Annotated in this window: 55 protein-coding genes and 2 tRNA genes (2 of these 57 running past the window's edge); 33 read left to right on the top strand and 24 right to left on the bottom strand. The window is 64.5% G+C overall.

Annotated features, from left to right (window positions below; genetic code table 11):
* Positions 1-825, bottom strand: partial view of a TrmB family transcriptional regulator gene (locus tag NO362_RS10525; protein ID WP_256545201.1) — the 5' portion only. 6 nt of this gene lie to the left of the window's left edge; 825 of the gene's 831 nt are visible here — the first part of the coding sequence; it begins with the start codon at positions 823-825; its stop codon lies beyond the left edge, outside the window.
* Between the two features lie 292 nt (positions 826-1,117).
* On the opposite strand from NO362_RS10525, the gene NO362_RS10520 reads away from it, so the two are divergent.
* On the top strand, positions 1,118-1,924 hold the full coding sequence (locus tag NO362_RS10520) for a TrmB family transcriptional regulator (protein ID WP_256545200.1): 807 nt from the start codon (positions 1,118-1,120) through the stop codon (positions 1,922-1,924).
* Positions 1,925-2,035: 111 nt separating this feature from the next.
* Positions 2,036-2,374, top strand: coding sequence for a DdfA family disk-determining factor (gene ddfA / locus NO362_RS10515; protein ID WP_256545199.1), 339 nt, complete (start codon positions 2,036-2,038; stop codon positions 2,372-2,374).
* A gap of 67 nt (positions 2,375-2,441) precedes the next feature.
* Here the strand turns inward: ddfA and NO362_RS10510 are convergent, their stop codons facing one another.
* Positions 2,442-2,795 carry a DUF7344 domain-containing protein gene (locus tag NO362_RS10510; RefSeq protein WP_256545198.1) on the bottom strand — a complete coding sequence of 118 codons (354 nt, stop codon included), beginning with the start codon at positions 2,793-2,795 and terminating at the stop codon, positions 2,442-2,444.
* A gap of 1,337 nt (positions 2,796-4,132) precedes the next feature.
* Here NO362_RS10510 and NO362_RS10505 point away from each other — a divergent pair.
* The gene (locus NO362_RS10505; RefSeq protein ID WP_256545197.1) at positions 4,133-4,603 is read left to right on the top strand and encodes a DUF5805 domain-containing protein; all 471 of its coding nucleotides are present in this window, start codon (positions 4,133-4,135) and stop codon (positions 4,601-4,603) included.
* On the top strand, positions 4,593-5,663 hold the full coding sequence (locus tag NO362_RS10500; protein ID WP_256545196.1) for a tyrosine-type recombinase/integrase: 1,071 nt from the start codon (positions 4,593-4,595) through the stop codon (positions 5,661-5,663). The genes NO362_RS10505 and NO362_RS10500 overlap by 11 nt, the downstream gene beginning before the upstream one ends.
* Before the next feature lie 48 nt (positions 5,664-5,711).
* Here NO362_RS10500 and NO362_RS10495 read toward each other — a convergent pair whose 3' ends face one another.
* From NO362_RS10495 to NO362_RS10485, 3 genes are read right to left on the bottom strand one after another with little or no spacing between them, the layout of a single operon-like run.
* On the bottom strand, positions 5,712-6,773 hold the full coding sequence (locus NO362_RS10495; protein WP_256545195.1) for an ABC transporter ATP-binding protein: 1,062 nt from the start codon (positions 6,771-6,773) through the stop codon (positions 5,712-5,714).
* A 3-nt stretch (positions 6,774-6,776) separates the two neighbouring features.
* A complete protein-coding gene (locus NO362_RS10490) occupies positions 6,777-7,586 on the bottom strand; it encodes an ABC transporter permease (RefSeq protein ID WP_256545194.1) in 810 nt (269 codons plus the stop codon).
* Entirely contained in the window at positions 7,561-8,478 is a 918-nt protein-coding gene (locus NO362_RS10485; protein WP_256545193.1) for an extracellular solute-binding protein, read from the bottom strand. The genes NO362_RS10490 and NO362_RS10485 overlap by 26 nt, the downstream gene beginning before the upstream one ends.
* 60 nt (positions 8,479-8,538) lie before the next feature.
* Between NO362_RS10485 and NO362_RS10480 the strand changes: the two genes are divergently transcribed.
* Together NO362_RS10480 and NO362_RS10475 are read left to right on the top strand one after the other, a co-directional pair.
* Entirely contained in the window at positions 8,539-8,964 is a 426-nt protein-coding gene (locus NO362_RS10480) for a Tfx family DNA-binding protein (RefSeq protein WP_256545192.1), read from the top strand.
* A 95-nt stretch (positions 8,965-9,059) separates the two neighbouring features.
* Positions 9,060-9,581: a phosphopantetheine adenylyltransferase gene (locus NO362_RS10475; protein ID WP_256545190.1), complete on the top strand. Its 522-nt coding sequence runs from the start codon at positions 9,060-9,062 to the stop codon at positions 9,579-9,581.
* 22 nt (positions 9,582-9,603) lie between these two features.
* Here the strand turns inward: NO362_RS10475 and NO362_RS10470 are convergent, their stop codons facing one another.
* Complete coding sequence (locus NO362_RS10470) at positions 9,604-9,912, bottom strand: transcription initiation factor IIB family protein (RefSeq protein ID WP_256545189.1); 309 nt, start codon at positions 9,910-9,912, stop codon at positions 9,604-9,606.
* Positions 9,913-9,995: 83 nt separating this feature from the next.
* Between NO362_RS10470 and NO362_RS10465 the strand changes: the two genes are divergently transcribed.
* Positions 9,996-10,078, top strand: a tRNA-Leu gene (locus NO362_RS10465).
* A 474-nt stretch (positions 10,079-10,552) separates the two neighbouring features.
* On the opposite strand, the gene NO362_RS10460 is transcribed toward NO362_RS10465, so the two are convergent.
* On the bottom strand, positions 10,553-10,993 hold the full coding sequence (locus tag NO362_RS10460; protein ID WP_256545187.1) for an SRPBCC family protein: 441 nt from the start codon (positions 10,991-10,993) through the stop codon (positions 10,553-10,555).
* Between the two features lie 112 nt (positions 10,994-11,105).
* Between NO362_RS10460 and NO362_RS10455 the strand changes: the two genes are divergently transcribed.
* The 3 genes from NO362_RS10455 to NO362_RS10445 all read left to right on the top strand — a co-directional run bounded on the left by NO362_RS10455 (position 11,106) and on the right by NO362_RS10445 (position 13,756).
* Positions 11,106-12,269, top strand: a complete 1,164-nt coding sequence (locus NO362_RS10455) for an ABC transporter ATP-binding protein (protein WP_256545186.1) — start codon at positions 11,106-11,108, stop codon at positions 12,267-12,269.
* Entirely contained in the window at positions 12,266-13,075 is an 810-nt protein-coding gene (locus NO362_RS10450; protein WP_256545185.1) for an ABC transporter permease, read from the top strand. The genes NO362_RS10455 and NO362_RS10450 overlap by 4 nt, the downstream gene beginning before the upstream one ends.
* Before the next feature lie 72 nt (positions 13,076-13,147).
* Positions 13,148-13,756 (top strand): class I SAM-dependent methyltransferase, encoded by a 609-nt coding sequence (locus NO362_RS10445; protein ID WP_256545184.1) that lies wholly within the window; start codon positions 13,148-13,150, stop codon positions 13,754-13,756.
* Positions 13,757-13,778: 22 nt separating this feature from the next.
* Here the strand turns inward: NO362_RS10445 and NO362_RS10440 are convergent, their stop codons facing one another.
* Positions 13,779-15,233: a DHH family phosphoesterase gene (locus NO362_RS10440; RefSeq protein WP_256289805.1), complete on the bottom strand. Its 1,455-nt coding sequence runs from the start codon at positions 15,231-15,233 to the stop codon at positions 13,779-13,781.
* A 186-nt stretch (positions 15,234-15,419) separates the two neighbouring features.
* Between NO362_RS10440 and NO362_RS10435 the strand changes: the two genes are divergently transcribed.
* Positions 15,420-15,493: transfer RNA gene (locus NO362_RS10435), tRNA-Lys, on the top strand.
* A gap of 157 nt (positions 15,494-15,650) precedes the next feature.
* On the opposite strand, the gene NO362_RS10430 is transcribed toward NO362_RS10435, so the two are convergent.
* Positions 15,651-16,136, bottom strand: coding sequence for an Lrp/AsnC family transcriptional regulator (locus NO362_RS10430; RefSeq protein WP_121570647.1), 486 nt, complete (start codon positions 16,134-16,136; stop codon positions 15,651-15,653).
* Positions 16,137-16,337: 201 nt separating this feature from the next.
* On the opposite strand from NO362_RS10430, the gene NO362_RS10425 reads away from it, so the two are divergent.
* Positions 16,338-16,670: an FUN14 domain-containing protein gene (locus NO362_RS10425; protein ID WP_121570646.1), complete on the top strand. Its 333-nt coding sequence runs from the start codon at positions 16,338-16,340 to the stop codon at positions 16,668-16,670.
* Between the two features lie 24 nt (positions 16,671-16,694).
* On the opposite strand, the gene NO362_RS10420 is transcribed toward NO362_RS10425, so the two are convergent.
* Complete coding sequence (locus NO362_RS10420; protein WP_256545183.1) at positions 16,695-17,420, bottom strand: ribosome assembly factor SBDS; 726 nt, start codon at positions 17,418-17,420, stop codon at positions 16,695-16,697.
* 263 nt (positions 17,421-17,683) lie between these two features.
* On the opposite strand from NO362_RS10420, the gene NO362_RS10415 reads away from it, so the two are divergent.
* Positions 17,684-17,869 (top strand): hypothetical protein, encoded by a 186-nt coding sequence (locus NO362_RS10415; protein ID WP_256545182.1) that lies wholly within the window; start codon positions 17,684-17,686, stop codon positions 17,867-17,869.
* Between the two features lie 127 nt (positions 17,870-17,996).
* Here the strand turns inward: NO362_RS10415 and trxA are convergent, their stop codons facing one another.
* Together trxA and NO362_RS10405 are read right to left on the bottom strand one after the other, a co-directional pair.
* On the bottom strand, positions 17,997-18,335 hold the full coding sequence (trxA, locus tag NO362_RS10410) for a thioredoxin (RefSeq protein ID WP_256545181.1): 339 nt from the start codon (positions 18,333-18,335) through the stop codon (positions 17,997-17,999).
* A 133-nt stretch (positions 18,336-18,468) separates the two neighbouring features.
* Positions 18,469-19,137, bottom strand: a complete 669-nt coding sequence (locus NO362_RS10405) for a 2,5-diamino-6-(ribosylamino)-4(3H)-pyrimidinone 5'-phosphate reductase (protein ID WP_256545180.1) — start codon at positions 19,135-19,137, stop codon at positions 18,469-18,471.
* 137 nt (positions 19,138-19,274) lie between these two features.
* Between NO362_RS10405 and NO362_RS10400 the strand changes: the two genes are divergently transcribed.
* Entirely contained in the window at positions 19,275-20,300 is a 1,026-nt protein-coding gene (locus tag NO362_RS10400) for a glycosyltransferase family 4 protein (protein WP_256546631.1), read from the top strand.
* Between the two features lie 117 nt (positions 20,301-20,417).
* Here the strand turns inward: NO362_RS10400 and NO362_RS10395 are convergent, their stop codons facing one another.
* Positions 20,418-20,831 carry a DUF7510 family protein gene (locus NO362_RS10395; RefSeq protein ID WP_256545179.1) on the bottom strand — a complete coding sequence of 138 codons (414 nt, stop codon included), beginning with the start codon at positions 20,829-20,831 and terminating at the stop codon, positions 20,418-20,420.
* A 149-nt stretch (positions 20,832-20,980) separates the two neighbouring features.
* Here NO362_RS10395 and NO362_RS10390 point away from each other — a divergent pair, with 149 nt between their 5' ends.
* Entirely contained in the window at positions 20,981-21,736 is a 756-nt protein-coding gene (locus tag NO362_RS10390) for a GNAT family N-acetyltransferase (protein WP_256545178.1), read from the top strand.
* Between the two features lie 312 nt (positions 21,737-22,048).
* On the opposite strand, the gene acs is transcribed toward NO362_RS10390, so the two are convergent.
* On the bottom strand, positions 22,049-24,034 hold the full coding sequence (gene acs / locus NO362_RS10385) for an acetate--CoA ligase (RefSeq protein ID WP_256545177.1): 1,986 nt from the start codon (positions 24,032-24,034) through the stop codon (positions 22,049-22,051).
* A 171-nt stretch (positions 24,035-24,205) separates the two neighbouring features.
* Here acs and NO362_RS10380 point away from each other — a divergent pair, with 171 nt between their 5' ends.
* From NO362_RS10380 to NO362_RS10365, 4 genes are all read left to right on the top strand, one after another.
* The gene (locus NO362_RS10380; RefSeq protein ID WP_256545175.1) at positions 24,206-24,823 is read left to right on the top strand and encodes a nitrous oxide reductase accessory protein NosL; all 618 of its coding nucleotides are present in this window, start codon (positions 24,206-24,208) and stop codon (positions 24,821-24,823) included.
* Positions 24,823-26,937 carry a NosD domain-containing protein gene (locus NO362_RS10375; RefSeq protein WP_256545174.1) on the top strand — a complete coding sequence of 705 codons (2,115 nt, stop codon included), beginning with the start codon at positions 24,823-24,825 and terminating at the stop codon, positions 26,935-26,937. Before NO362_RS10380 ends, NO362_RS10375 begins: the two co-directional genes overlap by 1 nt.
* Positions 26,934-27,716 carry an ABC transporter ATP-binding protein gene (locus NO362_RS10370; protein ID WP_256289796.1) on the top strand — a complete coding sequence of 261 codons (783 nt, stop codon included), beginning with the start codon at positions 26,934-26,936 and terminating at the stop codon, positions 27,714-27,716. Before NO362_RS10375 ends, NO362_RS10370 begins: the two co-directional genes overlap by 4 nt.
* 220 nt (positions 27,717-27,936) lie before the next feature.
* Entirely contained in the window at positions 27,937-28,719 is a 783-nt protein-coding gene (locus tag NO362_RS10365) for an ABC transporter permease subunit (RefSeq protein WP_256546630.1), read from the top strand.
* 87 nt (positions 28,720-28,806) lie between these two features.
* On the opposite strand, the gene NO362_RS10360 is transcribed toward NO362_RS10365, so the two are convergent.
* The gene (locus NO362_RS10360) at positions 28,807-29,445 is read right to left on the bottom strand and encodes an FAD-dependent oxidoreductase (RefSeq protein ID WP_256545173.1); all 639 of its coding nucleotides are present in this window, start codon (positions 29,443-29,445) and stop codon (positions 28,807-28,809) included.
* A 379-nt stretch (positions 29,446-29,824) separates the two neighbouring features.
* On the opposite strand from NO362_RS10360, the gene NO362_RS10355 reads away from it, so the two are divergent.
* Together NO362_RS10355 and NO362_RS10350 are read left to right on the top strand one after the other, a co-directional pair.
* Entirely contained in the window at positions 29,825-31,579 is a 1,755-nt protein-coding gene (locus NO362_RS10355; RefSeq protein ID WP_256545172.1) for a 2-oxoacid:acceptor oxidoreductase subunit alpha, read from the top strand.
* Entirely contained in the window at positions 31,576-32,439 is an 864-nt protein-coding gene (locus NO362_RS10350) for a 2-oxoacid:ferredoxin oxidoreductase subunit beta (protein ID WP_256545171.1), read from the top strand. Before NO362_RS10355 ends, NO362_RS10350 begins: the two co-directional genes overlap by 4 nt.
* Positions 32,440-32,498: 59 nt before the next feature.
* On the opposite strand, the gene NO362_RS10345 is transcribed toward NO362_RS10350, so the two are convergent.
* A complete protein-coding gene (locus NO362_RS10345; RefSeq protein ID WP_256545169.1) occupies positions 32,499-34,628 on the bottom strand; it encodes a HAMP domain-containing methyl-accepting chemotaxis protein in 2,130 nt (709 codons plus the stop codon).
* Positions 34,629-35,220: 592 nt separating this feature from the next.
* Here NO362_RS10345 and NO362_RS10340 point away from each other — a divergent pair.
* The 3 genes from NO362_RS10340 (at position 35,221) to NO362_RS10330 (ending at position 37,672) form a co-directional block, all read left to right on the top strand.
* Positions 35,221-36,456 carry a digeranylgeranylglycerophospholipid reductase gene (locus NO362_RS10340; protein ID WP_256545168.1) on the top strand — a complete coding sequence of 412 codons (1,236 nt, stop codon included), beginning with the start codon at positions 35,221-35,223 and terminating at the stop codon, positions 36,454-36,456.
* Positions 36,457-36,508: 52 nt separating this feature from the next.
* Positions 36,509-37,333: an aldo/keto reductase gene (locus tag NO362_RS10335; RefSeq protein ID WP_369335089.1), complete on the top strand. Its 825-nt coding sequence runs from the start codon at positions 36,509-36,511 to the stop codon at positions 37,331-37,333.
* A gap of 144 nt (positions 37,334-37,477) precedes the next feature.
* Complete coding sequence (locus NO362_RS10330) at positions 37,478-37,672, top strand: DUF7333 family protein (protein WP_121570629.1); 195 nt, start codon at positions 37,478-37,480, stop codon at positions 37,670-37,672.
* A 243-nt stretch (positions 37,673-37,915) separates the two neighbouring features.
* On the opposite strand, the gene NO362_RS10325 is transcribed toward NO362_RS10330, so the two are convergent.
* Positions 37,916-38,305 (bottom strand): DUF2237 family protein, encoded by a 390-nt coding sequence (locus NO362_RS10325; protein ID WP_256289789.1) that lies wholly within the window; start codon positions 38,303-38,305, stop codon positions 37,916-37,918.
* A gap of 48 nt (positions 38,306-38,353) precedes the next feature.
* Positions 38,354-39,460 (bottom strand): DUF373 family protein, encoded by a 1,107-nt coding sequence (locus NO362_RS10320; RefSeq protein WP_256289788.1) that lies wholly within the window; start codon positions 39,458-39,460, stop codon positions 38,354-38,356.
* Between the two features lie 164 nt (positions 39,461-39,624).
* Here NO362_RS10320 and NO362_RS10315 point away from each other — a divergent pair, with 164 nt between their 5' ends.
* Complete coding sequence (locus NO362_RS10315) at positions 39,625-40,374, top strand: SDR family oxidoreductase (RefSeq protein ID WP_369335088.1); 750 nt, start codon at positions 39,625-39,627, stop codon at positions 40,372-40,374.
* A 156-nt stretch (positions 40,375-40,530) separates the two neighbouring features.
* Here the strand turns inward: NO362_RS10315 and NO362_RS10310 are convergent, their stop codons facing one another.
* The gene (locus tag NO362_RS10310; RefSeq protein WP_121570625.1) at positions 40,531-41,454 is read right to left on the bottom strand and encodes a coiled-coil protein; all 924 of its coding nucleotides are present in this window, start codon (positions 41,452-41,454) and stop codon (positions 40,531-40,533) included.
* Positions 41,455-41,784: 330 nt separating this feature from the next.
* Between NO362_RS10310 and NO362_RS10305 the strand changes: the two genes are divergently transcribed.
* Both NO362_RS10305 and NO362_RS10300 read left to right on the top strand, forming a co-directional pair.
* Positions 41,785-42,231 (top strand): DUF371 domain-containing protein, encoded by a 447-nt coding sequence (locus NO362_RS10305; protein ID WP_256545167.1) that lies wholly within the window; start codon positions 41,785-41,787, stop codon positions 42,229-42,231.
* Between the two features lie 83 nt (positions 42,232-42,314).
* Positions 42,315-43,121 (top strand): endonuclease III domain-containing protein, encoded by an 807-nt coding sequence (locus NO362_RS10300; protein ID WP_256545166.1) that lies wholly within the window; start codon positions 42,315-42,317, stop codon positions 43,119-43,121.
* A 51-nt stretch (positions 43,122-43,172) separates the two neighbouring features.
* Here the strand turns inward: NO362_RS10300 and NO362_RS10295 are convergent, their stop codons facing one another.
* The 3 genes from NO362_RS10295 to NO362_RS10285 form a co-directional block, all read right to left on the bottom strand.
* The gene (locus NO362_RS10295) at positions 43,173-43,673 is read right to left on the bottom strand and encodes a DUF7332 family protein (RefSeq protein ID WP_256545165.1); all 501 of its coding nucleotides are present in this window, start codon (positions 43,671-43,673) and stop codon (positions 43,173-43,175) included.
* Between the two features lie 115 nt (positions 43,674-43,788).
* Positions 43,789-44,175: a methylglyoxal synthase gene (locus NO362_RS10290; RefSeq protein WP_256545164.1), complete on the bottom strand. Its 387-nt coding sequence runs from the start codon at positions 44,173-44,175 to the stop codon at positions 43,789-43,791.
* 71 nt (positions 44,176-44,246) lie between these two features.
* Positions 44,247-46,166, bottom strand: coding sequence for a beta-CASP ribonuclease aCPSF1 (locus NO362_RS10285; protein ID WP_256545163.1), 1,920 nt, complete (start codon positions 46,164-46,166; stop codon positions 44,247-44,249).
* A 264-nt stretch (positions 46,167-46,430) separates the two neighbouring features.
* On the opposite strand from NO362_RS10285, the gene NO362_RS10280 reads away from it, so the two are divergent.
* The 4 genes from NO362_RS10280 to NO362_RS10265 all read left to right on the top strand — a co-directional run bounded on the left by NO362_RS10280 (position 46,431) and on the right by NO362_RS10265 (position 50,334).
* Positions 46,431-46,922, top strand: a complete 492-nt coding sequence (locus NO362_RS10280) for a DUF7984 family protein (protein WP_256545162.1) — start codon at positions 46,431-46,433, stop codon at positions 46,920-46,922.
* 173 nt (positions 46,923-47,095) lie between these two features.
* Positions 47,096-48,562: a proline--tRNA ligase gene (gene proS, locus NO362_RS10275; RefSeq protein ID WP_256545161.1), complete on the top strand. Its 1,467-nt coding sequence runs from the start codon at positions 47,096-47,098 to the stop codon at positions 48,560-48,562.
* A gap of 132 nt (positions 48,563-48,694) precedes the next feature.
* Positions 48,695-49,510, top strand: coding sequence for a diadenylate cyclase (gene dacZ, locus NO362_RS10270; protein WP_256289780.1), 816 nt, complete (start codon positions 48,695-48,697; stop codon positions 49,508-49,510).
* Positions 49,510-50,334, top strand: coding sequence for a mechanosensitive ion channel domain-containing protein (locus NO362_RS10265; RefSeq protein ID WP_256545160.1), 825 nt, complete (start codon positions 49,510-49,512; stop codon positions 50,332-50,334). Before dacZ ends, NO362_RS10265 begins: the two co-directional genes overlap by 1 nt.
* Positions 50,335-50,378: 44 nt before the next feature.
* Here NO362_RS10265 and NO362_RS10260 read toward each other — a convergent pair whose 3' ends face one another.
* Together NO362_RS10260 and purD are read right to left on the bottom strand one after the other, a co-directional pair.
* Positions 50,379-50,999 carry an acyltransferase gene (locus NO362_RS10260; protein ID WP_256545159.1) on the bottom strand — a complete coding sequence of 207 codons (621 nt, stop codon included), beginning with the start codon at positions 50,997-50,999 and terminating at the stop codon, positions 50,379-50,381.
* A gap of 115 nt (positions 51,000-51,114) precedes the next feature.
* Positions 51,115-52,413, bottom strand: coding sequence for a phosphoribosylamine--glycine ligase (gene purD, locus NO362_RS10255; protein ID WP_256545158.1), 1,299 nt, complete (start codon positions 52,411-52,413; stop codon positions 51,115-51,117).
* Positions 52,414-52,580: 167 nt separating this feature from the next.
* Between purD and NO362_RS10250 the strand changes: the two genes are divergently transcribed.
* Entirely contained in the window at positions 52,581-54,884 is a 2,304-nt protein-coding gene (locus NO362_RS10250) for a thioredoxin domain-containing protein (RefSeq protein WP_256545157.1), read from the top strand.
* A 151-nt stretch (positions 54,885-55,035) separates the two neighbouring features.
* A protein-coding gene (locus NO362_RS10245) for an MASE3 domain-containing protein (RefSeq protein WP_256545156.1) crosses the window boundary here: on the top strand, positions 55,036-55,518 show its 5' portion. It continues 1,719 nt past the right edge of the window; only the first 483 of its 2,202 coding nucleotides appear in the window; the start codon lies at positions 55,036-55,038; its stop codon lies beyond the right edge, outside the window.

The following is a 55,518-nucleotide window of genomic DNA, read 5'->3' as shown; positions in this document are numbered from 1 at the left end:
CTCCTCAGTTTCGGGATCATTCACAGACAGCAATCCCGTCGCCATCAGCCGTCTCGTGATTGCGACCAGCCCGTTGTCGAATCCGCGGCCAAAGACGCCTTGTTCGTGCTCACGGCCGTCTGCCCTCGTTTCGGTGAACGAACTCACCAAAATCGCCTCACGGTCAGCCAGTAACAGCCGACTGATTTCGGTATCGTCATCTGGAAGCGGTGACCGGCTCAACCAGTCCAATCCTGAGACGAACACCTCTATATCCGGGAGGGCATCCTGAATCGCGGCCCGGAGGTCTTCATCGACTGTCCCAATGATGACGTTCACATCGCGTTCCTGAGCCGACTGCAGTTGTTCGGCCAACTGGTCGGTGAAAATACTCTCGTGGCCGATCACGAGGATTAACTCCTCTGTCGCTCCCTCGATCAACTGCCGCGTCCGGCTCGTAATGCCCTGATCGCCGGAGATGGACCACACCTCGTGGGTAGCCTCTGTCGAGTCTCCCTCATCGGTTGGTTCAAGCCCGGTCAGGGCACTCCGGAGTGACTCGGTGCGCTCGGCGTACTCCGACTGGAGGGTGTTGATAGCCTCGTCGATAGAGACCGCCCGAAATATCTGCGGGTTCGAGTGCTGGGTTTCTACCAGCCCCTTTGATTCCAGTACGCGAATCGCGTCGTAGACGCGCGTCCGTGGCACTTCGGAGGTCTCGCTAATGTCCTTGGCCGTTCCGCGCTGTCGGCGTGCGAGCGCGACGAACGACTTGGCTTCGTACTCTTTGAGCCCGAGTTGTTGGAGCAATTCGTTCGCTTGGTCTTGATTTGAAACATCTTCCATTGGTCCCAACCTCGACTGCTACCTTCTGGTTTGTGCCCCGGATGTTTAGTACGTCCCACCGACATCTATCGATGTCACCCAAATCATCACAAAATGACCTCGATTTTGAGTGCTCTGAGCGCCTTGAAATCGGAACTATTCATCTATTCACTCACTTAATCACAATACTTCTTTGTGCGGGTAGCACGGAGGGTAGAGTGGCGTGTAGGCACAGATTTGGTCCCAACCTCTCTGTCGCTACACGTCAGAAGCCACCATACACGGTGGTTTTCACGAGATTGGTGACGAGTTAATGTCCGGCGACCCATCCGACCAAGCACGATTCACGGACGTCAAACAGCTCAAAGCGCTCGGCCTCAGTACCTACGCCGCCCGGACATTCGTCGCCCTGGTCAGTCTCGGCGAAGGGACTGCTCAGGACGTGAGCGAAGTTGCCGATGTCCCCCGAACACGCGTCTACGACGCAGCTGACGAGCTTCATAACCGTGGTCTCGTCGACGTGAAACAGTCGAGTCCCCAGCGATATTGGGCCATTTCGACAGAGACGGCCGGCCGTCACTTCGAACAGGAATACGACCATCGCGTGACGGTCCTGACAGACGCGCTCGACCAGCTTGCATCAGTGAATCGCAGTACTGAACAGCAGGGCGTCTGGACGGTAACCGGCCGGGACACCGTGACCGAACGCGTAGTGGATTTCATCTCGTCCGCTGATGATGAGGCCGTGTATATGACTGTCGGGGAGCTACTGACTGACGAGGTCGCTGAATGCCTCTCGACCGCCAACGACCGTGGAGTCTCGATTCGGCTCGCAGAGATGTCACAATCCGTCGAAGCCCGACTCGAACAGGACGTTCCTGACGCGCAACTGTTCGAATCGGTGTGGGACTGGTCGGATACGCCTGCTGGTCGCCTCCTTATGGTGGACCAGAATAAGACGCTCGTGAGTGTGCTCGTCGACGGCAACGGTGAACACCCACCCGAACCTCGTGACGAAACCGCTATCTGGGGCGCGGGTCAGACGAACAGCCTTGTCGTAGTGCTGAAAGCGCTGTTCACCTGGCAGCTCAACAACAATCGCGACTCTCAAAATGAGTAGTAACTCGGATACTCACAACAACCCCATACAGACCCGAGTTCAATATACGGGACCAGAAGCAATGGTGGTTGCTCCCGCTGTCGCTTCTTCCACGACAACTGGTGATAGCTAATGGATGACGACACGAACAGAGTTGACGACTCGGCGACCTCCGACCAGACCGACAGCACAGATGCGAGACCCCCGACAGTTCGTCACAACTGGCAGCAGTCGGACCAGCCCAGTGTGATGGTCGTCGAAGCAGTTGCTGCAGCCACTAATCGGCCCACGACGGAGCTCCCACCGCTGCAGAAAACCCTCGATGCGGATGCACTCGATACACTACTCAACGGACAGCCATCATCAGTAACGGTCTCCTTCCGGTATGCCGACACCGCCGTCTCGGTGAGCGAGAACGGAAGCATAGAAGTCCACGTCGATGGAGACCTCAGAGAGGAAAACCACGGATAGGAACTGTGGTCCATCAAAACACGCCACGGGACCCCGACTATGTGACGGCTGCTCAATCGAATAACGATCAGGAGGTAAACGACGATGTCTCTTCTTGCTGATCGTCGATGGCCTCAAGCAGTGCGAGAACATTTTGGAACTCTCGACCTCGATGCACGGTTCCCTGGCTGGTGTCGTACTCGATCACGTTCGCGTCATGTAACTTCGGCAGGTGAACGTGGTGAAGTTCGATACCTCGATGTTCTACAGAGCCGTTGCCATCGGGTTGCAGTGAATCCGCCCCTCGCAGGTGCTGTGTGAGTTGGTCGACAGTCGTCCCGTCGGGTGTGTCAGCCACCCGGCGGAGAATCTGTCGTCGCTGCTGGTTGGTCAGCAGCTCTAGTGCTGTCTCGGTCGCTATCCGCTGTTCTGAGTTACTCATAAGTAGTCCCACTATGTTCAGTTGGGACGTTAGCTCGCGTGAACACGGACTAGATACTTCACAGACCTAACGGATACTCGTGTCGTTAACCCGAATCCTCAAAGTGTGCAGACGGTTCGAGATGTATCTGGGCGAATTTTGGGAGAAAATGATCTCAAAACCGTATGCATTGAGACGGCCAGTCTCAACTTCTGGTCGACAGGATATTGATATAGCGGAATAAAGTTTATACGTTCGAGCACAGACGCGAATCCTATACACTACTTGACGGTAATCACAGAATACGGACAGATTGTGCGAGATCTAGTTATGAAGTCACTCAATTCTCTGTGTGGGGACAGGCGTGAACCCGGAAGGCTACAGGGGAGCGGCACCCCCGTGTATGGCCTGCGCGTAGCGTAGTTGCATCGCACCGATGTCCAGGACGCAAAGAACTCGTTGGGAGACCGTTCATCGGCATCAGCCTTCGTTCATTCTTCTTTCGCTCTGATAGAGGCGCAGTCGGTACGAAAATGCCCCCTGAGCGTGTATGCCCGAGCGTACGTACGAGGTCCTTTCAGGCCGATAGGACGGCCAGAAACGCGCGCCGTAGGACAGTGGAGCGTCCGACCACTCCGAGGCACGCCGCTTGGAGTAGGATCGAGCACACAACACGACACACAGCCATCAAAGATACCCCTGACTACGATCCGAACTCTCGCTCACAGGGTAGCTGCCACGTACCGCTTGTTTGCTATCGAGGCGGCGCGTATACGAAGGCGAGACAGTCGGGTCAGGTCCTCACGACCACTGTTTGGCGTTTCACGCTTTGCCAGAGAGTTAGACTATCAGGGAGTAGAGAAGTGGACGATTCCGCAGGATGACGGGACGTTCTCGAACCCGTCGTACTCGGAGTACGTCGTCATCGAGGCCAGGATACCGGTGACGGCGACCGCTTGTTTCCACCAAAGTAGTATGTCTCTGGTCGGTATATCGAACCGAACTCGGGAGACCGATCTTTGGCAGCGACCCCCGGAGTAGCGGGCCGAAGATACCCATTCAGATTTCGGGGGCCGATCGGCGCATCCGAGTGACTGACTCGGGCGCATTCTGTTGCATCGACAGAACAAGAATTTCGGTACTGGATCGTCTCTGCTGGAAGCGACCTATCCCCCGAAAAGACCTATAACGAACGTCAGAATTTAGGCGTGTAGCTACAAGCATCCTGCAGATTTTAGATTGCAGAAATACAAATAACCTGATTATAGCCCCGGAAAGTCGCAATCAGAAACACATCTAATCTCTCTTATTCTGGTATCTACAGTAAAGTGAAGTGGGGGGCAAACGCAGGGTGTGGTATGGCTGCCGAGGAAGTCGACACCGAGCGGGCGACGGTAATGACGTACGTTCCCACCTATCAGAAAGAGCGCTGGAAAGAACACGCAGAGCAGTTGGGGATGAGCCAAAGCGAGTTCGTTCGGACGATGGTGCAGGCAGGCCGCCGCGACTTCGAGGTCCCCAACAGCCCCGGATATGAAGAATCCGGTGAAGGGGCAAACGGAGGGTCCGAACCCCAGGGGTCAAGTTCCGAGAACGGGCCAACAACACAGGACACCGAAGACGGCTTCGAACGTCGCGTCCTCGAGATCCTCTCGTCCTCCGAGTACCTCTCGTGGGACGAACTTCTCGCGGCGCTGACAGACGACATCGAGAGCCGTCTCGACGAGACGCTCCAGGAGTTACAGGCGTCGAACGCCGTGCGATACAGCGGTCGGCGCGGCGGCTACGCTCTCGCACCCGGCGCGGCGGAGGAGCACAATGAGCGCTGAGACCGCCGAGGGCGAGGCTCTCGAAGATCCGATCGCGTACTTCCTGCAGGATATGACGTACCACGGGAAGTCAGAACGGACCCGAGACGCCTACGAGCGCGTCCTCCGTCGGTTCGAGGCTTTCCTGAGCGATCCGTCGACGACTCCGAGCGGGTCACAGACCTCGGTCGCCGAGGCGACACATCGCGACTGTATGGCGTGGATCCACTCGCTCCGGCGATCGGACGTCGCCGACAGTACGGTCGCGACGTACGCCTCCTACCTCCACCGGTTCTACGCGTACCTCGCGCAGGTCGGCGCGTTCGAGTCCAATCCGATGACGCTCGTGATAGAGGAGATGGACGAACGGATCGACACGAACCCCTCACGGCGAGAGATTTCACTCCCCGATATGCGGGACTTTCTTGCCACGGTCACGCATCCCCTCGATCACGCGGTCGTCACGGCGCTTCTCAAGACCGGAATGCGCGTGGGGGAACTCTGTAATCTCGACCTCCGCGACCTGGCGCTCGACGACGACACACCGATCGACGCTGTATCGAACGGGATCGTAACGTCGCGCCCGCACCTCGACGGCCGTGGACCGTCGCTCTACGTCGCGGCCGAACCCGCGGCCGGGGCCGTCGTCGCCGGCGAGGAGCGCACGGCGTCGAACAAGCGGAAGCGTTCGACGGTGATCCCCGTCGATGACGAACTCGAAGTCGCGCTGCGTCGCTGGCTCGCGATCCGTCCGGCGGCGCGCTCGCCTGCAGAACCGTTGTTCGTCAGTACGTCGGGGAGCTGGGGGAGTCGGCTCACACCCGATATGGTGCATCACCTCGTCGAAGGACACGCGAGCGACGCCGGCTGGCATAGATCCGGCGGTGGTGCGGAAGAGAACGTCACCCCACACTACTTTCGGCACTTCTTCACGACGCATCTCCGCGATCGGACCGGCGATCGAGGGATCGTCAAGTATCTCCGGGGCGACGTCGGGGGCGACATCATCGACACCTACACCCACAACTGGGGTGATCGGGTCCGCGAGACCTACGAACGGCACATTTACTCTCTGTACTGAGCTGGGGGCGTCGTCTGAGCGGACACACGTAAATTGTATATCGCTATATCAAAACTCGGCCTGGGCGTGTGGGATCAGATGGACGGCTTGCGGCGGAATCGCTATTTGGACGGGAGCGCCGGCGTCGATCGCTAAGCGATCAAAGGCAGGCGGACGAACGGTCGTCACCAGCGCGAGCGACGTCCCAGCGGCATTCACGTGGACACGATATTCCGTTCCTTCGTTCAGCCAGTCGTCGACGGTCCCACGAATCACGTTCGTCGGGTGGATCTCTGAGCCGTCGGCTGGACGGGCGCTCGGATCACAGAGTCGGATCCGCGAGGGGTGCAGACAGACGGTTACGGCCGACTCGGCCGGAACAGTCTCACTCGTCCGTAGTTCGATGTCGCCGACACGAACCGTCGCGTCGCCGGTGGCGACGCCCTCGAAGAGGTTCTCGTTCCCGGTGAACGTCGCGACGAACCGCGTTTCCGGTTCTCGGAGTACGGTCGACGGCGGGCCGATCTGCTCGATCGTGCCGTTCCGGAAGATCGCGATGCGGTCGCCCAGCGCTGTTGCCGTCCGCTGATCGTGCGTCACGTACACGACCGGGATGTCCAGCGAGTCGAACAGCGCGTGGAGTTCGATTCGCAATCGACGGCGGATGGGCGCATCGAGGCTCGAAAGCGGTTCGTCGAGGAGCAGCGCGTCCGGGTCGGCCGCCAGAGTGCGCGCCAGCGCGACGCGCTGTTTTTCGCCGCCGGAGAGCGTCGCGGGCCTGCGGTCGAGGACGTCCCGTATTTCGAGCAGTGTCGCGAGTTCGTCGACCCGACCGTCATTCGTAGCCGCGTAGCCGATGTTCTCGCGGGCGGTCAGATGCGGGAACAGCGCCCCGTCCTGAAAGACCAGCCCCGTCCGGCGGTCTTCGAGCGATCGCCCGCTCAATGCTCGGCCGTTCAGCGACACGGACCCCGAGTCGGGAGCGACGATCCCTGCGATCACCGACAGCAGCGTCGTCTTCCCGCTACCCGAGGGACCGAGCACTGCGAGGACCTCGTCGCCGACGGTCGCGTCGACGGGGCCGAACTCGAATCCAGCGTACGTCTTCGTGAGAGCGTCCAGTTCGAGCATCGATTACTCCAGGGGGTTCTGTCCGAGGGCGTTGAGGACGACGAGCGTCGCGACCGCGATACCGACCAGCACGACGGCCGCGGGGAACGCGTTGTCCAGGCCGAGCGTCGTGAACGAGACCCAGATCTGCACCGGCATCGTCCGCGGGTAGTACGCGAGCATAATCGTCGCGCCGAACTCGCCGATCGAGCGCGCGAACGCCAGCGTGACGCCCGCGAGGATGCCCGGCCACGCGAGCGGGAGCGTGACCCGGCGGAACGTCGTAAAGCGGCTCTTGCCGAGCGACCGCGAGGCGTACTCCAGGCTTCGGTCGACGCTCTCGAAAGCCGCTTTCGCCGTGACGACGACAAACGGCGACGACACGAACGTCTGCGCGAGCACGACGCCCGCAACCGACCGAGTCAGCGGCAGTCCGTTGGCGGCCGCCAGCCGTCCAACGAGCGTCTCCGGGCCGACGATCGTCAGCAACACCATCCCGCTGACGATCGGGGGCAGAACGAGCGGGAGTACGACGAGCGCAGTCACCACCGTCTTGATCTGCCCATCAGCGCGCGCGAGCCAGTATGCGAGCGGGAGACCGAACACTGTCGCGACGAGGGCGCTCGTGCTCGCAGAGACGATCGAGGTCGTTGTCGCCGAGACGATGTCCGGCTGCGTGATGCGGCGCAGCACCACGTCGGGCGGTTGGCTGGCGACGAGCGAGACCAGCGGCAGGAGGTAATAACAGAGCAGGACCGCGCCGAGCACGAACGTGATCGACAGCCAGTCGAACCGTCCGACGCCGGAGTCAGTTCGCGATTTCGCTGGGAACATTGCCGGTGTAGGTGGGGTAGTCGTCGGGGATCACGAAGCCGAACTCCGAGAGGTACGGTCCGGTCGTGTGGGTCTGAAAGACGTCGGCGGCGGCCGACGTCTGGCTTCGGAGCGTCGCACCGTAGCTGATGAGGCCACCCTCGACGACCTTGCCGCTCGGGAGTTCGTAGGTTGCGTTCGCGTACTGTTCGGCGTAGGAGGGATCGCTGAGGTCGATCGCTGCCGGGAGTTCGACGTAGTCGTAGCCGCGCTCGACTGCCATATTCCGGTAGGCGATCGCGGCGTCGATCGACCCGGTCTCGAACTGGCTGACGAGTTGCGTCTCGGGGTATATCTGGTCGCGGCTCGGGATCGCATCGCGAAGGTCGCGGTCAGTGTCGTAGTAGTCCGTCGCGAGTTCGAGGACGAAGAGGGCCCGGTAGCCGAGCGGGTCGAGGTCCGGGTCCGTCCGCCCGAGTTCGACGTCGCCGTCGAGTAGCGGACGGTACCACGAGTCGGTTCCGGCGGCAGCGATTCGTTCCCCGCCGTTGCTGTCGGGGTTGTAAGCGACGACGACGGAGTTGGTCGCGAACTCGGCGTACCAGTCTGGTCGCATCGGGCCGTCGAACAGCGCGACGTCGGCGACGGAGACGACGTCCGGATCCTTCTGTCCCTCCGCGACGAGGCGGGCGACCTCTGCGGACCCGTGGGCTTCGATCTGGACAGGCGTGTCGACGCTCGAACGGAGCCCGTTTTCGAGCGCGTTGTTCAGGCTCCCGGCAGCGAGTATCGAGACGGGGGTCGCAGTCGTCCGGTCGCGACCGACGACGCCGGCACACCCGGCGGTCCCGGTGAGGAGCGCCGCGGCCCCTGCGAGAAACGAGCGCCGGCCAGTCGGCGGTGCGACGACCATCGGTCCAAAATCTAATGTTTAACCAATAAACTTACCTCAAACAGATCTGTTTGACTTCGTATGGCCAACGTGGACTCGACAGTCCTGACAGAGCGACAGGTCGAGGTGTTAGAGCGACGCGAGCAGGGTAAGACCCAGCGGGAAGTCGCCGAGGAGTTGGGGACCACGGACGCGAACGTGAGCGCCATCGAACGCGCCGCAGAGGCGAACGTCGAGAAGGCGCGTCGAACGCTCGAACTCGTCCAGACGCTGCGGGCGCCGGTGCAGTTCACCGTCGCGGCGGGGACGTGCTTCGAGGACATCGTCGATCAGATCTACGCGCAGGGCGACGACGCCGGTCTCAAAGTCGACCACTGCCGGCCCGAACTCTACGCGCATCTCTACGGACTGCTCGGCGACGTCGCGAGCGAGAATATGCTGGAAGAACCGATCGACGTGGGGCTCACGAGCGAGGGAACGGTGAAAGTGTTCGCCGAAAGCGGCTGACACCGGGATTCTGTGCAATGGCCTGCATCGCCGGGTGCGGACGGTACTCGACGGAGACCCGCCCAGTTTAAGTCCCGGGAGGACCTCGGCCGCGTATGCACGTCGCGCTGGGCGGGACGTTCGATCCAGTCCACGACGGCCACCTCGCGCTCTTCGAGCGTGCGTTCGAGTTAGGCGACGTAACCGTCGGGTTGACGAGCGACGAACTCGCTCCGAAGACCCGCCACGTCGACCGCTACGTCAGGTCGTTCGAGGATCGGAAGAACGATCTCGTCGCCGAATTAGAGCCGCTCGCCGCGGCCCACGACCGCGAATTCGAAGTGCGCAAACTGACCGAGCCGACCGGAATCGCCACCGAACAGAAGTTCGACGTCCTCATCGTGTCCCCGGAGACCCGCGAGGGGGGCGAGCGAATCAACGAAATCCGTCGGGAACGCGGGTACGACCCGCTCGACATCGAGGTCGTCGAGCACGTCAGCGCCGAGGACGGCGAGCGCATCTCGTCGACGCGCATCGTCAAGGGCGAAATCGACCGCCACGGAAACGTCACGCCGGAGCGGGACGGCCGCGGCCCGAAGCAACCGAGCACCGAGGAGTCCGAGCGATCCGACGCCTGATTGTATCCGTTTCTGAGTCGCTCTACCACGACGGCGGTTGGAACCCCGCCGACTCGAGCACCGACTTCCAGTGCTGTTGGACGCTGAGCCGGGTCACCTCCATCGCGTCGGCGACGCGAGATTGCGATCGTTCCTCGCCGGCGATCAACGCGCCCGCATAGAGGCTCGCGGCCGCTATCGCACGCTTGGAGCGGTCTTCTTCGGGGGCTTCCGAGAGGAACAGATCCGCGGCGACCGAGCGCGCGTCGGATCCGAGCTCCAGTCGGTCTGCACCGCGCTCGATCCGATTCAGCCACTCCTCGTTGGCGACACGGTCCCGGGCGCTGTACATACACTGAGGTGCGTCGCCACTGCATAAGAACCCTGCGCGCGGAGCGACAGGTTGATTTGGGCCTTCGCTGTAGATGGGGCTGCGCGCGGGTAGCCAAGCGGTCAAAGGCGCAGCGCTTAGGACGCTGTCCCATAGGGGTCCGCAGGTTCGAATCCTGTCCCGCGCATATTCGGTCCGAGCGACAGCGAGGACGAATATCGTTCCGAAGGATTCGAATCAGGGAGCGTCGCGAGCGGAGCGAGCAGAGCGACCGTGGTTCGAATCCTGTCCCGCGCACTGAGGAGCAAAGCGACGAGGGAGCAGGCACAGATTCGAGCCCTGCGAGTCGCAGCGCGCGAACGGAGTGAGCGTGACCGTCTCGTTCCGGTTCGAATCCTGTCCCGCGCATATTCGGTCCGAACTATAGTAGCGTTTGCAAGTCTTCACTCACAGAATCCCACGCAGTCGTGCGGTTGGCTGTGTAATCAGTTGCAAATGTTACTATAGCGAGGGCGAACCGGCCGCGACGTCGAGACCGGGATCGGAACGATGTCGATCATTCTGAAGCCACGTCTCAGTGTGCCATCTGTGAGCCGCGCTCTCGTCCGATTGTGCCTGTGTGTCTGGAATCCGGGGAATGCGTTCGGGAGTGACCCAGCGGTCAGGCGTCGCCCGGTTCGGAGAGCTGCTCGTCGAGATTCGACAGCGTCCGTTCGAGTTCGCGCCGGTTGTATCGGGCGGCGATCGGACCGAGCACGCGGTCGAGAATTGGCGGCAACCCGAGATCGTACTCTGCAGCGTAGGTGACGAGCGTCCGATCGTCGACAGTCTCGAACGTCCACTGGAGGCGTCCCTCGATGTCGCCCGACAGCTCGAAGACGATCCGTTCCGGTGGTTCGTGGACGACGCCGCGCACTTCGCCACGGAACGGGAAGCCGAGGCGGTAGGTGTAGCGCGCTCGCTTCCCGCCGTTATCGAGCACGCCGAGGGTTTCGACGCGCGACAGTCGCGGTGAGATGCGCGCTTGGTTCTCGGGCACGTCCATATACTCGAAGACCGCCTCTCGTGGTCGGTCGATAACGGCCTCTGCGACAGCTCTCATACCGACAGGTGGGTCGGCAGTCACTAAACGACGGTGGCGGATTCGTCGGGAGAGGACCCAACGGGGTGCGAACCGGCTGTAGCTTTTGTAGTTCCGCGCCTTCCAGACGACAATGGATGCGGATGGAGGAGACGGGCGGGCGGCGGGCGGCGGCAGCGTCACCACCGGGCCGGAATCCGAGCGGTCGACGACCCACAGCGCAGACGTCGGAGCCGAGACGAACGGGAGCAGACGATCCGCCGACGACACCGACGTCGCGTCCGGGTCAGCACCGCTGGACGACCACGCCGACGTCGCTGTCGCCGTCGAGGGGCTCTCGAAGCAGTTCGGAACGGGCTCCGACGCCATCACGGTGGTGGATTCGGTCTCGTTCGAGATCGAACCGGGCTCGGTCGTCGGACTCCTCGGCCCCAACGGGGCCGGCAAGACGACGCTCATCAAGTCCATCCTGGGGATGGTGCTCCCGGACGAGGGCTCGGTCCGGATCTGCGGAGTAGACGTGCCAGACCGCCCACGGGCGGCGTACGGGCACGTCGACGCGATGCTCGAAGGCGCGCGAAACGACTACTGGCGCCTGACCGTCCGCGAGAATCTCCGGTACTTCGCGACCATCGGCGGCATCGATCCCGACTCCGTGGCCGACCGCCACGAGCGGCTGCTCGAACGCCTGGAGTTGGCGGACAAAGTCGACGTCGCGGTCCGGAATCTCTCCCGCGGGATGAAGCAGAAGGTGTCACTCGCGAGTACGCTGGCGGGCGACGCCGACGTGATCTTTCTGGACGAGCCGACGCTCGGCCTCGACGTCGAGAGTTCACGGACGCTCCAGCGTGAGCTCCGGCGGCTCGCCGAGGACCGAGGACTGACGGTGATCCTCAGCAGTCACGATATGGACGTCGTCGAGGCGGTCTGCGATCGGGTCCTGATTATGTCCGGCGGGCGGATCGTCGCCGACGACAGCGTCGACGCGCTCCTCGGTCGCGGCGAGCGACACGGCGTCCGGATCGCGAGCGGCGACTTCGATGCCGACCTGCTGGCGGACCTCCGCGCGGCGTTCGACGTGACTGGCGTCGAGCGCTTCGAGCGTCGGCCCGGTGCGCGCGTCGACGTGACGACCGACAGCGACGGACTGTACGCGCTGATGGCGCGGCTCGAAAAGCAGGGCGTGCGGATCGATCGTCTCACTGCGGTCGATCCGGACCTCGAAGACGTGTTCGTCGACCTGACCAGCGATCGCAAGGAGGAAACAGAGGACCAGCGATGGGAGGAAAAGCGATGAGTGCCGGTCAGCGGGCGGGGCAGGGACCGAAGCCGGCCGGGTACTACCACCTCGCGCGGGCCGTCCTCTACCGCGAGGCCATCCTGTTCGTTCGGTACCCCGCCAACGCGATCGGCGGCGTCGTCATCGCCCTGTTCTTCTTCGGCGTGTTGTTTTACGGCGGACGGATGGTCGCGGGTCGAGCGCTGACTGAGTCGATCGAGGGGATCGTGGTCGGCTACTTCCTCTGGACGCTCTCGGTCGGCGCCTACTCGTCGATCTCGAACGACATCGGCAGCGAAGTCCAGTGGGGGACGCTGGAACGGCACGTGATGACGCCGTTCGGGTTCGCGCCCGTCGCGATGCTGAAGGGGATCGCCAAGATCGTCCGGACGTTCCTCACCTCGACGGTGATCCTCGTCGTGATGCTCGGTATGACCGGCACGGCGCTCCAGCTCAATCTGTTCACCATCGTCGTCGTCGCCACGCTCACCATCACGTCGGTGCTCGGACTCGGGTTCGCGGCGGGCGGCGTGACGCTGCTGTACAAGCAGATCGGAAGCTGGCTCAATCTGCTGCAGTTCGGTTTCGTCGTCCTGATCTCGGCGCCGTCGCTGGACGTCCCGTGGCTCAGCCTCCTCCCGTTGGCGCACGGCAGCGGCCTCCTCCAACGCGCGATGCTCGACGGGACGCGACTCTGGGAGTTCAGCGCCTTCGACTTGGCGCTCCTCCTCGCGACGGCCGTCGGCTATCTCGGCTTCGGGTACCTGGTCTTCCAGTATGCGACCCGCAGAGCCCGACGCCTGGGTGTTCTCGGAGATTATTGAGCGGAGAGCGCCCGCCGCCGACCGGCCAACCGGCCGACGCGCCTATGCGGCTCGCTGCCCTCCTAAAGTAAGATGGACCGAAACGCGATCCGGCGGGCGTGGGAGGAGATTTCGGAGACGTACGCCGAGCGGCGCGATCCGAGCGGCTCAGACGCCGACTTACTCGGTCGGCTCCGAGACGAGTTGGGACCGGATCCGACTGTCCTCGACGTCGGCTGTGGCGACGGCGCACGGACGCTCGCGAATCTCCCACCTGGCAGCATCGGCCTCGACATCTCCCGGCGCGGCCTCGAACTCGCCCGGGAGAACGTGCCGGAGAGCCACCTTCTCCAGGCGGAGATGCGGGACCTCCCAGTAAGGGACGACAGCGTCGACGCGATCACCGCGTATCACGCCGTCTTCCACGTCCCGCGAGCGGCGCACCCGGACGTGTACCGGGAGTTCGCGCGGGTATTGCGTCCCGGCGGCCGCCTGTTGATGACGCTGCCGCGCGGTCGCTTCGAGACGGTGCGTCGGGGCTGGATGGGCGGTCGAATGTTGTTCTCGGCGCCCGGCCGCGACGCCACGCTCTCACAACTGCGGGACGCCGGCTTCGAGAACCTCCGAACCGAGACCGTGAGCGATCCGCTGGGGAGCGACGCGGAGTTCGTGTTCGCAGAACGGGCCACAGACGGCCCTTGAAATCGAAAAAACGAGAAGCGGTTCAGCTACCGTTGCCGCTCTCGGAACTGTCGACGCCCATCGCTTGAAACAGTTTCTTCCGGACGGCTTCTTCGGTCAGTTGCAAGAGCGTATCGCGGTTGTCGTCGCTCGTCTCGATGCCAGTGAAGATTCCCAGCGGGATCTCGACGTCGCCCTGCGTGGAGTGTCCGCCCGTTTCGCCGATGCCGGCAAAGGCGTCCTGCAGGATCTTCCCGATGTTCATCCGGATGTCCTTCGAGCGCGCAGAGAGGAAGATGCGGTCGTCCGCGATGCCGAAGACGGCGGTCGTCGTGATTCCTTCGAGCTTCAAGAGGTGCTGTGCGGCCTGTCCGAGCGCGTCGCGGTCGCGGATGAAGCCGGCGTTCGAGACCAGATGACTCCCCTGGACCTCGCGGTTCTGGATGGCTTCTGCGAGGACGTCGAGCGTCTCTGGCGACATCGAGGGCGACTCGACCTGTTCGAGCGTGTCGTGGTTGGCGAAGGGATAGAGATACGCGGCGGCGGTGAGATCGGCAGGGGTCGTCTCGCGCTTGAAATCCAGCGTCTCCGAGCGGATGCCGTAGAGCAGCGCGGTCGCGACCGCCTCGCTGGGCGAGAGGTCGAACTCTTGGAGGTACTTCGTGAGGATCGTCGACGTCGAGGACACGTTGGGACGGACGTCGGTGAACTCCGCCTCGATGTCTTCTTCGGGCTCGTAGTGGTCGATGAAGATGTCGACGTCGACGTCGAGATCGGGGTCGCCCGACTTCATATGGTCGACCAGCGCGACGGCCCCGTACTCCGAGAGGGGCTTGCCCTCCGAAAGCGGGACGAGTTCGATCCCAAGCAGATTCACGAACGCGCGGTTCTCCTGGTGGCCGATCTCGCCGTCGTAGTTGATGACGGCGTCGACGCCGTGCTCGCGGGCGATCGCCTGCAACGCCACCGCCGAGGCGATAGAATCCGGATCCGGGTTGTCGTGTGTGAGAACCGCGAGCCCTTCCGTCGCCCCTTCGAGCACTTCGGCGAGCTGTCGGGCCTTGTATTCGAGTTCGCCCGATTCGAGCGACCGCAGCGCCGAGTCCGCGATGACCTCCGATGGGTTGATCACGACGTCGGCACCCAGTTCAGCGAGTTCGTCCTCGGAGACGGGGTCCGACGCGCGCACGACGATGAACTGATCGCCGTTGCGCTCGCGGATCGCCGAGACCGCCGCCTTGTTCGCCTCGACGTCGGAGGCGAGGATGAGGACGACGTCTCGATCGGCGACCGCGTCGGCGACGTCGGGATCGGCGATGTTCGTCTGTTGTGCGTTCAGATCCTGATCACGGAGGGATTCGACGCGGCTCTCGTCTTTGTCGAGGATGAGGACGTCTTTGCCCTCCTCGGCGAGTTCTTCGGCCACCGCGTAGCCAACGCTCCCGCACCCGAGGATGGCGTAGGTGGACATCGACGAGATAGTGACCCCGGCGCTCATTCTGACGCCAACTCCGGTCGGACGCCACTTAACAGCACTCGTTTGGTGAGCAGCGGTGCGGCACTCGGGGAGGCAACGCCGGGGCGTCCGGATCTGAGTCATTTCAATCGGGTCGTGAGAGTCACTCCCGACCGTCGGCCGAAAGGAAACACATATAATTGCGCCACCAGAACTCAGGGATGCAGTGGGCCGGTAGCTCAGTCCGGCAGAGCGTCTGACTCTTAATCAGACGGTCGCGCGTTCAAATCGCGTCCGGCCCGTCTTCTCGCCGCGAGCGACTCCGCGAGTGGCGCGTATCTGATCTGGCCAGAGGCACATTGTACGGAGGTCGCACGCAACGAAGCGAGCACGTCCCACCGTGCGTTCAGATCGCGCCCGGCCCGCCTCTCCTGTCCCTACACCCGTAGATACACGTTCTCACTCGTCTGCGAGTTCGGTGAGCAGCGTCTCCAAGTCGTAGTTCTGCAGCGCCCGCGTGCTGTGTCGGAGCGTCGAGACGACGAACGTCGAGTTCGTCCGGCGGACCTCCTCGATCGTTTCGAGGTCGGTGATGAGGCGCTCGACCATCTCGCGGTCGGGGAGGTGTGCGACGACCACGAAGTCGGTCTCGCCCATCGTGAAGTACGCCTGCGAGACCCCCTCGACGGCGAGGATCTTGTCCTCGAAATCGTGGTGTGACCCGTGGTAATCGGTGAGTAACTCGACGAGAACCGTGACGCCGAGTCCGACTTTCTCCAGGTCGATGTCGTACAGATCGTTCTCGATGATGCCCGCCTCGCGGAGATTGTTCAGCCGATAGTGGATCGTCGAGACGGGAATGTCGGTCTCCTCGTGGAGTCGCTCCGGGCTCCCGGTCCCGAGATCAGAGATGGCTTTCAGGAGGCGAATGTCGCGTTCGTCCATAATTCCGATAGGTCCCCATTTCGACCCGGATTCTTTGTAACTTCCGCCTCGTTTGCCTGACATTCCACGAAAATGTGGACTCACGAGAGGGGTGTCTCCCGTCTCGTCATTCTCTGACCGGAGGAAAATAGCCCGGACAGTCGGCCGATATCGGCACGCGATCCCCACAAACGACTTATACTGCGGCGGGAGAGTTTCGGTATGCTCGATTCGTTACAACTGTCGCTGGACCCGACGCAGCTCGGCTTGGAGTTCGGGAGCGGCGCGGTAATCGGCGGCATCATCGGCTTCGCGGCGAAGAAAGTCGCCAAGATCATCGCCGTGATCGTCGGTCTGGAACTGGCGCTCTTCAAGTTTCTCGAATCCCGCGGGATCCTCTCGGTCGACTGGGAACGGCTCACGTCCGGGTTCGTCGAGACGACCCAGAGCGCCGCCAACGGGACGCCGCCGGACTGGATCTCGACGATTCTCTCGACGCTGTCGGTCTCGGCCGGCTTCACCGGCGGCTTCCTGGTCGGCTTCAAGAAGGGATAGTTCGGCTCCGTCGCTACCGCATCGCTACCGCGTGCTGAGTTCGTCTTTGTCTTTGATAATGCGCGTCTCCGCCTCGCCCGAGGTCATCTCGTTGACGAGGTCGTAGAAGTCGTTCTGCATCCCGGCTGGGAAGGTGACGACGCCGACCCACGAGCCGTCCGGCTGCCACTCCTCGCGTTCGAGGTCCCCGTACTCGCGGACCTGTGCCTGGGTCTTGCCGGCGTAGTTGGCCGGGACCTGTACCGCGACAGTCACCTCGTCGAAGCGAATCGGGATGACCGGCCGGAGGGCGTCGAGGGCGTCGTCGACCTGTGACTCCACGCGCTCCATCGGATCGACGCGGAAGCCGGCCTCTTCGAGGGCGCGCTCGATTCGCTCGGGGGGATGCGGCGCGTTGTCCATCTGCGGGTTCACCGCGTTGCGCGCGATGCGGTTGATGAGTTGCTTTCGCTTCTGTTCCTGCATCTCCCGCCGCTGCTCGGCGGTGATCTGGATCTCGCCTTCGCGGACGACCTTGGGGATGATTTCGAGGGGGTCTGTGGTCCCGAACACGGTCTCTAGGTCTTTCTCTGCCGGTCTGTCGCCTCGCGAGGCGTCCTCGAAGACGTCCTCGGCGGCGATGACGTCCTCTAAGTCGCCCTCGAACTCGTCCCGTTTGATGGCGAGAGCGGCGTCGGGGTCGATGAGTACCTCGAACCGCTCGCCGTGCGATTCGAGTCGCGCCGTCACGGCTTCGTCAAGTGAGATCATACCGCTCCCTACTTGCTCCGAAGTAAAAAGCCCTCCCCGCGGCGTCGTGTGAGCGCCGTTCGGATGTGGGACTCGCGTTCCGTCCCGCGGATTCGGGTCCTATCCAGTGAATTCGACCCTCCGCAACCGAGTGCTCGGAACCGCGGGCAGACAGCGGCGTCGGGACGGTAGCCGCGCACTTCCCGCATTAAGGCGCGTTTTCTCGAACGGCCGCCTTCGATAATCGACGATTAGCTATCACCGCTTCTCGCGACAGAACAGGTATGAGCCGCGCTGTCGATTCCGACGCGGATTCCGGAGACCGGGTCTATCACGTCGTCTGTCACGACTGTCCGACCGAACACCTCACGAAGCGGGCGGCCGAGGCCGAAAAGCTGTTCTCGGAGCACCGGTCGGTGACCGATCACGACGTCGACGTCGCCGCGCTGCGGGCGCCCGACGCGACGTGACGTGCGGGCTGTTCTCGCACTGTCTCGGTGGCACGTTCGAGCCATCGGCTGGTAGATACTCGAGGAGGAGTCGACGCGAGGCGTCGAAGCGGTTACAGCGAACGTCAGACCGCCGCGACTGCTGCGCTCAGTTCGACAGCTGTTCGATGACGCCGACGAGGTCGCTCTTCTCTTGGACGCCGATGACGCGCTCGGCCTGCTCGCCGTTCTTGTAGAACTCGAGCGTCGGAACCGATCGGACGCCGGCGTCGCGCGCGAGGCCCTGCAGTTCGTCGATGTCGACTTTCAGGACGGTCGCGTCGGTCTCCTCGGCGATCTCCGCTACTGTGGGTTCGAGCATCTTACACGGCCCACACCACTCTGCGTGGTAGTCGACGAGGACGACCTCGTGTTCGGCGAGAAGTTCTTGGAAGTGTTCCGCGCTCTCGACGTGGATCGGCGCGCCGGTCGATTCTGGCGAACTCATACCACGCTCTACTGGGGGCAGCCCTTTACCTATTTCGAGGATTGGGGCCCGCCTCGCACGACCGTCGGGAACCGTCGATATCGGCGCCGTCGACATACAACGGCGGCGAACGCAGCGGATAAACGGCCGATAGTCACCGACCGAGTACCTCGTAGCTGAGCAGGACGCCGTCGTCGACGCGCCGGACGTCTTCGAGCGACAGTTTCGGAAAGTCCTCCACGAATCCGGGACCGTCGACGAGCGTCGGCGCCTCACGGCCGCCGAGGACGAGTGAGCCGACGTACACCGAGAGTTCGTCGACGAGGTCAGCCGCGAAGAGCGAGTGGATGATCTCGCCGCCGCCTTCCACCATCAGATCTGCGACGCCGCGGTCACCGAGCGCGTCGAGCGCCTCCGGAAGCGACACGCGCTCGTCGCCGGCGACGACGACCTCGGCGCCGGCCGCCGCAATCGCGTCCCGGCGCTCGGGGGTCGCGTCCGCCGAGAGGAGGACGTACGTCGTCGCCGCGTCGTCGAGGATCCGCGCGTCGAGTGGGGTCCGTCCACTGGAGTCGACGACGACGCGGGCGGGGCTGGGGTCGTCGCCACGCGCTGCTCGCTCGTCTCGGAGCGCCGCGTCGTCGAGTGTTAGATGGGGGTCGTCGGCGAGGACCGTTCCGATACCGACGAGAACGGCGTCGCTGTCGGCGCGGAGCCGATCGACGCGGGCGAAGTCTTCGGGGCCGCTGATCCGCACCTGCTCGCGGCGGCGCGTCGAGAGTTTCCCGTCCGCGCTCGTCGCTGCGTTGACGACGACGTGCATACCGAACGCTCGGTCCCCCGCGGCAAGCGAATTTCGGTTGCGATTCGGTCGACTCCGCGCCCCCCCGAGACGCGGCACGGACAGGACTTATGTGCGCGAGCGTGGTCACTTCTAGCAAGATGTCGCCGAAAGTGCTGATGCTGGGCTGGGGGTTTCCGCCGAACGTGAGCGGCGGACTCGACACCCACGTCGGGGAGTTGTTCGACGGAATGCGAGCGCGGGGCCTCGACGTCGAACTCGTTCTTCCGTCCGAGTACGCCCCCGAAGACAGAGCAGGAATCGTCGGCGTGCCGACCGGCGACGGCGACATCATCACGCGCGTGGGGCGGATGAGTTCGACGTTCGCCGAGCGCGCACAGGACGCAGACATCGTCCACACACACGACTGGTTCGGCTACGGCCCCGGGTCGCGCGCGAAGTCGAACGCGGACGTCGAGTGGGTCACGACCTTCCACTCGCTGTCGACCGATCGGAACCTCGATCCGCCAAAGAGGGAAGTCGAGACCGAGCGCCGACTCGCCGAACGCGCGGATCACCTCATCGCCGTCAGCGAACTCACCGCCGGCGACGTCCGCGAACACTACGGCGGCGATTGCCGGGTCATCTACAACGGGTTCTCGGAGTGTGAGACGACCGGGCGGGACTTCAAGGCCGAACTCGGAATCGACGGCGAGATGCTCTTCTTCGTCGGTCGTCACACCGACCAGAAGGGAATCGCCCACCTCGTGTACGCCTTAGAGAAGCTCCGTCGAGACGACGTGACGCTCGTGATGGGCGGTTCGGGGCATCTCACGGCACAGCTCAAGCGATTCGCGGAACTACTCGACGTCGACGACCAGATCGAGTGGGTCGGCTACGTGCCCGAGGAGGAACTGGGCGACTACTACGCGTCTGCGGATCTGTTCGTCTCGCCGTCGCTCGCCGAGCCGTTCGGGATCACGATCACCGAGGCGCTCTCGGCCGGGACGCGCGTGGTTGCGACCGAGAGCGGCGTCAACGAGGTGCTCTCTGAGGGGTGCGTCGTCGAGGTCGAACCCGAATCGGAGTCGCTCGCAGATGGAATCGAGCGGGGTCTCGAACTCGACGGTGCGCCGACGTACGACCCGATCACCTGGAACGAAGTCGTCGAAGAGACCATCGCGTTCTACGAGGAAATCGTCTGATAGTGATTACTCTCACTGTGTACCGCCGAGCGCCACTCCCGGTGGCGATGGTCGGCGGTAAGAGACGAGAGTAATCATTATGAGACAATCGGAGGCGCCGGTGCTGTTTTTGCGGTCCTACCGAAGGAGCCGTACGTCTGTCACGGGCTCGGGATGTCGGATGCGGTATCCCTCCGCAGTCGGAACGAGACCCTCGCTCGGCAGGCTCTGTCTGGCGGCCTGATACGGACTGTCGCTCTGGATTCCCTGATACGGGCTGTCTCGCGTCCCCCGGTACGGACTGTCGTCCTGTGCGGACTGGTAGGGGCTGCCATCGCGTCGGACCGCGTCGCGCTCGAAGTCCTCCGGCGGCAGGTAGATCCGTTCGCCCGACGCCGATCGGACGACGACGGCGGTGTCGCGGTCGCCGCGCATCGTGATGACGGTCTCTCCGCCCTCGATGTTCACAGCGAAGTTGACCTGCTCGTCCGCGCCGCTGCTTCCGCTGTCGGGTTCGGCGCTCCCATCCTCGTCGCGCCCGTCTGTATCCATAATAACTAGAGTGACAGCATTGTACTTATATTTCTGCCGTAGCGCAGAGTCCTGCGCGCGTTCGGTGGTCACATCGAACCCCCGATTATATACACCGGCCAGTATATGTGGCCCCCGAAGGTCAAGTAGGGGGACGACGAATAAGGGGTATGGACGTCCGTGACGCAACGACGGAAGACGTCGACGACATCCGACGGGTCGCAACGGAATCGCTGACCGCCTCTTACGGGCACGCGATCGACGAGGAAACGATCACGGCTGCCGTCGACGAGTGGTACAGCCCCGAGCGACTGCGAGAGTCGCTGACCGACGACACCGAGGTGTTCGTCCTCGCGCTCGACAACGGCGCTGTCGTCGGGTTCGCCCAGAGCGAGATTTCGGACGGTCGCGAGACCGTCGGCTACCTGGACTGGCTCCACGTCGTCCCGGACCACCGCGGTGAGGGCATCGGCTCACAACTCCTGGCGCGTCTCGAACAGGAACTCGTCGACGCCGGCGTCGACCGACTCGAAGGCCGCGTCCTCACCGAGAATCGGGAGGGCGTCTCCTTCTACGACGAACAGGGCTTCACCGAGGTCGGCGAGCGGACCGTAGACATCCACGGCGAGTCGTTCACCGAGCGGGTCTTCACGACGTTCCTCGACGAGGAGGAACCCGCGCCGAGCGGCCTCGTCGAAAAGCAGGTCGGCGATCGGACCGTCCACGTCGCCTACGACGAGTCGGTACGCGGCTCCGAATCGCCCTTCTTCGCCGTCTACCTCGACGACGCACAGACCGAGCGCTACGGGTGGATGTGCGGGGCCGACGAGAGCTTCGACGTCGCGATCGACACGATGGAGCGCTTAGAGTGTAACGAGTGCGGAAATCGCCGAAAGCCCGTCCGCTGGGACGCCGCGTATCTGTAACCCCCACCTTCTTTGACGGAGAGGTTTCCTCACGGGGTTTCGCTCCGCTGCGGGAATCCACCGCGCAAAAACCGGTCTCACTAATAGGGATTATCGTAACTGTTCGGAGATTCTCGCCGTACCGTCCGGCGAGAGATCTATGGAGACTTACGATAACCCCTATAAGCAGAGCGAAGTGAGGCTCGCGGTAGGATACGCTGAACATACCAGGAAAACGCTCGCGCCGCTATCTGCACTCTGACGGCGTCTACGCCGATCCGCGACTCGGCCGCATCCGAGAGAGGAATCAGGTCGCGGGGCGCTTTGCGCCGTTTATCGCTCGACTTTGTCCTGGATCTCTTTGACGATCTCCGGGTTGCGGAGCGTCGTCGTATCGCCGAGTTCCTCCTCGTTCGCGATCTCTTCGAGCAGGCGACGCATAATCTTCCCCGAGCGGGTCTTCGGGAGTTCCGGCGTGAAGACCACCTGCTGGGGGCGCGCGATCGGGCCGATGGCGTCCTCGACGCCCTCGACGATGCGCTCGCGCATCTCGTCGTCGCCGTCGTAACCGTCTTCGAGAATCACGTACGCGTAGACGGCCTCGCCTTTCACCTCGTGTTCGCCGCCGACGACCGCGGCCTCGGCGACGCCCTCGACGCCGACGATGGCGGATTCGATCTCCATCGTGCCGAGTCGGTGCCCGGAGACGTTGATCACGTCGTCGACGCGGCCGAGGATCGTGATGTAGCCGTCCTCGTCGATCTTCGCACCGTCCTCCGGGAAGTACACCCACTCGTCGGCGTCGGCGTCGGAGTACTCCTCCCAGTACTCCTCGATGAACCGCTCGTCGTTGTTGTACAGCGTCCGAAGCATTCCGGGCCACGGCTTGTCGACGGTGAGATAGCCCGCGCGGCCGGACTCGACCTCGTCGCCGTTGGTGTCGACGACGCGCGCGTCGATGCCCGGCAGCGGCGGCCCCGCAGAGCCCGGTTTCATCGTACAGACGCCCGGCAGGGTCGTGACCATCATCCCGCCGGTCTCTGTCTGCCACCAGGTGTCGACGATCGGGCACTCCTCGTTGCCGATGTGCTGGTAGTACCACTTCCAGGCGCGGGGGTTGATCGGCTCGCCGACCGTCCCCAGGAGACGCAGACTGGAGAGGTCGTGTTGCTCGGGGAACTGCGAGCCCCACTTCATAAACGCGCGAATCGCCGTCGGCGCGGTGTAGAACACGTCGACGGCGTACTTCTCGATGATCTCCCAGAGGCGGTCGCGCTCGGGGAAGTCCGGCGTTCCCTCGTACATCACGGTCGTCGTCCCGAGCGCGAGCGGCCCGTAGACGATGTAGGAGTGGCCCGTGATCCAGCCGATATCTGCCGAACACCAGTAGGTGTCCTCGGGTTCGAGGTCGAGGACGGCGTGGGAGGTCCACGCCGTGTAGGCGAGATAGCCGCCGGTCGTGTGTTTCACGCCCTTCGGCTGGCCCGTCGTTCCCGACGTGTACATCAGGAATAACATATCCTCGGCGCTCCGCTCGACAGGGTCGACGCGGTCGCCCTGGTGGTCGGCCATCAGGTCCTCCCAGGCGTATTGGTTGCCCTTCAGGTCGTGGTCGAAGCCGTCGTCGCCGAGGCGGTCGACGACGACCGTCGCGTCGACCCCGTGGTCGACGCCCGCTAAGCCCTCGTTGGCCTTCTGGAGGTGATCGAGGGCGTCGCCGCGGCGGTAGTAGCCGTCGCAGGTGACGAGATAGCGAGAGTCCGCGGAGTTCATCCGGGTCGCGAGCGCGTCCGCCGAGAAGCCGGCGAAGACGACCGAGTGCGGCGCGCCGATCCGCGCACACGCCAGCATCGCGATCGGCAGTTCCGGTACCATCGGCATATAGAGGGTGACGACGTCGTCTTCCTCGACGCCGAGGTCGCGGAGGGACGCGGCGAACTCGTTGACTTCGCGGTAGAGGTCCTGATAGGTGTAGGTTCGCGTGTCGCCGTGTTCGCCTTCCCACTTGATGGCGACGCGGTTCTTGTCGCCGTTCTCGACGTGCCGGTCGACGCAGTTGTACGAGGCGTTCAGCGTGCCGTCCGGGAACCACTCGTAGAAGGGTTCGTTCGAGTCGTCGAGGATCTCACTGTACTCTCGGTCCCAGTCGAGGAGGTCGGCCGCGCGACGCCAACTGTGCGGCCAGTTCTCCTCGAACTCCTCGTAGATGCCCGGATCCGAGACGTTCGCCTGCGATACGAACTCTTCTGTGGGCTCGAAGCTCTCCTGTTCGACCAGTCGCGCTTCGAGGTCCCCGTCTCCGTCGCCGTTGTCAGTCATATTCACTCACAGTTTTCGAATACCGGGTGATAAATCTGTGCGACCCGATCCGCGAGGCGCCGAAACCGAACTACTGCGGCGATGTTTCTCGGACAGTAGCCACTTCCTATCTGCTCTCAAAAGCCTGGAATCGCCCAGAGTCTTTTATTACGCGGTCGCGTAGCTTGGTCTATGTGTGAGGAGCAACCCTCGGGAGTCGACGAGCAGGCTGACGCGACGTCGGTCGGGCGCCGCCGCCTCCTGCTCGCGAGTGCGGGGGCCGCGACCGTCTCGTTGACCGGCTGTCTCGGTGGCGGCGGTGGCGGGAACACAGAGCCGCCTGCTGCGGTCACGATCCCCGAGACTGCGACCTGTGAGGTCTGTGGGATGGTGATCCGCCAACATCCGGGGCCGTCTGCCGAGATCTTCTACAAGGACCGACAGCCGAACGGGCACGAGAATCCAGCCCGTTTCGACAGTACCTGGGAGGCCTACCAGTACGAGTTCGAGAAGGACGACAGCGGCTGGGAGGACGTCGCGTTCTACGTCACCGACTACTCGTCGGTGGACTACGAGACCTACGAGGACGGCGGCGACATCCTCATCACGCGACATTTCGAGGCGTCGACGTTCGTCTCGGCGACCGACGTGACCTACGTCGTCGACTCCGAGGTGAAAGGAACGATGGGCCGTGACCTGATCGCCTTCTCGAACCGGGAGGACGCCGAGTCGTTCCAGTCCGAGCACGGCGGGTCGCTCACGACCCACGACGGAGTCACCCCCGAAGTCGTCGCCGGCCTCGGAATGTGATGGCGATCCTGTCGTCGACGGGGACGAAGTGGGTGACGGCCGCCGTGACCCTCACGCTCGTCCTCGCGAGTCTCTCGTTCGCCCTGACGCCGGCGAGCGGCGAAACGCTCCGCCCGGTCGACTTCGACGACACCGTGAGTATGGGCGGGACGGGCGTCGACACACGCCGCGCTGAGGCGGAGGGGTTCGCTCTCCCGCGAGCGCAGGTGTTCTACTCGGGCTACCGCTACGTCGTCGGCTACGTCGGCGTCGAGACCGTCGTCAGCGAACTCGGCGACGCGAGCGCCCAGCGGCAGTTCGGAGATCCGCTCGCGGTCTACGTCTCGGACTTCTCGGACATCACACCCAATCTGACCGAGGAGGGGTACGTCGTTCCCGAGCGCGGCCGCGCCGTGGGCTGGACGCCCGCCGAATCTGCGTACTTCGTCGTCGGGAGCGAGGCGACGATCCCGTCCGGATCGGTGATACTGCCGTTCTCCGAGCGCAGCGACGCCGAGCAGTTCGCCGAGCAGTACGGCGGCGACGTCGTCGACTGGGCGGCCCTCCAATCCCGCGTCGGCGACCCGCTGCCGTCCCGGCTCGATCGGTTCGAGGCGTCGATCGACGCCCGACACGAGTGGGCGAACGAGACCGTCACAGAGACCGCCGAGCGCCGCGACCGACCGCGGAGCGTCGTCGTCGACGCGGATAGCTCCACCACGGAGGGCTCTGCGATAGACGCCTCGGCCACAGGCGACGTCGCTACCGCGGCGACGATCGCGGACGCCACCGCCGCTGCACCGCCGAACACGACCGTCTACCTCCCGCCGGGAACGTACGACGTCGACGACGTGGTCGTGAACAAGTCCATCACGCTCGCGGGCGCGGGACCCGAGACGGTCATCAACGGTGACGGAAACCGCAGCGTCGTCTTTCTGAAGGGCGACGGCTCGGCCGTCCGCGACCTGCGCGTCACCGGCGTCGGCGACGTCGGGAGCCGCGGCCGCGACTTCCGGAACGGCTCGGTCGACTGGGATACGACGGTCCAGTTGGCGTACGGCTACGGCGACGCGGCGATCGTCCTCGACGGGGCGGCCGGCGCCTCGGTCGCGAACGTCGAAATCGACACCTCCGCGAGCGGTGTCATCGTCCGGGAGAGCCCCGACTCCGCGCTGACGAACCTGACGGTGCGCGGCGCTGCGACGGCCCGCGAGGGCTTTATGGGCGTCGTGCTCATCGGCGCGCGGAGCGTCGTCCAGGACTCGGTGTTTATCGACGGCCGTGACGGCGTCTACACCCACCGCGCGGACGGGAGCGTCGTCCGGGACAACCGCGCCGATCCCGGTCGCTACGGCGTCCACGAGATGTACACCTCCGAGTCGCTGGTGGCGAACAACACGGTCCGGAACGCGCAGGCCGGCGTCATCGTGATGACTCGCCCGACGGACAACATCATCGTGGGCAACGACGTCCGACAGAGCACGTACGGCATCGTCCCTGCCGGCGGCGACTCCTACTACGCGCGAAACGTCGTCGTCGACAACGAGCGCGGGCTCCAGGTCGCCGGCGACCGCAACACGTTCGCCGAGAACGTCGTCATCGGCAACGAGATCGGCGTGCGCGCGAGCGACATCCTCCCGTCGAACTGGGTGCTCAGAAACGACTTCGTCGACAACGAACAGACGGTGGAGTCCACCATCGGACCGCTCCGTACCTGGTCACACAGCGGGGTGGGCAACCACTGGGGCGCACTGCCGATCCCCGACGGGAACGACGACGGCATCTACGACCGCCCGTACCGCCCGTCCGGGTCGGTCGACTCCCGGATCGGGACGGTCTCGGGCGCGACCGCGTTGGCGCAGTCGCCCGCGGTCGCGACGCTCCGTCGCGTCCAGGACGCCGTCTCGGGGCTCCGACAGTCCGGCGTCGTCGACACGCACGCCCAGACGGAGCCGTTCCATCCCGAAGTGATCGCCGCCGCGCGGGCGGTCGATACCGAGGGGTTCCTCGCGGAGGAACGTTCGACGAACGACAGCGCGACTACCGACGAGACGATGATGACGAGACCAGTCGACGAACGGCGGATCGAAGTGGAATCGAATCGATACGTGACAGCCCAGGAGGCGACAGCGTGAGCGACGACAGACCCGCGGCGCTCCGGTCGACGGGCGTCGAGCAGTCGTTCGGCGACGTCGACGTCCTCTCGGGCGTCTCGCTGACGGTCGAGCGCGGCGAGGTCGTCGCCCTCGTCGGCCCGAACGGCTCCGGGAAGTCGACGCTCCTGCAGATTCTCGCCGGCGTCAGTCCGCCCACCGACGGCTCGGTTACGGTGCCGCGCCGCGCCGGCGGCGCACGCAGCGTCGGCTATCTCCCACAGCAGCCCGCGTTCCGCGAGGGATTCAGCGCGCGCGACACGCTCGAATTCTACGCGGAACTCCTCGACGGCGTCGACGGCGAGGACGTCGCGGCGACGCTCGACCGGATCGGCCTCGGAGACGTCGCGGATCGCGCGGTCGGATCGCTCTCGGGGGGAATGACTCGATTACTCGGGCTCGGACAGGCCGTGCTCGGTGATCCCGCGGTGTTGATCCTCGACGAACCCGGGAGCGGCCTCGACCCCGCGATGGTCGAGCGACTGTTCGAGGTCGTCGGCGAACTCGCCGCAGAGGGCACCGCCGTCGTCGTGGCGTCGCACGAACTCCCGGCGGTCGAGGCCCACGCCGAAACTGTCTACATTCTCGACGACGGCGGCTTCGTCGCGAGTGGGTCGCCGACGGAACTCCTCGAGGAGACCGACGCGGCGTCGCTCTCGGAGGCGTTCCTCCGGATCGTCCGCGCGCAGGCGGGCGAATCGACCGTTAGAGCAGGTATCGACGAAGGACAGAGCGCACAGGAGGTGTCGGGCGGTGAGTGAGTCGGACGCCGACGAGAGCGCCGACGCGCGGCCGGCAGACGGGTCGACGGCCGCGGGCAACGGGCAGGTCGACGCGTCCGCGAGCGAGGCCGCACCGGAAGACGAACAGCCCGAGGCGACGACCGGCGAGGGCGACGAAGCGAGCGCGGCGGCCGAACGGGGCGAGTTCGCTCGTCTCCGAACGAACCTCTTCGTCGTCGCGACGCGCGAACTCCGGACAATCGCCCGGACGCCGGCGCTGCTCGCGCTCTCGGCGGCGTTCACGCTGAGCGTCGTCGGCGTCGCGTGGGCCGGAACGGGCGGTGGCGGCGGGTTCGTCCCGCTGACGCTCGATCTGCTGACGTTCGTCGAGGTGCTCGTCCCGCTGCTCGCAGTCGCGTTCGGCTACCGATCGATCCTCGGTGACCGCCAGACCGGCGAGTTGGACGTCCTCCGGACGTACGACGTGCGCCGGGTCTCCTACGTCGGCGGGGTCTATCTGGGGCGCGCACTCGCGCTCGTCTGCGTCGTGGTCGCCACGCTGTTCGTCGTGGGGCTGTTCGTCCCGTTCCTCACGGCGGACATCCCGACGTTCCTGGCGATCAACGCCGCGGCCGACTCGGGCGTCCGCTACGTTCGGTTCGTCGTCCTCGCGGGCGTGTTCACGCTCGTCGTGCTCGCCGCGACGATCGCGATCTCGGCCGCGGCGCGAACCGTCCGGACAGCGTTCGCACTCGCCGCCGCGCTGGCGCTGGCGCTCGTTCTCGGCATCGACACCGCGCTGGTTGCCGGCCTCGCGAGCGGCGTGCTTCCCGAAAGCGGTCTCACGGCACTCCTGGCGCTGAGCCCGAACAGCGCGTTCCGCGGGCTGGTTCTCTCGACGGCGGTCGGTGTCGTCGGCGGCGCGGAAGTGAACGCGGGCGACCCGCTTTTGAACACTGTCGGTCTGCTCGTGTGGCTGGTCGGCAGTCTCGCGGTCGCCGTCTGGCGGGTCTGGCCCGCCGTCGAAGAAATCGAATCCTGATACTGTCGGACAGACCGATGTGAAGATGCTCGGCTCCCCCCGGTGCCGCACTGCTTCACGGACGTCTGTTCGACAGTATGACTGTCCTCAGCCGAAGTTTTCGACTTTCGCGTCGTCGGGATCGACGCCGGCGACGTCGAGCGCGGCCGTGGCGTCCTCGACGAACGCCGCGAAGCCGTAGACGAACACCTGCTCGTCGTCGGCGCCGGTCACTGCGGCGGCGACCTCCTCGTCGATCGCGCCGTCGACGACGACGACAGACGCGCCCGCCTCCCGGAGCGCGTCGAGGCGGCTCTCGTGCGCGGGCGTGTCAGTCTGGTATACGATCGCGGCCTCGTTGCCGTCGTCGACGGCGGCCTCGGCGATGCCGACCGCGGGGCCGACGCCCGGTCCCCCCGCGAGAACGACGACGCGTGCCTCCCCTTCGTAGTAGCTCTGTCCGAACGGCCCGGAGATATCGAGTTCGTCTCCCGCTTCGAGGTCGAGCAGGAACTGGCTGAACGGGCCGGCCTCCTCGGGATCGACGCCGACGGTGACCTCGAAGGTGTCGTCGACGCCCGGCGAGGAGAGCGTATAGAAGCGCGCGTACTCCTCGCCCTCGACAGTGGCGGCGAGTTTGATGAACTGTCCAGGCTCGGCGTCGAATCCGTCCGGCGACTCCAACTCGAGTGCAACCGTCTGCGGTCCGACGTCTCTGACGGCGCCGACGGCGACTGTCGCGTCCATACGCTCACGTTTTTCGTCCGGTGAGAAGGACTTTGCCTTCCGGCGTCGGTAGAGCACACCCCGATTGATACTGTCGGACAGAACTGTGTGAAGCGTATCGGCACCCCGTGGGTGCCAACATCATTCACGAACTTCTGTCCGATAGTATGAAAGCTCCAGAACTCCCGATCGGCCGGTCCCGCCCCTTCCCCGTCACGCGTTCGAAATTGCTTGTGGACGAACGGTCAGTTACTCGCGCAATATTTGCAACTCGCTTCTCAGTATGTTCGATATTCGGAGTATACTCGTTTGTTCGTAAACTTTCTGGGCTAGCAAATCGCCCCTTTTTTCAATGCTTTTCAGAAGGCTTTTCTTAGATCCAAGGGAACCTCTTAGCCACATGCCTGCGGACTTCAACTGGGCCATCGGCGGCGAAGCCGGCGATGGCATCGACTCGACGGGGAAAATCTTCGCCCAGGCACTTTCCCGGGCCGGGCGACACGTATTCACGTCGAAGGACTTCGCGTCCCGGATCCGTGGCGGCTACACGGCGTACAAGGTGCGGACCGCCGTGGACCCCGTGCAAAGTGTCGTCGACCGCCTCGACGTGCTCATCGCACTGACCCCGCGCACGATCGAGGAAAACCTCGACGAACTCCACGAGGGTTCGGTCATCATTTACGACGGCGACCGAACGACGATGGAGAACGTCGAGATCCCCGAGGGGATGGTCGGACTGGACGTCCCCCTCAAGCGACTGGCCGAGGAGGCCGGCGGTGCCATTATGCGCAACGTCGTCGCCCTCGGTGCAGCGTGTGAGGTATCGGACTTCCCGATCGAGAACCTCGACAGCGCCTTAGAGAAACGGTTCGGCTCGAAGGGTCAGGCCCTCGTCGACAACAACAAAGAGGCGGCCCGGAAGGGTCGCGACTACGTCGCCGAGGAGTACGACCACGAGTTCGACTACGAACTCGAAACGACCGACGCCGATTACGTCCTGCTCAACGGCGACGAAGCCATCGGAATGGGTGCGATCGCCGCGGGCTGTAAGTTCTACGCCGGCTACCCGATCACGCCTGCGACGGACGTGATGGAGTATCTCACGGGCCGAATCGAGCAGTTCGGCGGCCACGTGGTGCAGGCCGAAGACGAACTCTCGGCGATCAACATCGCACTCGGTGCGGCCCGAGCGGGCGCGCGCTCGATGACGGCGACGTCGGGTCCCGGGATCGACCTGATGGCCGAGACGTTCGGCCTCGTCGCCACGAGCGAGACGCCGCTCGTCATCGTCGACGTGATGCGCTCGGGTCCCTCGACCGGGATGCCGACCAAGCAGGAACAGGGCGACCTGAATATGATGCTGTACGGCGGCCACGGCGAGATTCCGCGGTTCGTCCTTGGCCCGACGTCGATCTCGGAGTGCTTCTGGAAGACCGTCGAGGCGTTCAACCTCGCCGAAAAGTACCAGACGCCGGTCTACATCGCCGCGGACCTCGCGATGGCTGTGACCGAGCAGACGTTCCCGCCGGAAGCGTTCGATATGGACGAGGTCGAAATCGAGCGCGGCAAGGTCGTCGACGAGGAGACGATCGGCGAGTGGCAAAACGAGAAGGGGCAGTTCCAGCCGCACGCGATCACTGACGACGGCGTCTCGCCGCGCGCGTTCCCCGGCACAGCCGAGGGTGCGCATATGTCGACGGGCCTCGAACACGACGAGCTCGGGCGACGGACCGAAGACACCGAGATGCGCGTCGAGCAGGTCGACAAGCGCAACCGGAAGGTCGAGACCGCGCGCGAGGAAGAAGACTGGACGCCGCGTGAGTTCGGCAACCCGGACTCGGAGAACCTCGTCATCTCGTGGGGCTCGAACGAGGGCGCGATGACCGAAGCAATCGACTTCCTCGAAGAGGAGGACGTCGACGTGCGGTTCCTCTCCGTCCCGTATCTGTTCCCGCGACCGGACCTCACCGACGAAGTCGAGTCGGCGGAGAACGTCGTCGTCGTCGAGTGTAACGCCACCGGCCAGTTCGCCGACGTCGTCGAGCACGACACGCTCTCGCGGGTCGACCGTGTGAACAAGTACGACGGCGTGCGATTCAAGGCCGACGAACTCGCAGCAGAGATCAAAGCGGCCCTACAGGAGGCAGACCAATGAGCTCGGACGTTCGATTCACGGACTTCAAATCAGACAAGCAACCGACGTGGTGTCCCGGCTGCGGCGACTTCGGGACGATGAACGGGATGATGAAGGCGCTCGCGAACACGGGCAACGATCCCGACAACACCTTCGTCGTCGCCGGGATCGGCTGTTCCGGCAAGATCGGGACGTACATGCACTCGTACGCGCTCCACGGCGTGCACGGGCGCGCGCTCCCGGTCGGCACGGGAGTCAAACTCGCCAACCCCGACCTCGAAGTGATGGTCGCCGGCGGCGACGGCGACGGCTACTCCATCGGCGCGGGCCACTTCGTCCACGCCGTCCGACGCAACGTCGATATGACGTACGTCGTGATGGACAACCGCATCTACGGTCTCACCAAGGGCCAGGCCTCGCCGACCTCGCGCGAGGACTTCGAGACATCGACGACGCCGGAAGGCCCCCAGCAGCCCCCGGTCAACCCGCTCGCGCTCGCGCTCGCTGCGGGCGCGACGTTCATCGCGCAGTCGTTCTCGACTGACGCCCAGCGGCACGCCGAGATCGTCCAGGAGGCCATCGAGCACGACGGCTTCGGCTTCGTCAACGTCTTCAGCCCCTGCGTGACGTTCAACGACGTCGACACCTACGATTACTTCCGCGACAGCCTCGTCGACGTCGCCGAAGAGGGCCACGACCGCACGGATTACGACGCCGCCAAAGAGAAGATCCTCGACGCCGACAAGGAGTACCAAGGCGTCATCTGGCAGGACGAATCGTCCGTGCCGTACGACCAGAAGCACGGTCTCGACGAGAATATGTCCGAGATCGACGACGGTGCGCCCGAGGGCGCGATGGACCTCGTCCGCGAGTTCTACTGAACGAAACGCGCTACCGCGTCTGATTTTTTCGACAGCACTTACTCGTGGATGGTGGGTCGCTACTGGGAGAAGCCAGCCGTGTGGTCGCCACCATCGGGCTGCGCTGCTGCGGCCGCACCGGCCGTGCCGGTTGGTGCCGGGACCGTTCCGGCGTCCGTTTCCGACGCGACTGGCTGGTCGATGTCCGCGGTGTCACCGATCTCGAACTCCGAGACTTGGTCGTGGAGGGACTCCGCGAGTTGGGTCAGGTGTTGGATGTTGTCCGTTGCCTCCGACAGCGAGGCGGCCTGTTCTTCGGTTGCCGCCGAGACGTTGCTCGCCTCCGCGGCCGTTTCTTCGCTCACGCTCGACACCTCGTCGGCCATTGCGACGACTTCCTCCGAGGAGGCGGCCTGGTCGTCGGTGGCAGTACTGATCTCTCTGATTCCGCCCTCCGCTTGCTGGACCGCGGCCGCGATTTCGTCGAACATCTCGATGGCGTCCTCGATGGTGTCGGCGCCGCGTTGGACCTGTTGGTCCATCGCCTCCATCTCGTCTGTCGTCTCGGCGGTCATCGCTTGAACGTCCGAGATGCTGGCTTCGATTTCGTTCGTCGCCTGCGCTGCTTCCTGCGCTAAGCCTTTGATCTCCTCGGCGACGACGGCGAAACCGTCGCCCGCCTCACCGGCACGGGCGGCCTCGATCGAGGCGTTCAGTGCGAGCAGGTTCGTCTGCTCTGCGATGTCGGTGATCAGTTCGGTGATCTCACCGATCTCTTCCATCTCGTCGTCGAGCGCGTCGACGCGAGCGGCTGCCTGGTCTGCGTGCTCTTCGATCGACGTTATCTCCTGTGTCGCCGCTGCGGCGTACTCTTGGCCCTCCTGGCTCCGCTCGACGGCGGTCGAAGCCGTCGCGGCAACCTCCTCGGCGGAGGAGGCGATCTCCTCGACCGTCGCAGACATATCGTTCATCTCGGCAGAGACCTCCCGGAGGCTCTCGCTTTGGTTCTTGGCGCCCTCCGAGATTTCCTCGACAGAGCCGGCAACTTCCTCGCTCGCCTGTTTGATCTCTTCGGCACTACTGGAAACCTCCTCGCTCGATGCTGCCACCTGAGTGGCTATCTGTTGAATGCTACCAACGTTCGCGCGGAGTTGGCCGACTCCTTCGTCGAGATTCGAGAGGACAGTACCGTACGCACCGGGACGGTCCGTGTCGATCTCCTGATCGAGGTCACCATCGCTGAGGGCGTCGCTGACGTCCCTGATTTCCTTGAAACTCCCAGTGAGTTGGTCGGTCCCATCGTCGATTCGCATCAGAATATCGCCGTAGACTCCGGGATAGGACGTGTCGATGTCCTGCCCTAAGTCGCCTTGTTGGAGGTTTTGACTGACGGAGTCGAGTTCGTCGACGGTGCCGCGGAGATTCCCCTGGAGCGTCTGAAACGCGTCGACCATCCGACCGAGTTCGTCGTTCTCGGGATGGTCCTCGATATCGGCGTCGAGGTCGCCTTCACTGGCCGCGATGGCGGCTTCGGAGAGTTGCGAGACGGGGCGTTTGATCCGTCGGGCAACGAACACCCCGATTGCGATGGCCAAGACGAACGCGGCGACGGTGAGTCCGAGGATCTGGAGCTGTGTTCGCTGCGTGACCTGATCAGCCGCAGCGACCTGCGATGTCAGATCTTCCTGTGCCGAGGCTTCGATGGTGTGCGCGTGCTCTTCCATCTGCGTTCGAAGCGCTTCCATCTCAGTCGCTCTGTCGGCAGCAACGTCGGCGTTTCCGGCGGCTCGCGCAGCGAAGAACTCCTCGCCGAGTTGGGTATACGTCTCGTGTTTCGACCGGAGTTCGCTGAACTGTTCCTGTTGGCTCGCGCTCAGGTGTGTGTCCTCTAACCGAGCGGCGGCCTCCGAGAAGCGTTGATTCGCCTGTTGGAACGACTCGCGTGCGCCCGATTCCTCGAGCTGTGCAGACTGGACCGCGGCGCGCTGCTGTTCGACCGCGATGATGAGCTGTGCGGCGGCGTCCATCTTCTCCCCGTCCTCGGCGATCACGTGTGCCTCCTCGTCGACCGTCCCCACCGCTCCGTAGCCGACGAAACCCGTGACTCCGACGAGCGCCGCCACGAGCACGAACGCGATGATGAGCTTCGGACCGACGTCGAGTCGGTCGATCGTCAACCGATCGAAGAGACGGCGAAGTGAAGTTATCATTCGTTGTGGTCAGCTGTTTCCGTGTGACCAAGAGGCTAGGCCCGCAATTATCACTGCGCGAAATCCGAGAAGAACTACAAATAACTCTATTGGCCACCTATCATTTATCTGCCACTATTGGTGGTGCGCAAACGAACGAGAGAGGAACAGGACACCGGTACCGTTCATTCGTAAGAGGCCCGGAGCAAGAGGGCAACTATGCCGGCCGAAGCCTACGACATCGTCGTCGGTGGGGAACCGCGGGATCGTTCACTGCGGGGACGGGGACGTCAGAGGTCCTCGACGCCGACCCGTCTTCGGCGTCGCCGGATGCGGTCACTCGTCTCCGACTGTTTTCGGTGAGGCAGAGATGCAAGCGACGCCATACGCATTGTGTTGCTTTCGACTACGGGATTCCGCCGTCTCGTGGGAAACAAGACTGTTCCGGCGCGTTTTTTACTTACGCGCCGATGTGAGGTAGTAATGACTGCGGACGCCGTACTAACCGATCGAAGACGCGAACGAACGGGACAGCACTTCCAGCGCGGTGTCCGCACGACCACTGCAACAGTACACCAGTATCTGCAGCCGACGTACACTACGGAACTACGCTATGTCTGAGAACTACGACGTCGTCATCGCCGGCGCGGGGCCGGCCGGAGCACAGTGCGCGCGAGACCTCGCACAGCGCGGGTACGACGTACTCGTGCTAGAGGCAGAACCCGAAGACCAGTTCCCCAGACAGTCGAACAAGTCGACAGCGGGAACCTTTGCGTCGATGACGGGCGCGTTCGGGATCCCCGACGACGTCGTGATGAACTACACCGACGAAGTCGTCCTCGAATCCCCCAGCGAGCACTTCGTTCAGAACCAACCCGGTGCCGTGCTCGAGTTCGCCGAGTTCAAGCGGTGGCTTGTCGCCGAGGGGCGAAAACACGGCGCCGAGTACCGCTTCGATGCACGCGTGAACAACCCCATCGTGGAGGACGGATCCGTCGTCGGGGTGCAGTACGCCGGCGACGAGACGGTGTACGGCGATATCGTCGTGGACGCCACGGGGCCAGCAGCGCCGCTCGCGAAGAAACTCGACGTCTGCGATCTCGAGCGGAAGCATCAGGCGATCGGCATCGAGTGGGAGATGGAGGGCGTCGCTATCGATCACCCCGAGTTCGCGGATCTCACCGACGCGATGATGCTGCGCCTCGACCACGAGTACGCACCCGGCGGCTACTCGTGGATATTCCACACCGGCGGCGACACGGCGAAAGTCGGCCTGTGTTACATCCAAAACGAGAGCTACCAGGAGTACGGCGACACGTCGAAGAGCATCGACGACCACCTCCACCACTGGTTGGAGACCGACCCCCGCTTCGCCGACGCCCAGCGCCTCACGGACAAACAACAGCACCGCGGGAGTGCACACATCCAGATGCCGGACGACCTCAGCACGGACGGATTCATGGCTATCGGCGATACCGTTCCGACCATCGATCCGCTGTGGGGCGAAGGAATCCACAAGTGTATGGAATCTGCGCGGGCCGCTGCCATCACTGCGGACCGCTGCCTGATGGGTTCGAAGACGGACACGTCTGCGGACGCGATGTCTATCTACGATTCCCTCTGGCACGCCCGCGTCGCACCGGACATGCGGACGCGGTTGACGATGACCCAGCTGCTGTATCTCGCCCCGAACGAACGGTACGACCGCCTGATGAACGACCTGAACGCGATGGGCGTAGACACGCTCAGCGATGCAAACGACGGCAGTATTCGCAGTCTCTCGAAACTCATCCACCTCGACGATCTGCCGTTGCTCGCACGGTTCGCGAAACAGCGACTCACCGAGTGACCTCGTCGTCCGATATCCAAACATCTAATCGGCCGAGCGACCTTCATCGGATATGAGTTATCGCCAAGAGCAACGCGTACCGCTCGCGAACGGAATGCCGATGCTCGGACTCGGCACGTGGCAGAACGACGACCCCGAGGAGTGCGAGAACGCGGTCAAGACGGCACTAGAAGCGGGCTACCGTCACATCGACACCGCACAGGCGTACCGCAACGAGGAGAGTGTCGGGCGCGGGATCGCCGCAGCCGACGTCCCCCGCGAGGATGTCTTCCTCGCGACGAAGGTGTGGATCGACAACCTCGCGTACGACGACGTCCTCGCCACGACCGAAGAGAGTCTCGATCGGCTCGGCGTCGACTACGTCGACCTCCTGTACGTCCACTGGCCGTCCCGCGAGTACGACTCCGAAGGCACGCTTCGAGCCTTCGACGAACTCGTCGACGAGGGGAAGGTCGAACGCATCGGCGTCAGCAACTTCGAGCCCGAACACATCGACGAGGCGATCGAGCGAACCGACGCGCCGATCTTCGCGAACCAGGTCGAACTGCACCCGCTGTTGCCCCAGGAGGAACTCCGCGAGCACTGCGCAGAGCGCGACGTCGAAGTCGTGGCGTACTCGCCGCTCGCCCGCGGAGAGGTCTTCAACGTACCCGAACTGACCGAAATCGCCGAGAAACACGACGCCAGCGAGCCGCAGGTGTCGCTCGCGTGGCTCCGCGAGAAGGGCGTCACAGCCATCCCGAAAGCGACGAGCGAGGCACACATCCTCGACAACTGGGAGTCACTCGGTCTCGCTCTCGACGACGAGGACGTCGCGAAGATCGACGCGATCGAGCGGACGGACCGCCGTATCGACCCCGACTTCGCGCCCTGGTGAACCGACGCGCGGTCTAAGACGGCGTCACGCGGCTCGCTGTCGGTGCCGACGTTCAGCGTCGTCGACAGTTCGACGCCACGTTCGTTCTCGGTGGACGCGAACGGCAGCAACCCATTTGTCGCACGGGTGCTAACGCCCATCCGTATGGAATTCAACCTGACCACGACGGCCGGCGTTCTTCTGGCGCTGATCGTCGCCGGGACGGCAGTTCTCAGTGCCGCGGGCGTGATGGCCACGAGCACGGTATTGATGATGGTGACGCCCGCGATGCTCGTTTTCGGAATCATCTGCGTCGCGATCGGCGTCAAACACGGCGAGTACCGCGCTCGCGCGTCCTAATTCGGCGTCCGACGGCCCTCGGAGAACGGTTCGCCCGCCGGATAGCGGGCCGAAGCGTACAGCGAGGCGGACCGGGCGGCAGTGACGCGACGACCCGGTTCCGCGACTGCACTCCCGCGACTGCGCCCCCGCGACCACACGGTTTTCGTCTTACAGTAGCATTTGCAAGCCTTCGCTCACCCGATCGCCCGACAGCGTGTGATCGGGTGCGGAATCAGTGGCAACCCCGACGATAGATGCGTCTCACGTCTCGTACGCGTGGGCTTCGAGCGTCTCCAGTTCGACGGAATCTAACACGGCCTCGTTCGTCGCTTCGAGAACGACGGGCGGTACGGTCGTCTCCGGGAGGCGCTCGGTCCGCGTGGCTTCGAGCGCTTCGAGCCACCGGCCGAGACAGAGACACCAGCGGTCGCCCGGTTCGAGCCCGGGGAACTGGAACTCGGGCCGCGGCGTCACGAGATCGTTGCCCTGCTCTTTGCTGAACCTCAGAAATTCGTCTGTCATCACCGCACAGAGTTCGTGTCGTCCCCGGTCGTCGGGATGCGTTCCACAGCAGCCGTCGCGCTCGAAGCCGGTCGTCGGATCGGCGCTACAGGTGGCGAGTTCGCCGCCGCGGACGTTCCGTTCGGACATATCGACAGATTGGATCGTGTGAATAAAAGCTCCCGGCTGGTGCGAAACTCACTGCGCCACGTCGTCGAATCCCTCGCCGCTCATACTCGCCGCGACCCGGACGCCGACGATGCTGATGACGATCCCGGCGACGATGAAGCCCGCGAGCCGTTGCTGTGGCGTCACGACGTACCCGAGAATCTGTGGGTCCGCGAGGACGGCCTCGCGCTGGAGGAACCAGCCGGCGAAGCCGCGGACGACCAAGCCGAGCGCGACGACCCCGAACGGGAGGTTCAGGTAGGGGGTGCTGACGGCGTCGGCCCCGATGAGTTCGTCGAGCAACCGTCCGGCGCTCGCGGTGAGCGCCGCGAGCGCGAGCCACGGGACGGCGCTGTAGGTGAACTGCATCGTCCGGAGGACGATCGACTCGGGCCCGAACTGCGGTGTCACCGAGAGCGCACCGAGGAAGATGCCGACGAGCCCCAACCCGAGGCTGACCGCGTAGGTGACGACCGACACCCGGCCGGAGTACAACGCGGCGCGCACCCGCTCTGGGATCTCCGCGAGGTACTCGTCGATCGCGAGGCCCTTGTACAGCAGGACGGCGCCCAGAAGCGCCGCGAGGCCCGCGAGGGCGACCGTCGGCGCGAACTGCGTCAACAGGATCGGCATAAACAGAAGCGTCGCGCCGAGCGGCACGAGAACGGTCGTTCTGAGTTCTTCGTCGGCCAGGAACTGTTTGAGCAGGTAGTACGTCGACTCGATGTCGTGAGCCTGCCGGACGACGACGCGGTCGACCGAGTCGATGCGGACCCGACTCTCGACGACGGGCACGACCCGCTCGTCGTTCGCGGAATCGAGGACGACGACCGCCGACTCCGGGTCGTACTCCTCGACGAGGGCGTCGACCTGAGCCGATAGGGATCGGTCCGCCCCGACCAGCGAGTCGCCGCCGCCGGAGACGACCGCCACGACCGCCTCCTCGCGCTCGTCGCCGAGGTCGCGAGCGACGCGAAGCGCTTCCAACAGGCAGTTGACGCTCGAATCCTCCGGATCGGCCAGTCCGACGTCGGTGACGAGGGACTGGACGGACTCCCACCCGACGATCGGGAGTTCCAGCCCCGCCGTTCGGCCGATGTCGTTGGACCGGTCGACACAAAGGACGAGCGTGGTCACGGTCGTGAGAAGGTATCACTCAGTTAAATTACTCCCGGTCAGCCGAGCAGAAGTGAACGTGCGTGGGGCACGAGCGGAGCGTTTGCACGTCGTCGCCGCGCGAACTGCGTTCGGCGACCGCCCACGTCACCCTTTTTCAGGGGTGGGTGCGTCTGTCTGTGCTGGTGAGACAACAGATGGGCGAGAAGGTCACGCTGGTGACTGGTGCTAGTTCAGGAATCGGGCGGGCAACGGCGAGTGCGCTCGCCGAGAACGGACACAGCGTCGCGCTGGCGTCCCGATCGGAAGACGAACTGCAGCGTATCGTCGACGACATCGAGACCGAGACTGAAGCGGAGGCGATCGCGATCCCGACCGACGTGACCGAGGAGTCACAGGTAGAGGCGATGATACAGGCGGTCGTCGACGAGTTCGGTCGCCTCGACGCGGTCGTGAGCAACGCCGGCCTCGCGCTGAGTGGGGACGTCGAGTCGATGCCGACTGACCACTACAAAACGATGATGGGTGTGAACTGCGATGGGATGTTCTACACCGCGCGCGCAGCGATCCCCCACCTGCGAGAGAGCAGCGGCACCATCGTGTTCACGGGGAGCATCGCCGGGAAATACCCGCGCGGAACGTCGCCCGTGTACGCGGCCTCGAAGTGGTGGACGCGGGGGTTCGCCCTATCGCTCTCCGCACAGATCGGCGACGAGGACATCGGCGTGACGGTGATCAATCCATCCGAGGTTCGCACCAACTTCAACAGCCAAGAGGGGACCGCCTTCGAGGACGCGTTCGAGGAAGGGGAGGTCACGGAGCCAGGGGACGTCGCGGACGCGGTGATCTATGCGCTGAGTCAGTCGAATCGGAACACTGTGGCCGAACTGGATCTGTACAGAAAAGACAAACTCGAAGACATGGAACTGGGCTGAAGGCCTCGGGAGACAGAGCGACGGCAGGTCGTCTCAGAGTGTGTCGGCGCCGATCGAGACACGTCGCGCTCACGGGGCCCGTCGAAAAGGTGAAAACGAAAACCGCGGCATAGATCGAAGAATTCCGAACCGGTCGGGTCCGGGGGTCGCCGGCGTTTAGAGCAGCCCCGTCTTCTGGAGCTTCATCAGGTCCTCGGTGTCGAGGGTCTCGCCTTCCTTGAACTTCTGGTAGATCTCCTCGGCTTCTTCCTTGGCGGCCTCGCGCTCCTCGGCACGCTCGTCCTCGCGCTCCTGCTCTTCCTGCTTGTCGAGCTCGCGGAGGCGCTTTTGGACGCGGACGAAGTCCTCGTGGTGCTTGTCGGCGGACTCCTGGGCTTCGACGAACAGCTCGTGCATCGCGTCGGCCTCGTCACGGATGTCGTCGGCCTCGCGGTAGGCCTCGATCATCTGGTTGTGATGTTCCTGGGCCTTGTCGGCGAGCTCTGTCACCTTCTGGTGGTGCTGGGAGGCTTCCGAGCGGACCTCTTCGGCCTCTTCGATGAGCTCTTCGAGTTCACCGCTGTCCTCGACCTTCTCCTTCTTCTGGCGGAGCTCCTCGCGCTTGTCCTCGATCTTCTCGATGAGTTCGCGCTCGTCTTCGGTCGAGAGCACCTCGGTCTGCTGGCGGAATTCGAGCTGCTCGATCTCGTCTTCGAGCTCCTCGATGTCCTTGCCGTCGTCGAGCTCGAGGTCCTCTTTCATCTGCTCGACCTTGTCGAACAGCTCGTTGGCCTTCGCGTTGAGCTCGTTGCGGCTTTCTTTGTGCTCTTGGACCTGCTCGTTGAGCTCGTCGCGCTTCTCGCGGTGTTCCTGAGCCTCGTCGACCTTCTCACGCGTCTTCGCGTTCAGGTCGTCGCGCTTGGATGCGCGCTCGGAGGCCATCTGGTTGAGCTCGTTTCGTCGGTCTCGGAGCTGGCCAGCGACCTTGATGAGCTGACCTTTGGAGCCGTTTTCGAGCTTGTCGTCTGTAAGCTCGATATTGTCCGAATCTTTGAGTTCCTGTACGTCGTAGTCCTGAAGAACGTCTTGCTGCGTCACCATGCGTAATCAAACCTCGATACCATCACCGCTCCGGACCGTGGCGGCCGCTCTTCGAGCGCTGCCGACCGTGGATAAGAATTCCCGATCATTCTGCGTGCTGTGCCGCCGGAACGCCGGAGGCGTTCTGGTATCTACTTCTTGTCGTCTACTACATATAAATCTGCCGGTGGTCGCGACGGCTGAAAACGCCTGTCACACCCCGTCTGTGCGCCGTGTGAGTCGTTCCCAGTACCCAGTATGAGTATATAAATCAAGGTGGTACTGTGTCACACAGTGCGCGGCGAGTCGCCGACCGAGCGAGACTTACGGAGGGGTCGCCGAAGGCCGCGTATGCGAGAGCGAGAAGTCGTCCACGCACGCGGACACGAGAACGTGACAGCCGAGCACAGCAGTACGTTCGAGGTGACCAGCGACGACTGGCTCACTCCCGCCGGCGACTGCATCCTCGCCGTCGAGGCGGACCGCGTCCCGGCCGACTTCGACGACGCTTTCGTCGAGGCCTGCCGCGATCCCGAGGCAACGATTATAGCCACACTCACGGTGACGACCGACGAGGGCGACACCTACGCGGAAACTGTGGAGGGACGCGGGCACCCGGACCTCGTCTTCGAGAACGAGCGGAGTCACGTCGGGCGCACGAGCGACTACGTCGACGACCGGACGATTCTCGTCGGCGCCGACGCCGCCGCCGCAGACTTCGATCGAGAACTCGTCGACGCGCTCGCGGCGGGGGCAGACGTCCGATTCGAACTCGTCGTCGAACGCGATCAGGACTGACGTCGCTGTACCGAGTCGTCGTGGACGGTTCCCGACGGGGGATCGGCCGACGACTTTTTTCACGCGCCGCCGAACCTCGGAGTATGCCCGAGGAACCGCAGGAGAACATCAGCGGCGGCGCAGACGGGAGCGCGGCCGCAGTGTTCGAGACCGGCGAGGCCGGCACGCGCGCGGAGGCAGTCGTCGACGAACTCGGTCGGCGCTACTGGCAGAAGACCTACGGGGGAAAGGACGCCTTCGAGTCGCTCGTCCGGACGATTCTCTCACAGAACACGAGCGACGTCGCGAGCCAACCCGCCCACGACGCGCTGATGGAACGCTACGGGGGCGACGACAGCGACCTCGCGGCCGCGCTCGCCAAGGCAGAACAATCCCAGCTCGCCGAGACCATCTCCTCGGCCGGGCTGTACAATCAAAAGTCGGAGATGATCATCGGCGCGGCAGAGCGCATCTGCGAGGAGTACGGCGGCGCGGGCGGCTTCGACGCGTTCGTCCGGGAGGAACGGCCGAGCGACGTGCGCGAGTCACTGTTGGACATCCACGGCGTCGGTCCGAAGACCGCCGACTGCGTGCTCCTGTTCGCGGGCGGGCGCGACGGCGTTTTCCCCGTCGACACTCACGTCCACCGAATCGCGCGGCGGATGGGGCTGGCCCCGGCCGACGCCGACCACGAAACCGTCAGGGAACGTCTCGAGGCCGACGTGCCGCCCGAAAAGTGCGGCTTCGGACACACCGCGATGATCCAGTTCGGCCGCGAGTACTGCAGCGCACGCAAGCCAGCCTGTCTGGACGGTCCCGAGGCGTGTCCGCTGTACGATCTCTGTGACCGGGTCGGCGTCGACGAAGTCGCCGAGTCGGTCGTCGATCCCGCAGCCGCCGGCGGCGAATAGTGGAGACGGGGACGGAGACTGAAACGGAGATCCGAGCAGTCCGTGGCCGGTTCAACAGTCGCGCGTATCGACGCCCGAAACCGGGCCGTCGCTCGGTTCGTACGTGGAATCGTCGATCGAATCAGAGAACATCGGCAGCGAGAAACGGTAGTCGAAGAGGATCACGAACGAGTCCCAGACGCCGCTCGCCGAGACAGTCTCCGGATCGCCCTCGAAGACGACGCCGGTTCTGAGTTCGATGATCTCCGAGCCGACCGCGACGCCCTCGGCCGCCAGTCCGAGCGCGCTCGGCGGCGCGGGATTCGTGAACAGCGACGTGTGAACAGTCACGTTGATGTGCGGGTTGCCGTCGCCGATCGTGAGGTCGTGACCGCCATCCGGGAAGCAGCGGCGCTCGTTCGTGTCGGTACCGCCCGCAGTGGAACCATCGCCGCCGCTCGATTGTGCTGCGACAGGTGCCGTCGCGACCAGGAGTGAACCGACGACGAGGAACGTCGCAAAGAGTGCAAACGACCGGACAGAGAACGGGTCGGGCGTTCGGGAAAGAGGCATAGCGAACGCTTGATCGCTCTCGGGATTAAGTCTCGGGGCGCAGTTCTCAGCGTTGAGATTCTACAGTTGAGTGACAGCCGCGGACTGGACCCCGAAAATCGGGAGGGCAGGTCGCCTACGACGACTCGCCATCCAGAGCGCGGACGAGTTCGTCGAGGACGGCGTCAGCGCTCGCGAGGTTCGTCGCCAGTGGGATCTCGTGCACGTCGCAGATCCGCAAGAGTGCGGTGATGTCTGGCTCGTGTGGCTGTGCAGTCAGCGGGTCACGAAGGAAGACGACACCGTCGCAGTTCTCGTCGGCGATCTCCGCGCCGATCTGCATATCGCCGCCGAGCGGCCCGGACTGCTTCCGCTCGATGTCGAGCCCCGTCGCCTCTCGGAGGCGTTTGCCCGTGGTGCCCGTGGCGATCAGGTCGAACCGTTCGAGGTCGTCGAGCCGGCTTCGAGCGAAGGAGATGATGTCTGGCTTCTTCTCGTCGTGAGCGATCAGCGCGAGGCGCATACGACCGTTCCGCGGGCAGGTGATAATAAGATTCGCACGGGGTCGAATCGACGCGAAAAGCGCTGTGGGGCCTACAGGAATCGGAACGTTTCGAGGTTCTTCGGCGCGAACGTCCGCAGGTGGTAGTCGTGGTACAGTCCCGACGAGAGGTCCTGGACGGAGCGCTCGTCGCCGTGGACACAGAGGATCTTCTCGGGACGGGGGTTCATCGTCTTCACGAAGTTTTCGAGGCCCTGTCGGTCGGCGTGCCCAGAGAAGCCGTCGACCGTCTCGACGTCCATTTCCAGTTTCAGCGTCTCCGAGCGCCCGACGCGGTCGCCGCCGATCGGAATCTCGTCCCAGCCGTTCTGGATACGGCGGCCGAGCGTCCCTTGCGCCTGGTAGCCGACGAAGACGAGGCGGGAGTCCGGGTCGGGGCCGATGTGCTTGAGCCAGGACATAATCGGGCCGCCGGTGACCATCCCCGAGGTGGAGAGGATGATCGCCTGATCGCCGTCGGCGACGTCCTGGCGCTCGTCGTCGCCGCCGTCGATGTGGTTGAACTCGTCGGCGAGGAAGGGGTTCTCGTCCTCGTGGAAGATCCGGTCCCGGAGGTCGTCGCGGAGGTACTCGGGGTAGGTCGTGTGGATCGCGGTCGCCTCCCAGATCATCCCGTCGAGGTGGACGGGCATACTCGGGATCTTGCCGGTCCGCATCGCCTCTTCGAGGACGAGCATCAACTCCTGAGAGCGCCCGACGGCGAACGCCGGGATGACGACCTTGCCGCCGCGGTCGTACGTCTCGTTGATGACGTCGAGCAGTTCGCGTTCGGAATCTTCCTGGTCGGTCTGGTAGTCGTCGCGGCCGCCGTAGGTCGACTCCAACACGAGCGTCTCCACGCGGGGGAAGTCGTTGACGGCGCCGTTGAACAGGCGGGTGTCCTCGTAGTGGATGTCGCCGGAGAACGCGACGTTGTAGAGGCCGTCGCCGATGTGGAAGTGCGAGACCGCAGAGCCGAGGATGTGCCCGGCGTTGTGGAACGTGAGTTTCACGTCCGGTGCGATGTCGGTGACGTCGCCGTACTCGATCGGGATGGTGTGTTTGATCGCCTCGCGGACCATCTCGGACTCGTAGGGCGGCGTTCGGCCCTCCTTGGCGGCGACATCGAGGTAGTCCAGTTGGAGCAGGCCCATCAGATCCCGAGTCGGCTCGGTCGTGTAGATCGGCCCGTCGTAGCCGTACTTATACAGGAGCGGGACGAGCGCCGAGTGGTCGAGGTGGGCGTGCGTCAGCACGACCGCGTCGAGCGAGTTCGCGCCCGCACCGAGCGCCTCGGGCACCTGCAGATACGGGACGTCGTCGGAGCCGGGCTTGTCACCGCAGTCGATGAGGATGCGCGTCTCGGCCGTCGAGAGAATGAACGAGGCGCGGCCGACCTCGCGGCAGCAACCGAGCGTCGTGATGCGGACCCACTGTTCGTCTGCGAGCTCCTCGCGGTGGATCTGTCGGCCGACGCGTTCGAGGATCTGTCGGCGGTCGTCGCGCTCCTGTTTGAGGAAGTTTCGGACGTTCGACACCGTCGAGGACTCGATCGGCGGCGTCCGAACGACCTCGGGGGTCCAGCCGACCTCCTGGGTGATTTCGCGCAGCGTCGCGCCGTGGCGGCCGATGACCATCCCGGGCTTTTCGGCTTCGATGACGACCTCCCCAGTATCCTCGTGGAAGTCGAGGTCGGTGACGCCGGCTTCCTCGGGGATGACCTCGAGGATCCGGTCGCGGGCCTGATCGGGCGGCGAGAGCGCCGCCGGATCGGGGCGAACGGTGATGCGCTTGCGGAGTTTGCCGGCGAGGTCACGGACGAGGTCACCGTTCTGGGCGAACCGCTTCGGATCGCGCGTGTAGATGACCAGCTCCGGACCCTCGTAGGTGACGTCCGACACCGAGATGTCGGCCGGCAGTTCCGCTGTGATCTCTGCTTTCAACTCCTCGAGTTGCGTATCTACTGAACTCATAACTGAGAGCGTTCCGTCGGGATCGTCACGGACGGACGATTGATCGGGGTACCCTTCTCCTGAAGCGGAACCGGCAGTGCGAACACTCCGTCGATGCGGGGATGCGACGATGTCGCGTGAGAGAGCATAGGACGACGTTGTGAACGGCAATCTCTGCGGTTCTAGCTGCGAAGAGGCAGGGAGAACCCGCTTAATCCAGAATACTTCGGCCGGCGTATAAAAGCCTTCGCAAAGTCGAAACCCTGAGGGGTCTTCGTGGCGGGTATGGACGTTACTCCCGACCGCGTCGCGACCGAAGCCGCGTGGGTCCTAGACAGAAGCGACGAGGTGGTGCCGATCATCAACGAGACGCGGCAGCGACTCGCCAACGAGTTCGACGTGACCGTCGACACAGTCGAGACGGAACGGTACCGCGAGGAGGTCAAACGCGTCTTCGCCGACGGCGACGTCGCCGTCAACGTCGCCGCCTACGTCGGCCTCCTCCGCGAGTTGGATGTCGCGGGCGACTACCCCGGCTTCGTCGTCGACGAGGTGCTCGGGCGTGAACTCGCCGCGACGATTGCCGGCGGCGCGCCACTGTCACTGCTCGCGCAGGCGACGTTCCACTACGCGGACGTGCTGACGCACTCGGACGGTGGAGCCGGTATCGACGACCTCGACGCGGCGCTCGCCGCGGGGTTCCAGACGCGACTCCCGGGGTGGAGCTGGCAGGAGACCGAGAGCCCCTTCGCGGTCGACCCCGACCGGTTCGAATGAGGGTGCCCGCCCGTCGGCACGTGGCGTGTCCGCGCGTCGGGTGTCGGCGCTGGGCGTCCCGGAGTGAGCCGTGCGACGTTTCCCGCGTCTTCGGCGCCCCGCCGAACCCCGATAACGCAGTCCCAGCCGTCCTATCAGGGGATTTAAGACCGCCCTGAGGCTCGAAATACGTAATGAGCGACGACCAGGAACTCGGCATCACCGAGTCGAAAGAATACAACACCGGCGAGTGGTACGCCGAAGTCGTCCAGAAGGCCGGCCTCGCGAACTACGCGCCCGAGGGGATGAGCGGATTCATCGTCACGCGCCCCCGCGCGTACGAACTCTGGGAGCGCATCCAGGGCCACCTCGACGGCCTGTTCAAAGACACCGGCGTCCAGAACGCCTACTTCCCGCTTTTCATCCCCGAGAGCTACCTCGAACGGGAGAAAGACATCGTCGAAGGCTTCGACCCCGAGGTCGCGTGGGTCGAGCGCGCCGGCAATCAGGAACTCGAAGAGCCGCTCGCGGTCCGCCCGACCTCCGAATCGATCATCACGCCCTACATCTCCCAGTGGGTCCGCAGCCACCGCGACCTGCCGCTGCGTGTGAATCAGTGGGCGTCGGTCGTTCGCTGGGAAGCGACGGAGACGAAGCCGTTCTTCCGGACGAAAGAGTTCCTCTGGCAGGAGGGCCACACCGCGCACGCGACCCGCGAAGACGCCTGGGCGGAGACGACGCGCCGCCTCGATCAGTACGAGGAGACCTACGAGGATCTGCTCGCGATGCCCGTCCTCCGCGGCGCGAAGCCCGAACACGACAAGTTCCCCGGCGCGGACACGACGACGACGGTCGAAGCGCTGATGCCGGACGGCAAGTCCGTCCAGGGAGCGACCTCCCACTACCTCGGCACCTCGTTCGCGGAGGCGTTCGACATCACCTACACCGACGAGGACGAGGAGACTCAGATCGCGCACACGACCTCGTGGGGGCTCTCCTGGCGGGCGCTCGGCGCGCTCATTATGACGCACTCGGACGATCAGGGGCTCGTTCTGCCGCCCGCGATCGCGCCCGAGCAGATCGTCATCGTTCCGATCTGGCAGGCCGACACGAAGGAGGACGTCCTCGAATACGCCGAAGACATCGCCGCGGATCTCGAAGCCGCCGGCGTCCGCGTCGAACTCGACGACCGCGACGAGCGCAACCCCGGCTTCAAGTTCAACGAGTGGGAGCTGAAAGGCGTCCCCGTCCGGATGGAGATCGGCCCCAACGAGGCCGACGACGGGACGGTCACGCTGGTCCACCGGCCCGACGGCGAGTCGACCGAAGAAGACAGAGACGACATCGTCGAAACTGTCGAGTCCCACTTCGACGAGGTGTACGCGAAACTGTACGCCGCCGCCGAGGAGAACCTCGAAGAGAACGTCCGCGAGGCCACAGACCGCGCGGAGATCCTGGGCACGCTCGGCCAGCACGGCGGCTACGTCAAGGCGCCGTGGTGCGGCGATGAGGAGTGTGAAGCCGAGATCAAAGAGCCGATCGCCGCCGAGATCGTGATGGTTCCGCTCGACGATCCTGACGCGGAGATCCACCACGACGAAGACTGCGCCATCTGCGGCGACGACGCCGTCGAGACCGCGTACTTCGCGAAGTCGTACTGACGCGTACGCGACTTCGCCCGGATCTGTCAGTCATTCTTTTATTAATCGTCCCTCGTCAGCTGTCCGTCTGACGGCTATCACCTTCGAGAACGTCCCACAACGCTTTACAGCGCCCGGAGAATAGCGGTAGCAATGTCGGCGTTATCGGACATCCTGGGCGATCTCGTGTCGGACGTCGAGAGCGTGTTTCTCTTCTCGCCGAGCAGTTCCCACTACGAGCGGTTCGCAGACGCCGATATCGACGAGGAACTGGTCGTCATCGCGCCCGAGAACGCCGTCGAGGCCGAGACGTACGTCGAACTGCCGCTGGAGTTCGACAACGTCAGCGATCGGATCAGATTCGGCGTCGAGGGCGCGCTCGAACAGGAACTCGTCGAGGAGGGCGACGTCGTCGCGTGCAGCGTCCGGATCTTCGACGGCGACGCCGACGGCCTCGTTCGGGTCCGCATCGACGAGTCGATGCGCTCTGGCATTTACGACCTGTTCGCGAACTCGCGGGCGGATCCGAGCGTCATCCGCGACGTCTTCGAGGTCGCGATCGAACTCGGCAAGAAGGGACAGAAGGGCAAGCCGGTCGGCGCGCTGTTCGTCGTCGGCGACGCCGGCAAGGTGATGAACAAGTCCCGCCCGCTCAGCTACAACCCCTTCGAGAAGTCCCACGTCCACGTCGGCGACCCCATCGTGAACGTGATGCTCAAGGAGTTCTCCCGCCTGGACGGCGCGTTCGTCATCTCCGATTCGGGGAAGATCGTCAGCGCGTATCGCTACCTCGAACCGGCGGCCGAAGGGGTCGACATCCCGAAAGGGCTCGGTGCGCGCCATATGGCCGGCGCGGCGATCACCCGCGACACGAACGCGACGGCCATCGTGCTGTCTGAGTCCGACGGCCTCGTCCGGGCGTTCAAGGGCGGGCAGATCATCCTGGAGATCGATCCGGAGGAGTACTGATGACGGGGGAGGCCCTACTGTCGGCACACACTGTGTTGCAGTTCGACCCCGGGCAGTTCCTCGACATCTTCGACGCCATCCCGCGTGCGGTCTGGGCCGCGCTACTCGTCGTCGTGGTCGGCCTGATCGCTGCCGCCGTGCTCGGCACGCTGACGACGCGCGCGCTCGTGCGGTTCGGCGTCCCCGAGGCGATCGAGGGCACAGCCTTCGAGCGGACGGCGCGTGAGTTCGACACCTCTACTGTCGAAGTACTCGGCACGCTCGTCCGGTTCTTCGTCCTCGGCATCACCTTCCTGGCGGTGCTTTCGGTGGGCAACGTCACCGTCGCAGCCAGTTTCTGGAGTCGCACAGTACAGTTCCTCCCCCAACTCTTCTTCGCGGTCATCATCCTCATCGTCGGCGTCGTCGTCGGCGACAAGGTCCAACTCGTCGTCGGCGAGCGACTCACCGGAATCAAACTCCCGCAGATCGGCGTCTTCCCCCGCCTCGCGAAGTTCTCCGTGTTCTACGTGGCCGTCCTGATCGCGCTGTCGCAACTCGGCGTCGCCACGCTCGCGCTCGTCGTGCTCCTGGCCGCGTACCTCTTCGCGCTCGTACTACTCGGCGGCATCGCACTCTCGGATCTGCTCAAGTCCGGGGCCGCGGGGTCGTATCTCCTGTTGAACCAACCGTACGCGATCGGTGACGAGGTCCAGATCGGCGACGCGCGCGGCATCGTCCAGGAAGTGAATCTGTTCGTCACACACGTCGAGAACAACGGCGAGGAGTTCATCGTGCCCAACAGCACGGTGTTCGAGAAGGGCGTCGTTCGCATTCGGGAGTAGCTCCGCCGTCTGTTAGGGCGCTTCCGTCGTCTGTGCTGCGCTCGTCACTCGTCGCTTCCGTCGGTGCCGCGCTCGTCGCCGTTTTCGTGCTCGTCGCTGTCTGCTTCGTCGTCTGCACTCTCACTCTCTCCCATCGGTCGCGCCGGGACGCCCGCAACAGTCGCGTTCGGCGGGACGTCCCGCGTCACGAGGGAGTTCGCCGCGACCTGTGCGCCCGCACCAATCCGCACGCCCGGGAGGATCACCGCTTTCGCACCGATCATCGCGCGGTCGCCGACGACGACCTCGCCGGTCCGGTACTCGTCCTGTAAGAACTCGTGACAGAGGATCACCGAGTCGTAGCCGACGACGACGTGATCGCCGAGCGTGATCAGTTCGGGCCAGAACACGTCCGGCGTCGCCTCCAGCCCCCAGGAGACGCCCCTCCCGACGGTTACGCCGAGGCGACGGAGCGCCCAGTTGCGGACCCGAAGGGAAGGAGCGATCCGGGCGATCCACACGAGGACGTAGTTGAGGGCGACGCGCCAGACCGGCTTCGCGTCCGTCCAGTACTGCAGCGAATTGAGCGGTCCCGGCGTCGGATGTCGCTGCACGCGGCCGTGTCTGCGACCGTCGTCGGCTGCGGGGTCGTCCGCGTCGTCTGGAGAGTCGGCGTCGTCGCTCACGATCGCTTCTTCTCGGGCAGTGACCAAAAGGTTCGCTCGTCGGGCGCGTCTCGAAATAGTTGGCGAGCGCGTCTCGCAATCGCCAGCGGGCGTTTCTCGCGACGCTCCCCCGTCGTTACTCGCCGCGCAGTTCGGTCATATGGTCGATCCGGCGCTGGACGAGGTCAGGTTTCCCGACGTCGTGGCGCACGCGGAGGCCGTCGCCCGCAGCAGCGAGGGCGTCTTCGGCCTGTTTTTCGGCTTCTTCGATGGAGTCGGCGACGCCGACGACGGCGAACGAGCGGGAGGTCGTGGTGTAGAGGCCGTCCTCGCGCTCGTCGACGCTGGCGTAGAACAGGAGCGCGTCGCCGACGCTGTCCTCGTCGACGGTGATCTTCGCGCCGCTCTTGGGGTCGGTCGGGTAGCCCTCGGGAACGGCGTACTTACAGACCGTCGCCTTGCCGGCAAATTCGAGCTGCGGGAGCGGCTCACCGTCGCGGGCCGCGGTCAGTACGTCGAGGAACGAGGTGTCGAGGACGGGAAGCGTGTTCGTCGCCTCCGGGTCGCCGAAGCGCGCGTTGAACTCGACGACTTTCGGACCGTCGGCGCCGAGCATAAACTGCCCGTAGAGGACGCCTGTGTAGTCCGGCAGCGCGTCGACGGTCGCCTCCAGAATCTCGACCGCGTCGGCGTAGTCCGCGGCGGTCATAAACGGCAGTTCGGGGCCGGCGTCGCTGTAGCTTCCCATCCCGCCGGTGTTCGGTCCCTCGTCGCCCTCGTAGGCGCGCTTGTGGTCCTGCACGGCGGGCGTCGGCCGGACGTCGCCGTTCGCGACGAACGCCTGCACGGTGAACTCCTCGCCGACGAGGCGCTCTTCGAGGACGACCTGCTCGTAGTCGTTCTCGCGGAGGTACGTTTTCGCTTCTTCGGCGGTCACCTGGTCGCCGATGACCTTCACGCCCTTGCCGCCGGTGAGGCCCGCGGGCTTGACCGCGAGGTCGCCGTCGTAGTCGTCGATGTAGTCGCAGGCGGCGTCCATATCGTCGAAGACGGCGAAGTCGGGACAGCCCGGGATCGACTCGGACTGCATAAACTCCCGCTGGAACGCCTTGTCGGTCTCGATGCGGGCGGCGTCGGCGTCGGGGCCGAAGGTGTAGACGCCGGCCTCGTCGAGCGCGTCGGCGACGCCGGCTTCCAGCGCCGATTCGGGGCCGATGATCGCGAGGTCGGCACCGACGTCGGTCGCGTAGGCGACGACCTCCTCGGCGGCCGTCTCAGCGATGGTCTCGAAGCCCTCGGCGAGCGCCGTGATACCGGGGTTGCGGTTGCTCGCACACGCGTAGAGGTCGCACGCCGGGTCGTCAGTCAGCGCGCGGGCGATCGCGTGTTCGCGTCCGCCGCCACCGACGAGAAGCACCGTCTCCGAGTCAGACATACCCGGAGCACATACACACGGGAGTGTAAAGGTTGCTCTTTTTCGGTATTCGTATATGCACGTTCGTGCAGTTCGTCGGGAGTGAAGGCGCTCTCGCCACCGCAACCGACGCGACAGCGACCACGACACGTCACACTGTTTTTGCACCGCAGCGTCGTACGGTCCGTATGGACGATCCCCTAGTCCGGAACCGACTCGACGAGGAGGAGAGCCCGTATCTCCGCCAGCACGCCGACAACCCGGTCAACTGGCAGCCGTGGGACGACGCCGCGCTCGCGGCCGCGAAGGCGACCGATCGGCCGATCTTCCTCTCGATCGGCTACTCGTCGTGCCACTGGTGTCACGTGATGGCCGAAGAGAGCTTCGAGGACGAGGAGGTCGCGTCCGTGCTCAACGAGTCGTTCGTGCCGATCAAGGTCGACCGCGAGGAGCGCCCCGACCTCGACCGGATCTATCAGACCATCTGCCAGCTCGTCGCCGGCGGGGGCGGCTGGCCGCTGTCGGTCTGGCTCACGCCCGAGGGCAAGCCGTTCTACGTCGGGACCTACTTCCCGAAGCGGGAGGACCAGCGCCGCGGCAACGCCCCCGGCTTCCTCGACATCTGTGAGTCCTTCGCCGCGTCCTGGGAGACCGACCGCGAGGAGATCGAGAACCGCGCCGACCAGTGGACCGACGCCTTGCGTGACCGCCTTGAGACGACATCGGCGAGCGGATCGACAGGCGAGGCGCCGGCCGGCGGCCCCGGGGCCGCGAGCGACGACGCCGACGACACGCTCGGCGCGGACGTGCTCGGCAACGTCGCGAAAGCGGCACTCCGGGCGACGGACGAGGAGTACGGTGGCTTCGGCTCCGGCGGACCGAAGTTTCCGCAACCGGGTCGGGTCGAGGCGCTCTTGCGCTCCTACGTCCGGTCGGGAACTGAGGAGGCACTGTCGGCCGCGACCGGAACGCTGGACGCGATGGCCGCCGGTGGCCTCTACGACCACGTCGGCGGCGGCTTCCACCGCTACGCGACCGATCGGGAGTGGACCGTCCCGCACTTCGAGAAGATGCTGTACGACAACGCCGAACTGCCGCGGGTCTACCTCGCGGCGTACCAACTCACCGGCCGCGAGACGTACGCGACGATCGCTCGCGAGACGTTCGCGTTCCTCGATCGGGAGTTCCGACACGACGACGGCGGGTTCTACAGCACGCTCGACGCCCGCAGCGAAGGTGACGAAGGGAAGTTCTACGTCTGGACGCCCGAGGAAGTCGCGGCCGCCATCGACGACGAGCGCACGGCCGAGATCGCGTGCGATCGCTTCGGCGTGACCGACGGAGGGAACTTCGAGGGGTCGACGGTGCTCACCATCGCAGCGTCGATTCCCGACCTCGCCGAGCGGTACGACTGCTCGGAATCGGAGATCGTCGACCGACTCGACGAGGCCCGCGAGGCGCTGTTCGAGGCGCGCGAAGAGCGCGTGCGGCCCGCGCGCGACGAGAAGATCCTCGCGTCGTGGAACGGCCTCGCGATCTCCAGTCTCGCCCGCGGGGGTCTCGTCCTCGGCGACGACACCTACACGGACCTCGCGGCCGACGCGCTCTCGTTCGTGCGCGAGCACCTGTGGGACGCCGACGAGCAGCGACTCGCCCGGCGCTACAAGGACGGCGACGTCAAGGGAACGGGCTATCTCGACGACTACGCCTTCCTCGCGCGCGGCGCGTTCGAGGTGTATCAGACGACCGGCGACATCGACCACCTCGCGTTCGCGCTCGATCTGGCCCGAGTCGTCGTCGCGGAGTTCTACGACGCCGACGCCGAGACGCTGTATCTGACACCCGCGGACGGGGAGTCGCTCGTCACGCGCCCCCAGGAGCTACAGGATCAGTCGACGCCGTCGAGTGCCGGCGTGGCAGCGTCGCTACTGCTCGATCTGGACGCCTTCGCGCCCGAGGAGGGCTTCGCAGACGTCGCCGACGCAGTGCTCGATACCCACGCGAACCGCGTCCGCGGACGGCCGCTCGAACACGTCTCGCTGGCGCTCGCGGCGGAGAAGCGCGCCCGCGGCGGGACCGAAGTGGTGATCGCCGCTGACGCGTCGACGGATGGGAGCGACGCGGCGGCCGGGACCGCAGCTCGTGGAGCGGTCGGCCTGCCCGACGCCTTCCGAACGTCGCTCGCCTCGACGTATCTCCCGGACGCCGTCGTCTCCCCCCGTCCGCCGACGGACGACGGCCTCGCCGCGTGGCTCGACGTGCTCGGCGTCGACGACGCGCCACCGGTCTGGAAGGGCCGCGAGCAGCGCGACGACGAGCCGACGGTGTACGTCTGTGAGGGTCGCACCTGCTCGCCGCCGACACACTCGCTATCGGAGGCACTCGAGTGGTTCGAGAGCGAGGTCGGTGGCGATCCCGAGATGGATACTCTGGAGACCGACGACCTCTCGCTCGACGACGTCGACGGACTCGACGTCGGGAGCGAGGAGTAGAGCAGCGGAAACGGGGAGAACGGCGGGAACGGCGGGAACGGCGAGAACGGCGAGAACGGCGAGAACGGCGAACAAGACGACGAAACGGAGCGCGATTTCCGCCGACAGCGAAGTAGTAAGAGTTTCGTTCTATGACGAAAGTGGGCAACCAATGGAAGGTGGCACTCGACTGTCCAGTCTCGCCCGCCATCTTCTCCTGGGATTCGTCGGCGTCGTCGTCCTGTATCTCGTCCAGACGCAGAACTACCTGCTCTTTCACAGCATCGTCGAACTCTTCAGTATCACCGTCGCGTTCGCCGTCTTCACCGTCGTCTGGAGCGCACGCGACGAACTCGGCAATCAGTTCTTCGCCATCCTCGGCGTGGGCTACCTGTTCGTCGGCGGTGTCGATCTGCTACATACGCTCGCGTACAAGGGGATGGGCGTCTTCCCCGAGGCCGGGGCCGACCTCCCGACACAACTGTGGATCTTCGCGCGCTATCTCGAAAGTGCGACGCTCGTCGGCGCCGGAGCGCTCGGCGTCGTCTCCAAGTACAAGCATCCGCCGTTGCGGGAGTGGAGCGACGGGCTCCTCTCGGCACTCGTCGGCGGCTACGCGACAGTCGTCGCGCTGGGCCTCGGTTCGATGTTCGTC

The organism is Halobellus inordinatus (assembly GCF_024498335.1).
In the GTDB taxonomy this organism is placed as follows: Archaea; Halobacteriota; Halobacteria; order Halobacteriales; family Haloferacaceae; genus Haloquadratum; species Haloquadratum inordinatus.
This window is presented reverse-complemented; position numbering and strand designations above follow the sequence as displayed.

Excerpts from the sequence above, each read along its gene's own strand:
- NO362_RS10405 (WP_256545180.1), bottom strand. The coding sequence starts at position 19,137 with ATGCACGTCGTCGTCAACGCAGCGACGAGCGCGGACGGGAAACTCTCG.
- NO362_RS10295 (WP_256545165.1), bottom strand. The coding sequence starts at position 43,673 with ATGCCTCTTTCCCGAACGCCCGACCCGTTCTCTGTCCGGTCGTTTGCA.
- NO362_RS10450 (WP_256545185.1), top strand. The coding sequence starts at position 12,266 with ATGAGTGCCGGTCAGCGGGCGGGGCAGGGACCGAAGCCGGCCGGGTAC.
- NO362_RS10455 (WP_256545186.1), top strand. The coding sequence starts at position 11,106 with ATGGATGCGGATGGAGGAGACGGGCGGGCGGCGGGCGGCGGCAGCGTC.
- NO362_RS10400 (WP_256546631.1), top strand. The coding sequence starts at position 19,275 with ATGCTGGGCTGGGGGTTTCCGCCGAACGTGAGCGGCGGACTCGACACC.
- NO362_RS10475 (WP_256545190.1), top strand. The coding sequence starts at position 9,060 with ATGCACGTCGCGCTGGGCGGGACGTTCGATCCAGTCCACGACGGCCAC.
- ddfA (WP_256545199.1), top strand. The coding sequence starts at position 2,036 with ATGGATGACGACACGAACAGAGTTGACGACTCGGCGACCTCCGACCAG.
- NO362_RS10480 (WP_256545192.1), top strand. The coding sequence starts at position 8,539 with ATGGCCAACGTGGACTCGACAGTCCTGACAGAGCGACAGGTCGAGGTG.
- NO362_RS10265 (WP_256545160.1), top strand. The coding sequence starts at position 49,510 with ATGACGGGGGAGGCCCTACTGTCGGCACACACTGTGTTGCAGTTCGAC.
- NO362_RS10330 (WP_121570629.1), top strand. The coding sequence starts at position 37,478 with ATGGAATTCAACCTGACCACGACGGCCGGCGTTCTTCTGGCGCTGATC.
- NO362_RS10495 (WP_256545195.1), bottom strand. The coding sequence starts at position 6,773 with ATGCTCGAACTGGACGCTCTCACGAAGACGTACGCTGGATTCGAGTTC.
- NO362_RS10445 (WP_256545184.1), top strand. The coding sequence starts at position 13,148 with ATGGACCGAAACGCGATCCGGCGGGCGTGGGAGGAGATTTCGGAGACG.
- NO362_RS10335 (WP_369335089.1), top strand. The coding sequence starts at position 36,509 with ATGAGTTATCGCCAAGAGCAACGCGTACCGCTCGCGAACGGAATGCCG.
- NO362_RS10420 (WP_256545183.1), bottom strand. The coding sequence starts at position 17,420 with ATGATCTCACTTGACGAAGCCGTGACGGCGCGACTCGAATCGCACGGC.
- NO362_RS10325 (WP_256289789.1), bottom strand. The coding sequence starts at position 38,305 with ATGTCCGAACGGAACGTCCGCGGCGGCGAACTCGCCACCTGTAGCGCC.
- NO362_RS10280 (WP_256545162.1), top strand. The coding sequence starts at position 46,431 with ATGGACGTTACTCCCGACCGCGTCGCGACCGAAGCCGCGTGGGTCCTA.
- NO362_RS10300 (WP_256545166.1), top strand. The coding sequence starts at position 42,315 with ATGCCCGAGGAACCGCAGGAGAACATCAGCGGCGGCGCAGACGGGAGC.
- NO362_RS10425 (WP_121570646.1), top strand. The coding sequence starts at position 16,338 with ATGCTCGATTCGTTACAACTGTCGCTGGACCCGACGCAGCTCGGCTTG.
- NO362_RS10350 (WP_256545171.1), top strand. The coding sequence starts at position 31,576 with ATGAGCTCGGACGTTCGATTCACGGACTTCAAATCAGACAAGCAACCG.
- NO362_RS10440 (WP_256289805.1), bottom strand. The coding sequence starts at position 15,233 with ATGAGCGCCGGGGTCACTATCTCGTCGATGTCCACCTACGCCATCCTC.
- dacZ (WP_256289780.1), top strand. The coding sequence starts at position 48,695 with ATGTCGGCGTTATCGGACATCCTGGGCGATCTCGTGTCGGACGTCGAG.
- NO362_RS10430 (WP_121570647.1), bottom strand. The coding sequence starts at position 16,136 with ATGGACGAACGCGACATTCGCCTCCTGAAAGCCATCTCTGATCTCGGG.
- trxA (WP_256545181.1), bottom strand. The coding sequence starts at position 18,335 with ATGAGTTCGCCAGAATCGACCGGCGCGCCGATCCACGTCGAGAGCGCG.
- NO362_RS10375 (WP_256545174.1), top strand. The coding sequence starts at position 24,823 with ATGGCGATCCTGTCGTCGACGGGGACGAAGTGGGTGACGGCCGCCGTG.
- NO362_RS10340 (WP_256545168.1), top strand. The coding sequence starts at position 35,221 with ATGTCTGAGAACTACGACGTCGTCATCGCCGGCGCGGGGCCGGCCGGA.
- NO362_RS10490 (WP_256545194.1), bottom strand. The coding sequence starts at position 7,586 with ATGTTCCCAGCGAAATCGCGAACTGACTCCGGCGTCGGACGGTTCGAC.
- NO362_RS10460 (WP_256545187.1), bottom strand. The coding sequence starts at position 10,993 with ATGAGAGCTGTCGCAGAGGCCGTTATCGACCGACCACGAGAGGCGGTC.
- NO362_RS10390 (WP_256545178.1), top strand. The coding sequence starts at position 20,981 with ATGGACGTCCGTGACGCAACGACGGAAGACGTCGACGACATCCGACGG.
- NO362_RS10310 (WP_121570625.1), bottom strand. The coding sequence starts at position 41,454 with ATGGTGACGCAGCAAGACGTTCTTCAGGACTACGACGTACAGGAACTC.
- NO362_RS10360 (WP_256545173.1), bottom strand. The coding sequence starts at position 29,445 with ATGGACGCGACAGTCGCCGTCGGCGCCGTCAGAGACGTCGGACCGCAG.
- NO362_RS10380 (WP_256545175.1), top strand. The coding sequence starts at position 24,206 with ATGTGTGAGGAGCAACCCTCGGGAGTCGACGAGCAGGCTGACGCGACG.
- NO362_RS10470 (WP_256545189.1), bottom strand. The coding sequence starts at position 9,912 with ATGTACAGCGCCCGGGACCGTGTCGCCAACGAGGAGTGGCTGAATCGG.
- NO362_RS10355 (WP_256545172.1), top strand. The coding sequence starts at position 29,825 with ATGCCTGCGGACTTCAACTGGGCCATCGGCGGCGAAGCCGGCGATGGC.
- NO362_RS10500 (WP_256545196.1), top strand. The coding sequence starts at position 4,593 with ATGAGCGCTGAGACCGCCGAGGGCGAGGCTCTCGAAGATCCGATCGCG.
- proS (WP_256545161.1), top strand. The coding sequence starts at position 47,096 with ATGAGCGACGACCAGGAACTCGGCATCACCGAGTCGAAAGAATACAAC.
- NO362_RS10505 (WP_256545197.1), top strand. The coding sequence starts at position 4,133 with ATGGCTGCCGAGGAAGTCGACACCGAGCGGGCGACGGTAATGACGTAC.
- NO362_RS10520 (WP_256545200.1), top strand. The coding sequence starts at position 1,118 with ATGTCCGGCGACCCATCCGACCAAGCACGATTCACGGACGTCAAACAG.
- NO362_RS10395 (WP_256545179.1), bottom strand. The coding sequence starts at position 20,831 with ATGGATACAGACGGGCGCGACGAGGATGGGAGCGCCGAACCCGACAGC.
- NO362_RS10415 (WP_256545182.1), top strand. The coding sequence starts at position 17,684 with ATGAGCCGCGCTGTCGATTCCGACGCGGATTCCGGAGACCGGGTCTAT.
- NO362_RS10305 (WP_256545167.1), top strand. The coding sequence starts at position 41,785 with ATGCGAGAGCGAGAAGTCGTCCACGCACGCGGACACGAGAACGTGACA.
- purD (WP_256545158.1), bottom strand. The coding sequence starts at position 52,413 with ATGTCTGACTCGGAGACGGTGCTTCTCGTCGGTGGCGGCGGACGCGAA.
- NO362_RS10510 (WP_256545198.1), bottom strand. The coding sequence starts at position 2,795 with ATGAGTAACTCAGAACAGCGGATAGCGACCGAGACAGCACTAGAGCTG.
- NO362_RS10285 (WP_256545163.1), bottom strand. The coding sequence starts at position 46,166 with ATGAGTTCAGTAGATACGCAACTCGAGGAGTTGAAAGCAGAGATCACA.
- NO362_RS10250 (WP_256545157.1), top strand. The coding sequence starts at position 52,581 with ATGGACGATCCCCTAGTCCGGAACCGACTCGACGAGGAGGAGAGCCCG.
- NO362_RS10345 (WP_256545169.1), bottom strand. The coding sequence starts at position 34,628 with ATGATAACTTCACTTCGCCGTCTCTTCGATCGGTTGACGATCGACCGA.
- acs (WP_256545177.1), bottom strand. The coding sequence starts at position 24,034 with ATGACTGACAACGGCGACGGAGACGGGGACCTCGAAGCGCGACTGGTC.
- NO362_RS10290 (WP_256545164.1), bottom strand. The coding sequence starts at position 44,175 with ATGCGCCTCGCGCTGATCGCTCACGACGAGAAGAAGCCAGACATCATC.
- NO362_RS10485 (WP_256545193.1), bottom strand. The coding sequence starts at position 8,478 with ATGGTCGTCGCACCGCCGACTGGCCGGCGCTCGTTTCTCGCAGGGGCC.